This is a genomic window from Paenibacillus sp. BT-177 (assembly GCF_025846815.2).
Lineage (GTDB): Bacteria > Bacillota > Bacilli > Paenibacillales > Paenibacillaceae > Paenibacillus > Paenibacillus polymyxa_C.
The window spans coordinates 57672-115342 of the sequence record NZ_JAOYTP010000004.1; the positions used below are offsets into that span (position 1 = coordinate 57672).

At 45.7% G+C, this 57671-nt stretch carries 51 protein-coding genes and 1 pseudogene (2 of these 52 cut by a window edge); 8 read left to right on the plus strand and 44 right to left on the minus strand.

The window, feature by feature from the left end:
• The 10 genes from OIU26_RS13755 to OIU26_RS13800 form a co-directional block, all read right to left on the minus strand.
• A protein-coding gene (locus OIU26_RS13755) for an amidohydrolase (protein ID WP_165079932.1) crosses the window boundary here: on the minus strand, positions 1-811 show its 5' portion. 347 nt of this gene lie to the left of the window's left edge; only the first 811 of its 1158 coding nucleotides appear in the window; its start codon is at positions 809-811; its stop codon lies beyond the left edge, outside the window.
• A gap of 56 nt (positions 812-867) precedes the next feature.
• Positions 868-1884: an LLM class flavin-dependent oxidoreductase gene (locus OIU26_RS13760; RefSeq protein WP_165079933.1), complete on the minus strand. Its 1017-nt coding sequence runs from the start codon at positions 1882-1884 to the stop codon at positions 868-870.
• 15 nt (positions 1885-1899) lie between these two features.
• A complete protein-coding gene (locus OIU26_RS13765) occupies positions 1900-2652 on the minus strand; it encodes an amino acid ABC transporter ATP-binding protein (protein ID WP_025679088.1) in 753 nt (250 codons plus the stop codon).
• Positions 2649-3359 carry an amino acid ABC transporter permease gene (locus OIU26_RS13770; RefSeq protein WP_013370901.1) on the minus strand — a complete coding sequence of 237 codons (711 nt, stop codon included), beginning with the start codon at positions 3357-3359 and terminating at the stop codon, positions 2649-2651. Before OIU26_RS13770 ends, OIU26_RS13765 begins: the two co-directional genes overlap by 4 nt.
• On the minus strand, positions 3356-4135 hold the full coding sequence (locus OIU26_RS13775; RefSeq protein WP_165079934.1) for an amino acid ABC transporter permease: 780 nt from the start codon (positions 4133-4135) through the stop codon (positions 3356-3358). Before OIU26_RS13775 ends, OIU26_RS13770 begins: the two co-directional genes overlap by 4 nt.
• A 76-nt stretch (positions 4136-4211) precedes the next feature.
• Entirely contained in the window at positions 4212-5063 is an 852-nt protein-coding gene (locus tag OIU26_RS13780) for a transporter substrate-binding domain-containing protein (protein ID WP_264217160.1), read from the minus strand.
• Positions 5064-5223: 160 nt separating this feature from the next.
• Positions 5224-6114, minus strand: a complete 891-nt coding sequence (locus tag OIU26_RS13785; RefSeq protein WP_016821108.1) for a LysR family transcriptional regulator — start codon at positions 6112-6114, stop codon at positions 5224-5226.
• A 107-nt stretch (positions 6115-6221) separates the two neighbouring features.
• Positions 6222-6752, minus strand: coding sequence for an NADPH-dependent FMN reductase (ssuE, locus tag OIU26_RS13790; RefSeq protein WP_264217161.1), 531 nt, complete (start codon positions 6750-6752; stop codon positions 6222-6224).
• Positions 6753-6769: 17 nt separating this feature from the next.
• Entirely contained in the window at positions 6770-8110 is a 1341-nt protein-coding gene (locus OIU26_RS13795) for an LLM class flavin-dependent oxidoreductase (RefSeq protein ID WP_264217162.1), read from the minus strand.
• A 28-nt stretch (positions 8111-8138) separates the two neighbouring features.
• Entirely contained in the window at positions 8139-8408 is a 270-nt protein-coding gene (locus tag OIU26_RS13800; protein WP_025679072.1) for a glutaredoxin family protein, read from the minus strand.
• A 272-nt stretch (positions 8409-8680) separates the two neighbouring features.
• On the opposite strand from OIU26_RS13800, the gene OIU26_RS13805 reads away from it, so the two are divergent.
• Positions 8681-9550, plus strand: coding sequence for a DUF421 domain-containing protein (locus OIU26_RS13805; protein WP_025679071.1), 870 nt, complete (start codon positions 8681-8683; stop codon positions 9548-9550).
• Between the two features lie 278 nt (positions 9551-9828).
• On the opposite strand, the gene OIU26_RS13810 is transcribed toward OIU26_RS13805, so the two are convergent.
• The 6 genes from OIU26_RS13810 to OIU26_RS13835 all read right to left on the minus strand — a co-directional run bounded on the left by OIU26_RS13810 (position 9829) and on the right by OIU26_RS13835 (position 15081).
• Positions 9829-10401 carry a DinB family protein gene (locus OIU26_RS13810; RefSeq protein WP_264217163.1) on the minus strand — a complete coding sequence of 191 codons (573 nt, stop codon included), beginning with the start codon at positions 10399-10401 and terminating at the stop codon, positions 9829-9831.
• A 578-nt stretch (positions 10402-10979) separates the two neighbouring features.
• Positions 10980-12104, minus strand: a complete 1125-nt coding sequence (locus OIU26_RS13815; RefSeq protein WP_058829569.1) for a sensor histidine kinase — start codon at positions 12102-12104, stop codon at positions 10980-10982.
• Positions 12101-12775 carry a response regulator transcription factor gene (locus OIU26_RS13820; RefSeq protein WP_264217164.1) on the minus strand — a complete coding sequence of 225 codons (675 nt, stop codon included), beginning with the start codon at positions 12773-12775 and terminating at the stop codon, positions 12101-12103. Before OIU26_RS13820 ends, OIU26_RS13815 begins: the two co-directional genes overlap by 4 nt.
• 65 nt (positions 12776-12840) lie before the next feature.
• Positions 12841-13656 carry an ABC transporter permease gene (locus tag OIU26_RS13825; protein ID WP_436449148.1) on the minus strand — a complete coding sequence of 272 codons (816 nt, stop codon included), beginning with the start codon at positions 13654-13656 and terminating at the stop codon, positions 12841-12843.
• Complete coding sequence (locus tag OIU26_RS13830; protein ID WP_264217165.1) at positions 13653-14672, minus strand: ATP-binding cassette domain-containing protein; 1020 nt, start codon at positions 14670-14672, stop codon at positions 13653-13655. The genes OIU26_RS13825 and OIU26_RS13830 overlap by 4 nt, the downstream gene beginning before the upstream one ends.
• Positions 14673-14751: 79 nt before the next feature.
• The gene (locus tag OIU26_RS13835; RefSeq protein ID WP_013370888.1) at positions 14752-15081 is read right to left on the minus strand and encodes an antibiotic biosynthesis monooxygenase family protein; all 330 of its coding nucleotides are present in this window, start codon (positions 15079-15081) and stop codon (positions 14752-14754) included.
• Between the two features lie 129 nt (positions 15082-15210).
• On the opposite strand from OIU26_RS13835, the gene OIU26_RS13840 reads away from it, so the two are divergent.
• Positions 15211-16077 carry a LysR family transcriptional regulator gene (locus OIU26_RS13840; RefSeq protein ID WP_264217166.1) on the plus strand — a complete coding sequence of 289 codons (867 nt, stop codon included), beginning with the start codon at positions 15211-15213 and terminating at the stop codon, positions 16075-16077.
• Here the strand turns inward: OIU26_RS13840 and OIU26_RS13845 are convergent.
• Positions 16074-17270, minus strand: coding sequence for a GTP-binding protein (locus OIU26_RS13845; RefSeq protein WP_264217167.1), 1197 nt, complete (start codon positions 17268-17270; stop codon positions 16074-16076). The genes OIU26_RS13840 and OIU26_RS13845 overlap by 4 nt on opposite strands.
• Positions 17271-17457: 187 nt before the next feature.
• Between OIU26_RS13845 and OIU26_RS13850 the strand changes: the two are divergent.
• Positions 17458-18106 (plus strand): annotated as a pseudogene (locus tag OIU26_RS13850) (multidrug resistance efflux transporter family protein); the annotation flags it as partial.
• A 424-nt stretch (positions 18107-18530) separates the two neighbouring features.
• On the opposite strand, the gene mnhG reads toward OIU26_RS13850, so the two are convergent.
• The 8 genes from mnhG to OIU26_RS13890 all read right to left on the minus strand — a co-directional run bounded on the left by mnhG (position 18531) and on the right by OIU26_RS13890 (position 26509).
• On the minus strand, positions 18531-18893 hold the full coding sequence (gene mnhG / locus OIU26_RS13855) for a monovalent cation/H(+) antiporter subunit G (protein ID WP_264217394.1): 363 nt from the start codon (positions 18891-18893) through the stop codon (positions 18531-18533).
• Positions 18877-19170, minus strand: a complete 294-nt coding sequence (locus OIU26_RS13860; RefSeq protein WP_040103739.1) for a Na(+)/H(+) antiporter subunit F1 — start codon at positions 19168-19170, stop codon at positions 18877-18879. The genes mnhG and OIU26_RS13860 overlap by 17 nt, the downstream gene beginning before the upstream one ends.
• Positions 19170-19646, minus strand: a complete 477-nt coding sequence (locus OIU26_RS13865; RefSeq protein ID WP_040101482.1) for a Na+/H+ antiporter subunit E — start codon at positions 19644-19646, stop codon at positions 19170-19172. Before OIU26_RS13865 ends, OIU26_RS13860 begins: the two co-directional genes overlap by 1 nt.
• Before the next feature lie 6 nt (positions 19647-19652).
• Positions 19653-21128, minus strand: a complete 1476-nt coding sequence (locus OIU26_RS13870) for a Na+/H+ antiporter subunit D (protein ID WP_264217168.1) — start codon at positions 21126-21128, stop codon at positions 19653-19655.
• Positions 21125-21460, minus strand: coding sequence for a Na(+)/H(+) antiporter subunit C (locus OIU26_RS13875; RefSeq protein ID WP_040101484.1), 336 nt, complete (start codon positions 21458-21460; stop codon positions 21125-21127). The genes OIU26_RS13870 and OIU26_RS13875 overlap by 4 nt, the downstream gene beginning before the upstream one ends.
• A gap of 1 nt (position 21461) precedes the next feature.
• Positions 21462-24320 (minus strand): Na+/H+ antiporter subunit A, encoded by a 2859-nt coding sequence (locus OIU26_RS13880; protein WP_264217169.1) that lies wholly within the window; start codon positions 24318-24320, stop codon positions 21462-21464.
• A gap of 47 nt (positions 24321-24367) precedes the next feature.
• Positions 24368-25009: a universal stress protein gene (locus OIU26_RS13885; protein ID WP_058829563.1), complete on the minus strand. Its 642-nt coding sequence runs from the start codon at positions 25007-25009 to the stop codon at positions 24368-24370.
• 525 nt (positions 25010-25534) lie between these two features.
• On the minus strand, positions 25535-26509 hold the full coding sequence (locus OIU26_RS13890) for an aldo/keto reductase (RefSeq protein ID WP_264217170.1): 975 nt from the start codon (positions 26507-26509) through the stop codon (positions 25535-25537).
• A 133-nt stretch (positions 26510-26642) separates the two neighbouring features.
• Between OIU26_RS13890 and OIU26_RS13895 the strand changes: the two genes are divergently transcribed.
• Entirely contained in the window at positions 26643-26786 is a 144-nt protein-coding gene (locus OIU26_RS13895) for a hypothetical protein (RefSeq protein ID WP_264217171.1), read from the plus strand.
• A gap of 60 nt (positions 26787-26846) precedes the next feature.
• Here the strand turns inward: OIU26_RS13895 and OIU26_RS13900 are convergent, their stop codons facing one another.
• The 6 genes from OIU26_RS13900 to OIU26_RS13925 all read right to left on the minus strand — a co-directional run bounded on the left by OIU26_RS13900 (position 26847) and on the right by OIU26_RS13925 (position 36363).
• Entirely contained in the window at positions 26847-29522 is a 2676-nt protein-coding gene (locus OIU26_RS13900; RefSeq protein ID WP_264217172.1) for a YhgE/Pip domain-containing protein, read from the minus strand.
• A 158-nt stretch (positions 29523-29680) separates the two neighbouring features.
• Entirely contained in the window at positions 29681-30700 is a 1020-nt protein-coding gene (locus OIU26_RS13905) for a hypothetical protein (protein ID WP_264217173.1), read from the minus strand.
• A 148-nt stretch (positions 30701-30848) separates the two neighbouring features.
• Positions 30849-31457 carry a DUF2062 domain-containing protein gene (locus OIU26_RS13910; RefSeq protein WP_165079943.1) on the minus strand — a complete coding sequence of 203 codons (609 nt, stop codon included), beginning with the start codon at positions 31455-31457 and terminating at the stop codon, positions 30849-30851.
• 133 nt (positions 31458-31590) lie between these two features.
• Positions 31591-34044 (minus strand): glycogen/starch/alpha-glucan phosphorylase, encoded by a 2454-nt coding sequence (locus tag OIU26_RS13915; protein ID WP_264217174.1) that lies wholly within the window; start codon positions 34042-34044, stop codon positions 31591-31593.
• A gap of 46 nt (positions 34045-34090) precedes the next feature.
• A complete protein-coding gene (glgD, locus tag OIU26_RS13920; protein WP_264217175.1) occupies positions 34091-35194 on the minus strand; it encodes a glucose-1-phosphate adenylyltransferase subunit GlgD in 1104 nt (367 codons plus the stop codon).
• Between the two features lie 23 nt (positions 35195-35217).
• A complete protein-coding gene (locus OIU26_RS13925) occupies positions 35218-36363 on the minus strand; it encodes a glucose-1-phosphate adenylyltransferase (protein ID WP_025679046.1) in 1146 nt (381 codons plus the stop codon).
• 255 nt (positions 36364-36618) lie between these two features.
• On the opposite strand from OIU26_RS13925, the gene OIU26_RS13930 reads away from it, so the two are divergent.
• Entirely contained in the window at positions 36619-36756 is a 138-nt protein-coding gene (locus OIU26_RS13930; protein ID WP_264217176.1) for a hypothetical protein, read from the plus strand.
• A 129-nt stretch (positions 36757-36885) separates the two neighbouring features.
• Here OIU26_RS13930 and OIU26_RS13935 read toward each other — a convergent pair whose 3' ends face one another.
• From OIU26_RS13935 to OIU26_RS13960, 6 genes are all read right to left on the minus strand, one after another.
• On the minus strand, positions 36886-37698 hold the full coding sequence (locus OIU26_RS13935; RefSeq protein WP_264217177.1) for a DUF3891 family protein: 813 nt from the start codon (positions 37696-37698) through the stop codon (positions 36886-36888).
• Between the two features lie 130 nt (positions 37699-37828).
• Positions 37829-38623 (minus strand): response regulator, encoded by a 795-nt coding sequence (locus OIU26_RS13940; RefSeq protein ID WP_264217178.1) that lies wholly within the window; start codon positions 38621-38623, stop codon positions 37829-37831.
• A complete protein-coding gene (locus tag OIU26_RS13945) occupies positions 38595-40556 on the minus strand; it encodes a sensor histidine kinase (protein ID WP_264217179.1) in 1962 nt (653 codons plus the stop codon). Before OIU26_RS13945 ends, OIU26_RS13940 begins: the two co-directional genes overlap by 29 nt.
• A 44-nt stretch (positions 40557-40600) precedes the next feature.
• Positions 40601-42247 (minus strand): extracellular solute-binding protein, encoded by a 1647-nt coding sequence (locus OIU26_RS13950; protein WP_264217395.1) that lies wholly within the window; start codon positions 42245-42247, stop codon positions 40601-40603.
• Between the two features lie 26 nt (positions 42248-42273).
• Complete coding sequence (locus OIU26_RS13955) at positions 42274-43161, minus strand: carbohydrate ABC transporter permease (protein ID WP_013370871.1); 888 nt, start codon at positions 43159-43161, stop codon at positions 42274-42276.
• Between the two features lie 14 nt (positions 43162-43175).
• Positions 43176-44144, minus strand: a complete 969-nt coding sequence (locus OIU26_RS13960; RefSeq protein WP_264217180.1) for an ABC transporter permease subunit — start codon at positions 44142-44144, stop codon at positions 43176-43178.
• A gap of 254 nt (positions 44145-44398) precedes the next feature.
• Here OIU26_RS13960 and OIU26_RS13965 point away from each other — a divergent pair, with 254 nt between their 5' ends.
• The gene (locus tag OIU26_RS13965) at positions 44399-45289 is read left to right on the plus strand and encodes a hypothetical protein (protein ID WP_264217181.1); all 891 of its coding nucleotides are present in this window, start codon (positions 44399-44401) and stop codon (positions 45287-45289) included.
• 167 nt (positions 45290-45456) lie between these two features.
• On the opposite strand, the gene OIU26_RS13970 is transcribed toward OIU26_RS13965, so the two are convergent.
• The 4 genes from OIU26_RS13970 to OIU26_RS13985 all read right to left on the minus strand — a co-directional run bounded on the left by OIU26_RS13970 (position 45457) and on the right by OIU26_RS13985 (position 50084).
• Entirely contained in the window at positions 45457-46314 is an 858-nt protein-coding gene (locus OIU26_RS13970; RefSeq protein ID WP_058710475.1) for a hypothetical protein, read from the minus strand.
• A 188-nt stretch (positions 46315-46502) separates the two neighbouring features.
• Entirely contained in the window at positions 46503-46949 is a 447-nt protein-coding gene (locus OIU26_RS13975; protein ID WP_058710476.1) for a GNAT family N-acetyltransferase, read from the minus strand.
• Between the two features lie 124 nt (positions 46950-47073).
• On the minus strand, positions 47074-48573 hold the full coding sequence (locus tag OIU26_RS13980) for a UxaA family hydrolase (RefSeq protein ID WP_013370866.1): 1500 nt from the start codon (positions 48571-48573) through the stop codon (positions 47074-47076).
• 17 nt (positions 48574-48590) lie between these two features.
• On the minus strand, positions 48591-50084 hold the full coding sequence (locus OIU26_RS13985; RefSeq protein WP_264217182.1) for a tagaturonate reductase: 1494 nt from the start codon (positions 50082-50084) through the stop codon (positions 48591-48593).
• 312 nt (positions 50085-50396) lie between these two features.
• Here OIU26_RS13985 and poxB point away from each other — a divergent pair, with 312 nt between their 5' ends.
• Positions 50397-52121: a ubiquinone-dependent pyruvate dehydrogenase gene (gene poxB, locus OIU26_RS13990; RefSeq protein WP_264217184.1), complete on the plus strand. Its 1725-nt coding sequence runs from the start codon at positions 50397-50399 to the stop codon at positions 52119-52121.
• Between the two features lie 86 nt (positions 52122-52207).
• On the opposite strand, the gene OIU26_RS13995 is transcribed toward poxB, so the two are convergent.
• The 3 genes from OIU26_RS13995 to uxaC all read right to left on the minus strand — a co-directional run bounded on the left by OIU26_RS13995 (position 52208) and on the right by uxaC (position 56276).
• Positions 52208-53212: a LacI family DNA-binding transcriptional regulator gene (locus tag OIU26_RS13995; RefSeq protein WP_013370863.1), complete on the minus strand. Its 1005-nt coding sequence runs from the start codon at positions 53210-53212 to the stop codon at positions 52208-52210.
• 87 nt (positions 53213-53299) lie between these two features.
• Positions 53300-54700, minus strand: coding sequence for a glycoside-pentoside-hexuronide (GPH):cation symporter (locus OIU26_RS14000; RefSeq protein WP_013370862.1), 1401 nt, complete (start codon positions 54698-54700; stop codon positions 53300-53302).
• A gap of 151 nt (positions 54701-54851) precedes the next feature.
• A complete protein-coding gene (gene uxaC / locus OIU26_RS14005; RefSeq protein ID WP_264217185.1) occupies positions 54852-56276 on the minus strand; it encodes a glucuronate isomerase in 1425 nt (474 codons plus the stop codon).
• Positions 56277-56795: 519 nt separating this feature from the next.
• Between uxaC and alsS the strand changes: the two genes are divergently transcribed.
• On the plus strand, positions 56796-57671 hold the 5' portion of the coding sequence (alsS, locus tag OIU26_RS14010; protein ID WP_172800005.1) for an acetolactate synthase AlsS. 828 nt of this gene lie beyond the right edge of the window; only the first 876 of its 1704 coding nucleotides appear in the window; its start codon is at positions 56796-56798; the stop codon falls past the right edge of the window.

A 57671-nucleotide genomic window follows, 5' to 3' on the forward strand; every position in this document is an offset into this window, starting at 1 on the left:
CAGCCACCTGAGCTCGAACATTCTCATCAAAGGTGCGGATTGTTCCATCCAAATGAGCGCAGTCTGGAATGATGTTCCAGGCATTGCCGCTGTGCAGCTTCGTGACACTGATGACCGCGCTATCGAGCGGATTAACGCTCCGACTCACAATGGATTGCAGCGCCGTAATGATATGTGACGATACCACGATGGGGTCAATCCCTGCATGCGGCACTGCTGCATGTGTGCTCAGGCCCTCCACCTCGATGTAAAATCCGTCTGCCGCTGCCATTAGCGGACCTTCTTTGATGCCGACCGTGCCTACGGGCAAATCTGGCTTATTATGCAGGCCGAAAATGGCCTGTACCCCTGTCAGCGCACCGCTTTCCAGCACTTGGGCAGCGCCTTTGGCATTCTCTTCGGCTGGCTGAAACACCAGTCGAACCGTCCCCTTCAGCTTCTGCTCCCGATGCTTCAACAATACGGCTGCACCTAACAGGGATGCCGTATGAAAATCATGCCCGCAGGCATGCATCTTGCCAGGATATATCGAAGCATAAGGCAATCCCGTCTCCTCCTGGATGGGCAGTGCATCAATGTCTGCACGAAGCGCGACAGTTGGACCGTCCTGCTGTCCGCCGATTTCCGCTACCAATCCGGTACGCAGCGGCACATCCAGAATAGTTATATTCTGTTCTTCGAGCAGGCGGCGGATAAAGGCGGTAGTTTCAACCTCCTCGTTAGACAGCTCGGGATAACGGTGCAGATGACGGCGAATCTCTACCAACTTCTGCTCCAAAACCTGCTCCTTCGTCCCGGTTGATCCACTCATCCCTACTCCTCCTTCGTGAATCCATATTGGTTACAACTTTCTTATGTCAATAGTATCTAGGACTCCACAGGCAATCCGGCAAAAGCTTCATGCAACAACTCGAATGAACGCACACGCTTGTCGATATCCCGTATGCCTGTCGTTACAATCAGCTCATCTGCTTGATACTTCGCTTGAATTTCCGTCAGCACAGCATAGATTTCATCTTTATTTCCTTTGTTAATTTGTGCTTGTGTAACTTCAATTGTATATTCTTCACCCGATTGCTTACCGAATTCCTCTGCACTTTCCAGCGCACCCACCGTAGCCGTTTTGCCACTGGCCAGGTGAATCTTGTACAGCTTCTGCTCACCTGCCAACTCCGCTGCTTCTTCGGAAGTGTCTGCCACAATAACCGATAGCGCAAAAAGTGCCTTCGGCTCACGTCCATAACTGTAATCGAAAGACTCCTGATACGTACGGAATGAATCCAGTGCAACCTGCTCACTACTATTAATAAATTGCGAAAAAACATAGGGTAACCCCAAACGTGCAGCAATTCCAGCACTGTCTGTACTTGTACCCAAAACATAAATCTCTGCTGGTATTTCCGGAATCGGATTCGCCTGTAATCCGGCCAGCGGTCCTTCTTCAGGCGAGATATTATGAATATAGCGACTTACTTCATCAATTTTCTCTTCGAGAGAAGGTGCATCATGCACGTTGCGTTGTAACGCCTGTGTGGATTTCGGCAACCCGCCTGGCGCACGTCCGATGCCCAAATCTACACGACCCGGTGCAAGAGAGGCTAGCACATTAAAGTTTTCAGCCACTTTATATGGGCTGTAATGCTGAAGCATAACACCACCAGACCCGATTGTAATACGCTCGGTGCGTGCCAACAGATGGGAAATGAGTACCTCTGGCGATGAGCCTGCAACCTGCTCGGAATCATGATGCTCTGATACCCAAAAGCGCGTGAATCCCAATTCTTCTACACGTTGCGCCAGCTTAATCGTGTTACGAAGGGCCTGTGCCGCCGTTTCACCCTCGTGTATAGGGCTTTGATCCAATACTCCGATTTTAATGCTCATGTCTCCCTCTCCCGTCTAAATTGAATAGTTATATTCTGGTGTAATTCGTTTCAGGAATTGTTGGGTACGCTCCTCTTTGGGGTGGTTAAAAATGGCGTCTGGTGTGCCCTCCTCGATAATATGACCGCCATCCATAAATACCACATGGTTTGAAACATCGCGCGCAAAGCCCATTTCATGTGTCACGACAATCATGGTTATGCCTTCCTTCGCAATCTTACGGATTACCGACAGCACCTCACCCACCAGCTCAGGGTCCAGCGCCGAAGTCGGCTCGTCGAATAAAATCACCTCCGGGTTCAGCGCCAAAGCACGCGCTATGCCGACACGCTGCTGCTGCCCACCGGATAGCTGGCTCGGATAATGATTCAGTTTTTCGCCGAGGCCAACCTTTTCCAGCACTTCAATACTGATTTTTTTCGCTTCCTCCTGCTTAACCTTGCGGACAACAACAAGTCCCTCCATGACATTTTCCAGCGCGGTTTTATGCTTGAACAAATTATATTGCTGGAAGACCATAGCTGTCTTTTTACGCAAGGCCACAACATCCTTCTTCGCAGGTCGCTTGCAATTCACGGTAAAATCTCCAATGCTGACTTCTCCGTCATTCGGCTTTTCCAGATAATTAATGCAGCGTAGCAAGGTTGTTTTTCCTGAACCGCTTGGTCCTAAAATAACGACGACCTCGCCTTTGTTCACGGTCAAATCAATGCCTTTGAGCACTTCATGTTTGCCGAACGACTTTGTAATATTTTGCAGACGGATCATGATGCTCGACCTCCATTAAACACATTGATTTTTTTCTCCACCAAGCCGGATATTCGCTCAATCAATACCGTCAATCCCCAAAATAGCAGGGCTGCCGCAATATACACCTCTAAATATTTCCAGTTTGTGGATGCCAGAATTTCAGCCTGAGCCTGTATTTCTGTGACCGAAACGGTGAAGGCCAAGGTAGAACCATGCAGCATCCCAATAACAGAATTCGTCAGGTTCGGCAAACTCACCACGAATGCCTGCGGAAATACAATGCGTCTTAATACTTGCCATGTCGTCATACCAACCGCATAAGCCGCCTCAATCTGCCCCTTGTTGACCGACTGGATTCCAGAACGGACGACCTCAGACATATAGGCGCCACTGGTAATGGAGAACGAAATGAGTGCAAATACCATATAAGGAACGTCTTTGGATTGCAGTGACCATCCGAAATGCTTCGCTCCTGCATCAATCAACAAAGGCAAACTGAAATAAATAAGCAGCAGATGCATCAGCATCGGTGTACCTCGGATAAAAGTAACGTAACCGTGAGAGATCTGGGACAACACAGGAACGTTATAAATTCGTGCCAATGCCGTTATAATCCCGATGACCAACCCTGCCAGCACGGAAACCACTGTAATGATTAAAGTGTTGGGCAACGCGGAGAACAATCCTAAAAAGGCGGTGTATACAAATCCAAAGTCCAGACTCATATGCCTTTACCTCCTTTACTCAGACGAGGACTTCTCAGGTAACGCACCACAAAACCTTTTCGTTTGGCGGGCTCTTTCTGTACTGAATCTCTATGCTCATGCCGGAGAAGTGTATTTTCCAGCACCTTGAATAATTTTTGTACAATTAGACTGATCACTAGATAGATAAGGGACAACGCGATATACGTTTCCACAAAATGCTGGGTAGCCGAACCCAATGTTTGCGATTTTCCTGTCATCTCCATCGCACCGATCGTAAACGCCAGCGAGGTATCCTTCAGATTGCCAATGACCAGATTGGAAAATACCGGAACCACTACAGCCAACGCTTGCGGCAAGATGATACGTGTAAAAGTTTGAGAGCCTGACATGCCGACTGACTGTGCAGCCTCGATTTGTCCCCGATCTACAGCACCTACGCCAGACCTGATAATTTCGGAAATAAAGGCTCCACTATTGAGCGCGTAGGTCGCTACGGCAAACCACAACACATCCCATCTGGAGGAATTGATATCCACCAGCTTTAGTAGCTCTGGCAGGCCGTAATACACCAGAAACAATTGAATTAGAATCGGGGTCCCACGGAAAAAGGAAACATACACCTGGGAAACACGTTTGAGAAATGGAATGTTATACATGCGAGGCAGCGCAACCAACAGACCAATGATCAGTCCCAACACAAGCGAGCTTGCCACAATAAACAAGGTGATGTGCAAATAGGACAGCATTTTCGGGATAAAGCTAAAAACATAATCAATATTGAACTCTCTGCTCATATGCCTGCCTCCTTTCTATACATCAGCGGTCAGAATACATGAAGTACCCTGACCGCTGAAATGTCCAAGTCTATCCTTACTTCTTACTGCTGGAGCCCTCTTTTTTCACATCCTCCAGGGACTTCGTGAAGTCCTCTCCAAGCCATTTGATGCTCAGCTTCGACAACGTGCCGTCGTCCTTCACTTCCTGAATGGCTTTGTCCAGATCATCCGCCAATCCTTGCTCATTTTTGTTCAGTACATACAGTACATCTGATTGAGTCAAAGGATCACCAACGGTTTTCAATGCTACTTCTCCTTTTTCATCAGTGTTAAAACGGTTCGCAAAATCTGTCGTAATGGTCGCATCTATACGACCGCTCGTAATTTGTTGCACTGTATCATTGGCTGCACCAGACGTATACACGATATTCAGAGCATCTCCATGGGTTTTGTTATATTCTTTCAGCACATACGCCGCATTACTGGTTGGACTGGTGAGTACCTTTTTCCCTTTCAAATCATCAATGGAATGAATGCTATTATTATCCTTTGCTACAGCCACTCTGTTCAGAAAAATGCTATACGGATTTTTGTTAAACAGATACTTGGCTTCGCGTTCCGGGTTTTTCTCCATTTGATGCGATACCATATCAATCTTGCCGGCATCGAGACTGAGCAGCAGATTTCCAAAATCCATTGTTTTGAATTCAAACTCGTATTGAGGCAGGCGCTTGTCCAGTTCCTTAATCAGCTCCACATCAAAGCCTGTTAAATTTCCATTTTCGTCAATAAAGCATACATTTTTAAATTGAGTGCCTGTGCCTACGATAATTTTCTTCACGTCTCCGCTTGAACCTGACGCACTAGACGTGTCATCTGAGGAACCGCAGCCTGCCAACACCAGAATGATTGCCATAACAGACAATATTGCAAACCACTTTTTCATATGAATCCCCCTCATCTCTTTGCATATCAGCAGTTTGCGACATACATGATAGCTATAACATTTCATATTTTATAATTCCTATAAACTTAATCGGTTTTAGGATGTGATTAATTTAACACTTGGAAATCAATACGTCAATCCACCAACCTATAGAACTTTTCTATAACAAAACAGCCTCCCGGAAGCCTTCTGTCAGTGCATCTGCAAAATCCGAGGTCACTGCGCAGTCTTCTTTGGTCGCGATTATGCTAATCTGCATAGATACCCCAGCCACCTCTGGAACATGAATGCGGAACAGCTTCTGATCCTTCACTTCACGGTTCACACAGACATCCGGCAAAAAGGCAATGCCCGCCTCTTGCAATACCAGCTTTTTGGCGGTGACCACATTATCTACCTGAAAAGCGATATCCGGTGGCTGCTCCAGTGATTCAAAAGATCGATGAATCCTCATCCAATCTAATGATCCGCATTCGAAAAACACCAGTGTTTCACGTTGGATATCCTGTATGCTAGCCTTACCTGTCTTCGTAAACGGGTGGCCTTCATATACATACAGGGAAATCGGGTCTTCATAAAAGGCAAGCGTACGAATAGCCGGATGCATCACTTTACGGACAAAACTAATGTCTACCTCACGGTTCAACAGCTTATGTACCAGTTGATCCGTCGTAGCCGTCACAATTTTGTAGTTGATTTCCGGATACCGAGCACGAAGCTGCTTTAATATTTCAGGAATAATGTAGTTCGACACCGATATCGTGCAGCCGATTCGAATTTGCTGAGGGGCTTTCTTGCGCTGTTGAAGCTTTTGCTTCCCTTTTTGCAGCACTTGGAGCATCTGCTCTGCATAAGGAAGGAACTTTCGTCCATCCTCCGTTAGAATCGTTTGTTTGCTTTGACGGTCGAATAACTTACACTCAAGCTCGCGTTCCAGCGTCTGAATCCGTGCTGTGACAGAGGGCTGTGACAAGAACAACGCTTCTGCCGCCTTATTAAAACTTCCATAATGATTCACGTATACAAAGGCTTCCATATTCTCGATATTCATACGCAAGTCCCCCAGTAAGTTTTATATACATTTATCCAATGAGTTAACTTGGTTTTTTGTATCATAAAACTCACTGAACGACCTGTCAATGGAAATATTGAAAATATCTATAACTTTAACAGTTCATTTAGTTCTTTAACCGAACGGTCCAATCGTACAACCAACTCTTCGGACAATCCATATGCTCCACCCGGCAGGCGCTCGACCCACTGATCCACCGCATACACCCCACCAAGAATATGTCTTCCCCCCAGCGCGTTGAGCACCGGCTTCAGGGCGTAGTCAATGACCAGCAGATGGGCCAGTGTACCGCCGATAAATAAAGGCAAGACAGGCTTCTCTCTCAGACCTTCCTGCGGAACCAGATCCAGAAATATTTTCAATAGCCCTGAATAGGCGGCTTTATATACTGGCGAAGCCACAATGACGGCATCTGCGTCTGCAAGCAACGCAAGCGATGCTGTGACGTCGGGACTATTAAAGTTAGCTTTGATCAAATCCTCAGCTGGCAAGTCGACCACATTCAGTAATGTAACCTCTGCTCTAGCCTCCCGTAACTGCTCAGTTGCATAGTGAATCAGGCCGTACAAACGGGATTGTGTAGATGGACTGCCTGATAGGATGACAACCTTGGACATCTCATTCCCTCCTTCTGTTATGCGTCAACTTTCACTTTGGATCTGGCTGCTGTATAACGATTCTCAGGAATCGGTACGCCCAGGTTTTCACGCAATGTGCTAAATTCATAATCCTGACGGTAAATACCGCGCTCCTGCAAAATAGGCACAACTAGATTTACGAAATCATGTAGGCCCGTTGGCACATCGGAACCGATAATGAATCCGTCTGCCCCTTTTCTTTCAAACCACTCTTGCACTCGATCTGCCACCTGCTCAGCAGTTCCGATAAAAGAGGTTCTCGGCGTAGCTGCACGTAGCGCAACGTCACGCAGCGTCAAATTCTGTTCCTTGGCTGTTCGTTTGATTTTATCTGTACCGCTGCGGAATGAATTACTGCCAATACCATCAAGCTCAGGGAATGGCTCATCCAGCGGATATTGTGAGAAATCATGATGATCGAAGAAACGCCCCAAATATTTTAACGCAGCCTCAATCGTTACTAAATTGGTAATCTCCTCATACTTACGTTCCGCTTCCTCTGGCGTGCTGCCAATAATCGGCGAAATGCCCGGCAAAATGACAATATCCTCTTCCGCTCTGCCATAGCGTACTGCACGTTCCTTCACATCACGGTAAAACTGCTGTGCTTCCTCCAATGTTTCATGTCCTGTAAATACGGCATCCGCTTCCTTGGCAGCCAGGTTTTTGCCATCTTCTGAGGAACCTGCCTGGAAAATAACCGGCTGTCCCTGCTTGGATCGTCCAATGTTTAGCGGACCCTGCACAGAGAAAAACTCACCTTTGTGGTTCAGTGTGTGCAGCTTGTCGGGATCAAAGAATACGCCGGCTTCCTTATCACGAACGAACGCATCCTCTTCCCACGAGTCCCACAGTCCTTTAGTAACCTGCAAATATTCTTCGGCAATTTTATAGCGCTGTGGATGCGATGGATGCTCACCTTTGTTAAAGTTAAGAGCAGAACCTTCCAGCGGGGAAGTCACCACATTCCAGCCTGCACGACCTCCGCTAATATGATCAATGGAAGAAAACTGGCGTGCTACCGTGAACGGTTCGCTATAGGAAGTCGACAATGTGCCAACTAATCCGATATGCTTCGTCACCCCAGCCAAAGCAGACAAAATCGTAATTGGCTCAAAACGGTTCAGAAAGTGAGGAATGGATTTTTCGTTAATAAACAGACCGTCTGCGATAAATACGAGATCAAACTTCCCTTCCTCTGCCTTTTGTGCCTGCGTTTTATAAAAATCAAAATTAACACTTGCATCCGCAGGTACATCAGGGTGACGCCAAGTCGTCATGCTTCCCCCAACACCGTGAATAATCGCACCCAATTTAATTTGTCTATTCTTAGCCATGCTCTTCCACCTCTCTTGAATATAATTGTTATACCGCTTGATTATAACTTTCCAGCACTTTACCCAGCTCTTCCAGATCCGGGTTAAGAAGTGCTTCATATTTGTTATCTCCACCTATCTCTACGACAGGAACATAACGAATACCATATTTGGTCTCCAACACATCACGCAGTGCATCATTTCCGTCCACCTGGATATTTTCATACGGCTGATTTTGGGATTTCAGGTACGATTTGATCTCTCCACAAAAATGACAGCCGGTTTTGCTCCACACTACAACTTTAGGTTTGGACGACATATACATACCTCCGTGAGTTTAATGTTTATAATCCCGATGAATTAAATAAGAATTATATCTATAATGTATCCTGCTCCCTCTTTTCCGTCAATCGCTTGTGTAATAGACAATGGTAATTGAACGATAGAAAATTTTAATTTTATATTGTATTTAATCGGTTTGGTGACAGCCTGTATATTTAAATTTAGATAAATTGGAGTTTAAATGGGACTTGGCGCGGACATCCTTGGAATAGTAGCGCCCTTGTGGCGAAATGAAATGAGGTTGAACAAATGCAGGAATGGACCATTGTAGCTTTACGTACGTTATTAGCCATCGTTATTCTTTTTGTGATTACCAAGATTCTTGGAAAACGTCAGGTATCACAGCTTTCCTTGTTCGAATATATAACCGGAATCACCATCGGTAACTTGGCTGCTTCTATACCTTTGGAACGCGAATCCTCCTGGTACTTGGGTACCGTATCGTTAGCCGTATGGGTACTGACAACACTTTGCATTGAATTTTTGCAAATTAAAAGCAAGAAAGTCAGGGATTTATCAGATGGAAAGACGACAGTTCTAATCAAAGACGGCAAAATTTTAGAGGATAATCTGAGAAAGGAACGACTTACCCTAGATGAATTGATGGAGCAGCTACGAAGTAAGAATGTGTTCAAAGTAGCTGATGTAGAATTTGCTCTTATGGAAACTAGTGGCGAAGTCAATGTGCTGTTAACCAAAGACAAGCAGCCTGTAACGCTTAAGGATCTGAATATGCTGCAATTACCGGAGAAGGAACCCACAGCTGTCATTATGGACGGACAACTCATGGAACAACAAATGGCATATATGGGGATTACTCAGCAATGGCTGGATGCCAAGCTAAAGGAAAAGAGTTTGACGGTCAAAGATGTGTTTTTTGCCCAGGTGGACACGCAAGGAGAACTATATATTGACCAATATAGTGATAATGTACAACAGTCCAAGGTACAAGACTCTAATCAAGCTGTACTGACTCTTTTGGAACAATGCACTACAGAACTGCAAAAGCTAGCATCTGGTTCCAGTGAGCAGCAAAGAAAACAGCTATACGAGCAATGCTCACAAAGTTTGAAAGAAGCTATTCAAGAGATGAAACCGATAAATACATCTAATTCCTGACACATACGAATGGCCCGTAAGAATAAACTCCAGAAACACCCCTGCTTTCTATCAAATTTGCTGAAACAAACATAGCGACGTAAAGGCTCTGATGTTCGAAGAAAATAAAGTTGTAGACTGGAGTTGCTGATTTTACGCGATTGTCCACTTCAAAGGTCGTCATCTTTTGAGAAATATGTTTTAGACTGACCGACAAATGCAACAGCGGCAGATAAGGACGCGAAAATAAAATCCTAGACTGGCCGCTGTTGTGGTCAACATTCAACTTTCGTGTTCCGTTAGTCTAATAACTCTGCAGTTTGTAAGAAAGCGTCCAGCCGCTCCTTTTGAAGAAGATGATGACGGTAATGCATCTCCACCATCGTGAACCATTCGACCGCGTTTAACGCGCCGAAGGCTACGGCCGGATGAGTCGCCTTTCGCTGCAGCCGCTCTGGGTCTATGTTCTGTAGCGACGCCCCAATCTCATGCATGCGGCGCCTTGCTTCCTCCAGCTTGGCGACAAGCTGCTCCTTGCTCTCTGGCTGAGGAGGCGTATGTTGCAAGTCGGCAGGTACCTGAATGCGAATCGGTGGGAAGCTCCCTTGCTCAAACACGGCATGACAGGCCTCCGTCTTCCCGCCGCCCTCCTCGCTGCCGCCACCGAGCGCCATGCACTGCTCCGCAAGACGGAGCTGCAAGTTCAGCGTGGAATGGGGCAGATGCAGGTACATTTGCCCAAGCGACCATTCGTTCTCGCTTGGCTTGCGACACAGTTCCGCCAGACTATACTTGTCCAGCTCCCGAACATAATGCTTCGAAATCTCGTCGAACCTTACCAAAATATCCTTAATCCCTATGTTCTTGTTCATCAAGATCATCTCCTCAAATACTGAATTACTCTCATCATATGAGAGGGCTCAAGAATAAAGCATATTTGTAGCTTATATCTTTTATACTTTATTTTCCAGTCTAAAACTATATTTTCTAATTGCGCCGATCGCAAAGCTGTAATTCATTCCCGAAGAGCTGGGGAGCGCAACTGCAGCCGCGCATGCGGGCCACTCGTCGCCAGTGCGCCAGTCTATAACTTTATTGATCTCAGTCATTATTATTCGCTAACATCTGACTCTTTCCTAAACGTCATACACTTAGCCAATGGATTTGGAAAATGAAAAATCAAGAAGACGTTTCCAGATGTACCAGAAACGTCTTCTTGATTTTTTTACAGATTAATATGACCCAACAAGGTAAGGAGTCCCATATTTCTTCTTAAATCATTCTCCCAAATGAACTCGTAAGCTGTTGTTTAGTAGTACCAGCCATGCTGTAGGTAATTGTACCGAGCGCTTGTAGTCTAAACCCACCATTGTATAAATCATGATGAACTTCTTTCGCCTGTGTCGAACCTATATCAACGCTTGCATAACCAGTGTCAGCAATAGCCCGGTTAATCACCACTATTTCCGCTCATTTCATGGTTGCTGTTCCCCTTTACTGTTTCCTCTTGCAGAGGCAGCAATACTGTAAACGCCGTTCCTTCCCCCACCTTGCTGGACACAGAAATAGAGCCGCTATGCATCTCCGTTATTTTATGGGCGATGGAAAGTCCCAAGCCGCTACCTCCTGCGGTTCGGGTTCGTGACTTGTCTGCTTTATAAAATCGTTCGAAAATGCGCTGTTGATCCTGTTCATTGATACCCGGTCCTGTATCAGTAATGCAGACAACTGCCTGATTACCATTACTTGAAAGAGAAACAGATATGCTTCCACCCTGTGGGGTGAATTTAATAGCATTGTGAAGGAGATTCACCCACACCTGGCCCATTAGATCCTCGTCCGCGTTGACCTGAACGTTATGGGTGTCCACAATCATGTCAATTTGTTTAGCCTCCCATTGCGGTTCGCAGGCGAGGATAAGCGAGATCAGTTGCTTGTTCAGCCGATAAGAGGACGGATGAAACGGATGCCGCTCCGAATCCAGCACCGCCAGCTTCATCAGATTATCGCTTAGCTTGGATAGACGAATACACTCTGTCTCAATAATCGTCAAATATCGGTCCCGCTGCTCCCGATCCAGATTATCGTCCTTGAGCGCCTTAGCAAAACCAATGATTGAGGTCAGGGGCGAGCCAATTTCATGGGATACGTTTGAAATAAACGCCTCCCGCAGTTCTTCCATGACCTTCAGATTTGCCGCCATATCATTAATGCTGTCCACCAGCTGTACATAAGGATGTGTCCTATCATGGTTTCCGTTTCTCGTGCCAAAGTTCCATCCCAGATTTATGTGAAAATCCCCTTCTGAAATTCGCTTTAAAGCATCGATCATTTCGGTAAAAAAATGCTGTTCTCTAGGCTGGATAAAGCGCCTCACAGTCATACTAATTATACCGAAAAAGAAAAAGCCAAGTGTCGCATTAATAAGATAGACGAACAATTCATGCGGAGTCCATGACAAGCGTGAATAGATCACCGCCGTAATAAAATACGCAGCAGTCCAGCTAAGATACAGCACCAATAACACGAGCATGAATCTTGCAAGGATACGAAGGAACCCCGGTTCCCGCTTCATTGCCTTATCTCCAGCCGATACCCCAATCCCCGGATCGTACGGATCGCAAAGGATTGGGTTGCCTCCGGAAATCGTTCCCGAAGGCGCTTGATATGCACATCAACCGTTCTTTCGTCTCCCTCGTAATCATAACCCCAGATCTGTTCGATCAAATGGTCGCGTGTAAAGGTTTTGCCAGGATAGCTTGCCAGCTTGAAGAGCAGTTCAAATTCCTTGCGTGGCAGGGTAATTCCCTGCTCTCCAGCCTGACATTCAAATGTATCGCTGCGCAGGACAAGATCTCCGACAGTCACCGATTTTGAAGCCATGATCCGATAGCGTTTTAGTAAAGCCTTTACGCGTGCAACAAGCACCATAGGATCGAAGGGCTTAACAAGATAATCGTCCGTTCCAAGCGCGAAGCCTTTTACAATCTGTGACGTCTCGCCTTTGGCAGTAAGCATCAGCAGCGGCAGTTCGGTCTGCTCGCGCAGCTTACGGCACAGCTCCCAGCCATCCATCCCTGGCATCATGATATCGAGGACAAGCAAATCAACCTTAGTTTCATCAAACAAGCGCATCGCGTCCAAACCATCCACCGCCTCGACGACTTCCAGACCTTCCAGTCTCAGAAAGTGTCCGACGAGTTCACGAATATGCGGGTCATCATCAACCACTAATACACGTGTCATTTTAACCCCCTAACTACAGACTAACTCTGCCTTGAATCTCTCATCCTCGTCAAGAGTTCCCCTTCCTATGCTTTACGCATATAAGCACGAACTGTAAGCGGGGCGAAAATCGCCACAATAACTGCCGCCCCAAGCAAAGAAATCGCCAGTTCTCCGCCAATCATCCCCGTATTCGCAAGCTCTCTAACCGCGTTCACAAGATGTGAAATCGGGTTGACGTTCACAAACCACTGTAGCCAGCTAGGCATAGTATCTACAGGCACAAATGCGTTGGAAATAAAGGTAAGTGGAAACAGAACAATCATGGAGATACCCTGTACACTTGAGGCCGTGCGGGCAATCACGCCAAAGAAGGCGAATATCCAGCTGACCGCCCAGGAACACACGATGACCAGAAGTGCAGCGATCGCAACACTCAGCAGTCCTCCCTCTGGTTGATACCCCAAAATATACCCCATGGCAAAGGTAAGTACAGTCGCAATAGTATAACGAAGACTGTCGGCCAGCAGAGCTCCAGCCAAAGGGGCAATACGTGCGATCGGAAGTGACTTGAACCTGTCGAACACTCCCTTGTCCATATCCTCCCGCAGTTGCACACCGGTAACGACGGAGGTCGAGATGACTGTTTGGATGAGGATGCCTGGAATGATGACCGGTAGATAATGCTGCACGTCTCCTGAGATAGCCCCGCCAAAGATATAGGTAAACATAAGAGTAAAAATAATCGGCTGGAGCGTGACATCAAACAACTGCTCAGGAGTATGCCTGATCTTCAGAATGCCCCGGTAGGCCATCGTCATGGAGTTGGCGAACGCCTGTTTGAAACTCACAGACTTTTTCAAGGTGCGATGAGAAGCTGTCATAGCAGTAGTGTTTTTCATGCTCTCACCCCCTCTACGGCAGGTGCTTCATGGGCCGTCTGCTGCTCATTTACTTGTACGCCTTGGCCAGTGATGGACAGAAACACCTGGTCAAGCGTTGGCTTTTGCACACTCATCTCTGCCAGGTGAATTTCTCCGGCACGGAGAGCAATCAGCAGGTCCGTCACCCGATCGGCATTAGCCATCGGAGAAATAATTTTTCCAGCCTCCACCGACACGCTGGACTTGACTGAAAGCACTTGTTCAACGATTCGAGCAGCCCTTCCGATATCCTGTTGATTTTGCACTCTGAGTTGCAGAGTTGACGACCCCACTGCCGCTTTCAGTTCGTCTACCGTCCCCTCGGCGACTACCCGACCATGATCGATCACCGCAATTCGATCAGCAAGCTGATCCGCCTCATCGAGATACTGGGTCGTGAGCAATACGGTGGAACCCGTCTTCACCAGACGCCGGATCGTGTCCCACATCTGAACACGCGTGCGCGGGTCCAGTCCGGTAGTCGGCTCATCCAGAAAGATTAGTGGCGGCTTGGCAATAAGACTTGCGGCCAAATCCAGTCGGCGGCGCATGCCTCCGGAGAAATGCTTTAACGGTCGCTTGGCTGCTTCAGACAATCCAAATTCCTCTAGCAGCTCCGCTGCCTTATGACGTGCCTCAGCACGTTCCAGTCCGAGCAGCCTGGAGAAAATAATCAGATTCTCGGTAGCACTAAGCGACTCATCGACCGATGCGTACTGACCCGTTACGCCAATTAATTGACGAACAATCTGCGGTTCCTTTACTGCATCGTGTCCAAAAATACGCGCCGATCCCCCATCAGGTCGCAATAACGTTGACAGCATTCGGATGGTAGTCGTCTTACCTGCCCCATTGGGACCAAGCACTCCGTAGATCGTGCCGGCACGCACATTTAGATCGACACCATGTACCGCATACTTATCACCAAAAGTTTTAACTAGTCCTCTTGCTTCAATGGCCAGGGTTTCTTTTTTGTCTGTATAATCCACTTTCATTTCCTCCCTACAACGATTTCTATAGAAAGAATAATCCACTTTTATGAACTGAATATGAACAGACCTTTTACTTAATTATTTACACTGTAAAAAAATAATCTCGTTCTACCTTGCTCACTCTTAAACCGAATGCTTTATACCAATCAGATTTCCCTTTCTCCTGTGCTAGCTTGTGTAGCTCGTTATCCTTCCAATGTTTTATAGCGTCCAAGGACTCCCAATAGGACACGGTGATGCCCACTCCGTTTTGGTCACGAACACTTTCCACACCTAGAAATCCAGGCTGCTTGGCAGCCAGTTCCACCATTTTGTCCCCCATCTTTCCGTATCCGCCATCCCCTTCCGTACGTTCAGAAGTAAAAATAGCTGCATAATAAGGGGGCTGTGGTGTTTTTGCAATTGAACTCATAGGTACCTCCCAGAAATTAATAGTTAATCGGTATTTTCTCAAGTTCGATTATAACTACAAAGCTGAGATAAAAAAATGAATATATATGATACTATGTATGAATATATTTCATTCTATGTTGGAGGACACATGAATTTGTTTAAATATAAGGTCTTTCTTAGCGTAATAGAAGCAGGAAGCTTTACCAAAGCAGGAGTACTTCTCAATCTTACACAATCCGCTATTAGCCATGCCGTTTCTGCTTTGGAGCATGAATTGGGCCTAACTCTTTTAATTAGAGGACGTTCAGGCATCCAATTGACTAGCAACGGAGAACGTCTGATGAAGCATTTCAGAGAAATCATCCAAATGAATGAAAAGCTGTATCAAGAGGTCGCCCTCATCAAAGGACTGGAGACCGGAACTGTAAAGATAGGTACATTCTCAAGTGTATCCATCCATTGGTTGCCTGGGATCATCCAAAAGTTTAACGAGCAGTTCCCACTTATTGAACTAAAATTGCTCGACGGGAACTACCATGACATAGAGCATTGGATAGCCAGCGGAGAAGCTGATTTTGGTTTCGTTAATCTGCCTACTCTCGATGGACTGGAAGTATTACCGTTAAAAAAAGAAAGAATGCTGTGCGTACTTCCGTCTAATCATGTGCTTCGGGAGCAGGCAAGCATACGTGTGGATCAGCTTCTCAATGAACCCTTCATTATGCCGGCTTCAGGCTGTGATACAGATGTACAGAGAATTTTTTCCCAGCACAAGCTTGTTCCGAAAATCAAATATGAATTAGAAGATGATCATGCCATTATGGCTATGGTGCAAAATGGCCTGGGCGTAAGTATCCTTCCCGAAATGATTTTAGTCCAAAACCCTTATGACATTTGTATTCGGCCCTTGGATGGACGATATTCCCGTTCCGTTGGTATCGCTACTGTCTCCTTAAAGAACATGGCTCCAGCCGCCAAAAAGTGTATGGACTTTATTACTGAATGGATCAACTAGCTTCTTCCTGTTGGCCAAGGCAACGGATTCTCAAAGCTGGACCAGTCCATATCCATTTCGCTATCGTTCAGCAGACATTCATCTAGCTCTTCTTCCAAGTTCAGCCGATTCAATCCGATACCGATCATAACGATTTCGTTCATGCGGTCGCCCCACTGCTCATCCCAATGGTCCAGAACCTCAGGGTTGGCCGCGATGATTTCCTGCCGTTCTTCTTCTGGCAACGCCGCAAGCCAACTTCCCGCTGGACCAAATTGAATAGATGGCCCTGCCTGGCTGATGCTCGCCGCCCAATCCTGAGGGGCTGCAATCCAGACCAAGCCTTTGGCGCGAACGATTTCCTCCGGCCAGTAGCTCATAAATTCTGCCAATCTTGCAGGATGAAACGGTCTTCTACGCCGATAAACAAAAGAGTTGATTCCATATTCGTCCGTCTCCGGTGTGTGGCTTTCCAGCTCCAGCTCGCGAATCCATCCAGCGGATTGACTAGCTTTGTCAAAGTTGAACAGCCCGGTATTTAAAATGTCCGAAGGCGCGACCTTTCCCTTGGAAGTGCGAATGATTCGGGCTTCAGGTTGCAATCTCCGCAGCACACCCTCCAGCTTGTCCAGCTCTGCGGGCTGAACCAGATCGCACTTATTCAGAATCAATACGTCACAAGTTTCAATCTGGTCAATTAGCAAGTCCGAGATATCACGTGTGTCATCTTCTCCAGTAGCCTGCTTACGATCCAGCAGCGTTTCTCCTGATTCAAAGTCATGCCAGAAACGGTTCGCATCCACTACAGTTACCATACAATCCAGTTTTGCCAGCGAAGCTAAATTAATGCCCGTTCCTTCATCGGCGTAGGTAAAGGTTTGAGCGATGGGGACGGGTTCACTGATGCCCGTAGATTCAATTAATATATAATCAAACTCGCCTTGTTCCGCTAGCTTCTTGACCTCAAGCAATAAATCTTCACGTAATGTACAGCAAATACAACCATTAGACAACTCGACCAGTTTTTCTTCTGTTCTGGACAAGCCGCCCTCTTTTTTAACCAGCTCGGCATCTATATTTACTTCACTCATGTCATTGACAATGACTGCTACTTTCATTCCGTCTCGATTGTTTAAAACATGATTCAAAATCGTCGTTTTTCCTGCACCCAAATACCCGCTCAACACGGTTACCGGGATTGGTTTCTTATTCATTGCTGGTGCACTCCCTTTAATATTGGTTTATCGATATATTTAATCGTAATTATTACTATTAAATCAGCATTCAGAAATATACAGTATTCCTTTTGCTTTGTCAACTGTAAAGAAACTCTTGAAATGAATGATCTAAAGTAATTAATATGAGAAATAACGATAATACTTAAAGAATTAGGAGAATGCTATGCGCTCAATCTGGTTAGATGTGTTAGCGGCTTTCTTTTTTGCTTTTACATTTGTTCTCAACCGGTCTATGGAACTGTTTGTTTTATTTTATGCTTCGTTATGCTTCGCGTCGGCATATTCACCGGTTGGTTTGTCGCGAGGACCTGGCAAATAACCATTATTTCCGGTTCATTGCTTGTCCCTTTATTTGACGAGGTTGTCCAAACGGAAAATGGCCCTGTCAAAGTACGAGGAAAAATCCCCGTCCAAGGACTGTTAATGTCTCTGGTTATTTTAATCGGAATTATTGTGATGCAGGTCGAGCAGTCGCAATCTATTTCTACTCAAGATTTTTTATTCGGTATGTTGCCTGTAATTCTGGCCTCTTTCGCCTATCCATTAGGTAATCGCAAAATGATGGAAGTCTGTACGGGGCGGTTAGATGGCTATCAACGTGTGCTCGGAATGACTTTAGCAGCCTGTCTTTTTGGTTATTGCTTTCGTTATATGAGTTGTTCAGCGCAGGAATGCCAAGAAGAATCAGACCATACAGTCTGCTCTGGTGACCGTATTCTCAGGGGTAATTGCTACTATCTTATTTTTGCAAAGCTACAAATCAGGTACGTGCAAATATGCAAAAGCTGGCCACAGTAGAAGTTACACATGCTAAAAAACTTTAGGTAACTTCAGGCATTAGAAAAAGACCGCAAAAAATAGATACGGTCTTTTTAAATCTTTTGAATTGAACAATCTTACTTTTCTACAATTTTTTCGAATTCTATCATAAAGTCTTTTGGATCTGATTCTACATTATAAGGGAATACACCTTGTTTCGTATGCAAATAAAGAACACCATAACCCTTCCCGATACTTTTAAACGATATATCATATACCTCATTAAGAGCAAACTCCCGGTACGCTGATATAATTTTAGTTGTATACAAGTGTAAAACTCGACGATGGATAACTGTTTCCTGTTTTAACGGAGTTACGATTCTTTCCACCTTGTAATACGGCTGGACGGAAATGATATTGTGCACATGATCCCTCCACATTTAGCATCAATCCAGACAGACATGACGCAATCCTGCACTATGATTTTGAAGATGTATTTTGTTCCAATACCGGCGCCAGATCATCCTGAACACTGTTCTCCCATAAAGGGACTCCTGAACGGTAGGCAGCTCTTCCATTTAGATGCCCGGCTACGGGAGAAGTGATAAAGACAAACACAATGGCAAGCAGTAATTTGATGCTGACCACGTCTACATAAAACAAAAAATAAAGAAAGGCTCCTGTTAATACACAAAGCACGCCAAGCGTTGCACTTTTGGTTGCGGCGTGAGAACGTAAATAAACATCTGGTAGCCGAATCAACCCAAATGCGCTCAATCCACAGAACAGAGCGCCGAACAAAACAAGGATCGCAGTAAACAACTCACCGATCAAGTTCATCACCCCCAGTGTCTATGACGGCATCTCTTTCTATATATCTCGCCAACGCCGTTGTTCCTATAAATGTCAGGATTCCTATAACAAGAACAATTTCAATAAAATCTTGTGTCCTCAGTTGCATACAAATCACAGCAATCATAGCTAGCAGATTTATACCTATCGTGTCCAGCGCGGCTACCCTATCTGGACGGGTTGGTCCTTTAATCAAACGGTATAAGCAACCTAATATGGCTAAGGAGAGAATAGCCAGTGATGCAGTCATAAGTGCCGGAACTATCACTGTGTCACCTCCATGATCGCTTTTTCAAAGGTCCCTCTAATTTGCTCAGAAAGCAGTGTCGCGTCCTGTATGTCCATGGCATGAATATACAGCATTTGACCTTCTCCGGATACTTCCAGAGTGAGCGTTCCTGGTGTCAGACAAATGAGGCACGATAAAATAGTGACCTCCCAATCTGATTTTAAAGCAGTCTCATAGACAAAAATGCCTGGGCGGATCGTCAGCTTCGGGCGGAGAATATGATGGATAACCGCAAAGCTAGAAACGATCAGCTCCCGCATAAACAGAAGTAGCAGCTTCAGGATGGCCCATATGCGCTTCAAGTAGAAAGGTTCTGGACGGAACTTACGCAAAACAAGCAATATGGCTATCCCTAACAGAATGCCCATGGTGAACCGCGACCCTGACCAGTCGTTGTTAAGCAGCATCCACAGCAATGCAATCATCAGATTTAATAATATTTGAAAGACCATCTTCATCTACTCCTTTATTACAGCTTCGATGTATAGCGTGGGATGAGCCAGCACATCACCAGCTTGTGCAACATAGGAATAGACCCAATCCGCCCCGATGCCCATCAATATAACCAGGACGAGCAAACCGGCCGCCACAGTACTCACACTTTTTAGCTTTATCTTCGGCAAGTTGCCTTCGGGTTCATTCCCCCAAAATGCAAGCCTGAATACTTTGATCAGCGAGTACAGCACAAGGAAACTCGATCCTAGCCCTATCAAGGATAATGTCAGCATTCCAGCATCCAATCCGCCCCGAGTGATCAACACTTTACCGGCAAACCCGCTAAGCGGTGGAATACCTACAAGTGCAAGGGCGAGTGTAAAAAACATCCAGCCGATTAAAGGATAGCGTTTGATGAGGCCCCCCATATCTTTTAATTGATCCGTTCCCGCTGCAGTGATAATGATGCCCCCAAGAACAAACATTAATCCTTTTGCCAACATATCGTGTAGCAAATAGAAAACCGCCCCATTCAATGCATCTGGTGTCGCTGCAGCCAGACCGAAGGCCACAAAGCCTACACTGATAATGACGTTGTAATTAAAGATACGAGGAATATCGTTATAAGCCACCGCTCCCAGTCCTCCCAGAATCATCGTAGCCGCTGCCATCCAAGCGACCCACGTATGCGTGAGGCCGGGATTATTCACAAAAATAAGAGTAAAGGTCCGAATGATTGCATACAGTCCCACTTTTGTCAGTAACGCACCGAACAAGGCCCTTATAGCAGACGGTGGCGCACTGTAAGAACCCGGCAGCCAGAAAAAGAGAAATAATCCCGCTTTCAATGAGAACACAATCAGGAACAGAACAGCGATCACATTGAGTACGCCTCCCTGCCCCGCTTCAGCAACCCGCTGAGACAAATGAGCCATATTCAGGGTGCCGACAGCCGCATATAGATAAGCAACTGCTGCCACAAAAAGTGTGGATGACACAATGTTAATAAGCAAATATTTGGAGGTTTCCCGAAGCTGGAGCTTCGTTCCCCCCAGTGAAATCAAGGCATAGGAGGAAATCAGCATAACCTCGAAGAAAACGAACAAATTGAACATATCTCCTGTAAGAAAAGATCCGTAGACACCTACAAGCAAGAAATGAAAAAAGGTGTAGTAATAAAAACGCTCCCGTTCTGCATCAATGCTGCGGAAGGAGTAGATAAGAATACCCAAGCTTACCACCGAAGCGGTTAGCACAAGCAGAGCCGCAAACATGTCCCCCACGAACACAATGCCATACGGCGGCGCCCATCCCCCCATTTGCAAAGTTTGTATACCTCCGCTATGAATGCGGTAAATCAGCACAAGAGCAATCATAATATTCAAAATGGCGCTAACTGTACTAATGAACCTCTGAAGCAGAATCCTCTCCTTCATAAAAATCAATATAACAGCGGTACACAAGGGAATTAAAATCGGTAGTGCCAAGAGATTGCTCATCGTTCTTCCCCCTTAACACTGTCGATTTCATCGGTGCCCAACGTCTGATATGAACGGTAAGCAAGCACGAAGAAAAAGGCAGTAACTCCAAAACTGATGACGATAGAGGTCAGAATTAACGCCTGCGGTAAAGGGTCCACATAAGTCTCCGCTTTACCTCCTAATACTGGAGCAGCTCCCGTCTTTAGTCCGGCCATCGTCAAGAGCAGCAAATGAACGCCATGAGTTAGCAAGGAAGTCCCCAAAACAATGCGCAGAAGGCTCTTAGATAAAATCAGGTACACCCCAATTGTAAATAAAATACCTACAGCTACAGCCATAATCAGTTCCATTTCACTCATCCCCCCCTATGGTAAAAATAATACTCATGGTCACACCTACTACAGCCAGGTATACCCCCAGATCAAAGAGGACTGCTGTAGCCAGCTCGGTATCACCCATAATAGGCAGATCAAAGTGCCCAAAGGCATGGCTGAGAAAAGGGGCCTCGAAAACAAACGAGCCAGCCGCAGTCAGAATTGCAATGAGCAGCCCTACCGCTGTGATCATGCGATAATCCACTGGAAGGACTTTACGAACCGTGTCCATCCCAAAGGAGATCGCCATCAAAATAAGCGCTGCTGAAGTCATCAGGGCCCCGATAAAGCCACCTCCCGGATTATTGTGTCCGGCAAAGAACAAATACATCGAGAAAGTGAGAATCACGATTATGATAACCTTGGACATAGTTCGCAAGATTACATCATTACTCCGGAGCGGAAAAGCCATTCTTCCCCCCTTCTTATTTTTGTTGGCGGGTGTAATGCCAGGCTCCACTTGCAAGTTAATCAAGGCATAAATGCTAAGGGATGCAATAGCGAGAACCATAATTTCAAATAGAGTGTCGAATCCCCGGAAGTCAACGAGAATGACATTGACTACGTTTTTCCCTCCGGCCAAGGAATAGCTTTCTTTAAGGAAAAACTCCGAAATAGGAGCGAATGGACTACTGCCCATTGCTGCCAGCCCAATGAATGTCATCGTAATTCCTACACCTGCAGCGATAATCAAATTCGGCAATCTAAAGCTCAGACGCTCCTTCTCCTTTTTTAACTTCGGAAGATACTTAAAGCACAGAAGGAACAGAATGACAGATACTGTCTCCACAATCATTTGTGTTAATGCAAGATCAGGTGCGCGGAAGATAACAAACAGCAGAGTCACCATGTACCCGACTGCACCAGTAAATAAAATCGCGTTGACCCGCGACTTAGCAAAGGGTACGGCCAACGCTGCTAGAAGCATTACAACAACAATGACAGCCTCATAGAAACCTAACGGAGCATAGTGGCTCATACCCAGCGATATTCCTTGGGTGCCAATCATCGCACTTCCTAAGGCAATGACGAAAAAGCCAAATATATAAAGCAAATAATGTCTGTTTGATCCCGTCATGTAGAGATTTGTGAAGCGGTTTGATCCACGTTCCAGCACTTGAAGAGATCCATCGTACATGAGATTAAGAAAATTGCTACCGTTCCGTTCCCGATCCAGAATCCGCAATCGGCTGTGTCTTCTATAGAGAAGTGTCCCGACAGCGATAACACCCAGTGTCATGAATATCTCAGGTGTCCAACCATGCCAGAAATGAATGGAGACACCGAAGGTTTCCATTGGCGACAATAGCTCGTTATAGATCGAGCCCATAGCCGGCTCAATCAGAGAATAAGACAAGAGATCAGGAAATAAGCCGAATACCACAGCGAGTGAAACCAGCAGGACAGGGGAAATCAACAGACCCAGCGGTGCTTCATGCGGTATTTTATCGAGCTTCTCCGGCTGGAGATTACCAGTAAAAGTTTTAAAGACCAAAATCATACTGTAAACAAAGGTAAATACACTGGCAATCCATGCAATCACCGGAATTAGAATCATCCACGACTGTGTATTCAGAACATCCAACTCCCGAATATTCAACACAGCGGTAAAGAACATTTCTTTACTCAGAAAACCGCTGAATGGTGGTAACCCTGCCATCGAGGAAGCCCCCATCAACGCCACAGAAAAGGTGACTGGCATTAGGGATATTAAACCGCCGAGCTTGCGCAGATCCCGAGTGTTCACCTCGTGGTCGACAATACCAACCACCATAAATAGAGAGCCTTTAAAGACGGCATGGTTGATCAGGTGAAAGATGGCCGCCGCAGTAGCCGTCGTATAGAATAACGACTCCTCTGTATCGGAAAAAAAGGCAGAAGCCGATCCCAGCCCGAGCAAACACATAATCAGACCAAGCTGACTAATAGTGGAATAGGCAAGCAGAGCTTTAAGATCTGTTTGTTTAATCGCTTTAAACGATCCATAAAAAAGCGTGACCAGACCTGAAAGTGAAACCAACCAGAACCATTCGGACTGTCCAGCGAATACGGGGCTAAGACGCGCCACAAGGTATAACCCCGCCTTAACCATTGTAGCTGAATGCAGATAAGCACTGACAGGTGTCGGCGCCTCCATGGCATCGGGCAACCAGATGTGAAAAGGAAATTGTGCAGACTTAGTAAACGCCCCCAGTAGAATCAGCAGCATCGCCGGAATAAACAACGGGGACTCAGTCAATAAGCCGACTTGGGCTATAATCTCTCGAATGCTGTATGTTCCACTCATTACGTAGAGTAGATTGAACCCCGCGAACATCGCCAGCCCGCCAAAGACAGTAATTAGCATCGACTTCAGAGCTCCATAACGTGATCTCTCCCGTCGGTGCCAAAAGGCGATCAGCAGAAATGATGTAATACTGGTTAACTCCCAGAATCCATATAGAACCATCAAATTGTCAGACAAAACGACACCAAGCATTGCTCCCATAAACATGAGCAAATAGATGTAGAAATGGCGAATCGCTTCCGTCCGCTTATTAAGATAATAAATGGAATACAAGATCACCAACGCACCCATTCCCGTAATCAGCAGAGCAAATAGCAGGCTCAGTCCATCCAGATGCAACGTAATATTAATCCCAAGTGAAGGCATCCAAGATATAGTTGATATCGTATCATTTCCAGCCTGAATGTCCGATATCCTTGTCAGGAAGTACAGAAAAAGAGCTATGGGTACGGGCAAGACTATCCAACCTGTATGACAGCGCGAAACGCCCTTGGTCAACGGGATTAGGACAGCCAGCATGAATGGAATCAAAATTGCAGCATGCAACACAATCGAGCACTCCCCCTATATAAGTTTACTTTTTTTGTATATGAACTCTAGGAATGCGGCTTTACCCATTCACTTTGTAGAATTCTCAAATACTGGGCTTCCCCATTTCTAACGATTTTGAATAGACCGCTGTTGAAATCAGTATCCAGCTCACGAAAAAAAATCCCTTTTATCGTATCTTCTCCACCAGGCTCTTCGCTCAGTACATAATTTCCATCCCGCTTTACCAAATAAGCGGAAAATCCCTTCTCATGCGAGTGCTCTAAGAGCTCGGGATAACGCTGCACAGCCACAATATGAAGATCAATGGGACCCAGCTGTTCAATCAAATCGTTGACAAAATTACCACGGGTAATCTCTTGCCATAGCGTCTGACTGGACTGGCCAATGATAATTTGGGTAACCTTTTTTTCCTGAGCTGTCTCCACGATCACCTCAGCTGTCTTTTTCCCATTGCATTTACGAATTAGAAACGATCCTCCAGCATCTTTGGTCTGCTTTTCCCATCCTGAGAGGTATTGTTCCTTGTTTTGGTTGTATTCATGATCTGTTGTTGCATCCACTGTTAACACATATAAAGGAGCCCCGAGTAACCGGGATAATTCGCTGCCTCTTTGAATTAACCGCTGTCCGTGCGGACCATAATGGACACACACCATAATGCTTTCATTGTTCATCTCCGCCATCATTTTCTGTGCCTCCTGTTTCCAATTTAACGAAAAAAACACAAAAAGAGCCCACTGTTGGCAGGCTCCTCCGGGTAAAACAATATACAATTAGTTTTAATTATATAGTTTACCGGGGAGATTGTAAAGGTAATTTTTTTTGCGTATAGCCCCCTGTATAAATGGAGAATATTTTATACAGAGGAGTGGTTCATGTGTTGATGCGCAAAATGATGATCTGCACCAGTCTCTTTATCCTATTGCTTATCGTGGGCTGGAGACTTGAACATAATATTCACACAAAAATAGCTATGAGCCACCAGATGTCACCAGCAAATGAAAGTTACAAATTCCGATCAGCTCATTTCACTGAACCTGTCCTAATAAGCATTCCCTTTCTCCCCAGGGAGTATGTACGGATAGTACGAAAGATTAACGAATAGTTGTTAGTTTTTCCGATTAGTATAAAAACAGCAGCTCAAGGAGACTGCTGTTTTTTGGAAATTATTTTTAAAAAGAATATTGCTTGATCATAAGTACGAGATATGATTACCAGGCGTAGGCTTCTGGTGCAGGTTTTCCCGGACCCGGGAAAATCTCATCCAGCTTGGCAAGCACATCTTCACTTAATTTAACCTCAGGTACCCGCAGAGCATCCTCTAACTGTTCTAATGTCCGTGGTCCGATAATTGGAGCCGTCACGGCCGGATGAGATAGCACCCAAGCCAGGGCAATCACGTCTTCCTTTTCACCCAGCTCGCGAGATAACGCCGCAAATTGCTCCAGCTTCGCACGATTCTGCTCTACCTTTTCCTTGGCACGTGCGCTGCGGGAACCTGTACCTGCTAACGCATTGCGTCCCAGCAGTCCGCCCGCCAACGGGCTCCATGGAATTACACCCAGACCCAACTCTTGAGCTGCCGGTAATACTTCAAGCTCAGCCGAACGTTCGTTCAGGTTGTACAAATGCTGTTCCGATACCAGACCCAGAAAACGACGTGCCTTCGCTTCGGCCTGAGCCACCGCAATATGCCAGCCTGCAAAATTACTGGAACCGATATAACCAACTTGTCCCCGATCCACCACGGACTCAAATACTCCCCACAGCTCATCCCATGACACGTTGCGGTCAATGTGATGCATTTGATATAGCTCTACATGGTCTGTTTGCAGACGTTTCAGCGATGCATCCAAATGACGGCGAATTTTGTAGGCAGACAAGCCTGATCCTGCATTAGGCCCATCATTTTCATTTTTCATGTCCCCGTATACCTTGGTTGCCAATACGACCTTCTCGCGTCTTCCGCCGCCCTGCTGGAACCACCGTCCAATAATTTCTTCTGTCCAGCCTTTACGGTCATGGCCATATACATTAGCCGTATCAAAGAAATTAATGCCCGCATCCAGCGCGGCATCCATAATTTTGAAAGCATCCTTTTCTTCTGTTTCCGGTCCGAAATTCATTGTGCCCAAACATAACTGACTAACCTTCAAGCCCGACTTTCCTAAGTATGAATACTCCATACTGTTTCCCGCCTTTGCTTAAGGATTTTTAATACCGTAAAAATTGCATAAAAAAAAGACCATACCCACTTCATTCACCAGAATACCCCCCCTTTGAAACACCCCAAAATGCATTTTAAAAGGTGGATAGCGCATGCAAAAAAGCCTCCGCACCATGCCGAAGCATTACATGCAGAGGCCCTCCTCATACTACCCACCGAATGTTAAAAGAAGTGACTTTACGGTGGTTACCAGCGGAGAGAAAGATTTGAATCTGGAGAAGCGTCAGCGATCGTAAGATCAAATCCTTCGCGGAGCCGCTCACCTCAACCACCGTAACTCACTCTTTTTTCAACAATCAAGGAATCAATTTCGTTTCTTTCGCTCGCTCGGCCATTTTCTTCGTATGTTTGCTGAGCGGCTTCTTAAGCACCAATCCAAACAAGAAGCAAATTCCGATAAACACAAACAGCATCACTACATCTCGTGTTACCGTTGAAGGCAACATCCCTCCTACCGTTTCCCGCAACAGACTAACCGCATAGGTGAACGGTACGAACGGATTCAGGGTCTGAAAGAAAGCTGTACTCGTCGCAATGGGAAATGTCCCCCCTGAACTGGAGAATTGGAGCACCAGCAGGATGACTGCGAGACCCTTGCCGATATTGCCGAACACTGAAACCAAGGTATAGGTCATGGCCGTAAACACCAGACTGATCAGCATAGAGGACAGTACAAATGCTACTTTGGCATCCACGTATGTTCCCAGCAGGAACAAATCACCAAGAGATACGCTCAGCGCCTGAAAAATACCAATTGTGGAAAACGTCATGAGCCGTCCGAAATATACTTGGTAGCTTTTATATTGACCTTCCGGGTCATCCACATCTACCCTGAACATGGAGACTAGCAGCATCGCACCTACCCAAATCGATAATGTAGTATAAAAAGGTGACATCGCAGAGCCGTAGTTAGGAATCGGGTATATCCGCTCCTGCTTCAGCGATACCGGGCTACCGAGGAAATCACTTTCCTTTTTCACATCTCCCTTAAGCAACGCAATCGCTCTTCCGAGTGCATTTTCACCCTTAAGCCTGCGGATCGTGTCTGCTGCCTGACGTATGGAATCCTCGGCAGCAGGAAGATCGGTTCTGACAAAATTGGCTACCTGATGTACCGCTTTTTCAGCCTCAGGAAATTTATTTTCAATCAAGTCCGCCATCTTAATAAACTGTTGTTCCGCCTTCGGCAAATCATTACGTACAAAATTTGCCGCCTGATGAATTTTACTTTTAACCGTTGGCAAATCGTACTTCACGAAGTCTGCCGCTTTGTTCACAGCATTCGTAAACTCGCCCATGCGTCCCTGAATCGTCGTAGCGGCTTCATGCAGTTTTTGACGATATTGTGGCAAGTCCTGCTGGAGACGTGTTAGCTCTTGCTGCCCGAATTCGGCAGCGGCCTGTGCGTCATTCAGTAGCTTTTCAATATTCGGGAGCTGCTCTTGAGCAGTGGTCAACACATTGGCAGAATTGCGGGCAACGGATTTGATTTGATCCAGCGCCTTTTGAATGGCAGGTGCATATTCCGTATCATAATTGTCCAAAATGCTGTCAATTCCGCTACTGATTTCTCCTGCAAGACGGTCAGCATCATCCAGCAGATTTTGGGCTGGTTTCTCACCGCGCTGAATAGCATCCCCGATGCTAGTAACCGTGCTATTCAATCGGCGAAAGCGATCCTCTACCCCGCTTACCCGGGAAATAAGTGAATCCAGTGGCTGGCTAGGCAAATACCCATTCACACGGTTCAGCAATTGAGAAATATGATCCAATACACCTACAGCAGTCGTGAGCCTGCCGCTAATCCGATTCGCTGCAGCTTGTGCTGCTTTGGGATCAAAATCCACACCACGAATGATGCCTGTAATCTGTGAAACTTCATTCGCAATTTGTTGCACCAGCTGTAAATCTTCTTTTACTACGGTTCCGATCGAATCAAGCGCACCCTCGTTTTTATCCAGAAAGTCAAGTATACCAGTTGTAAAATCCTTGCCTGTATCGGCTATTTTTTGTACTTCCGGCAGTGCTGTCCGGGCAGCATTAATGACCTTAAGGGCCGTTTGCGTGTCCTCCAAGGCGGTAGCCAGTGCACTTTCTACCTTACTGAAGTTCTGATCCAGTTCAACAATTCGATCACCAGCTTTTTGAATATCGGGCAGTCTTTTTTGGATATCCAAAATGACTGCACCCACCTTGTCCAGCTCAGGTAGGTTTTTGTCAATTTTGAGCACCAGATCTCCAGCGCGGTTGATTTCAGGAATTTTTTCCTTCAATGCAATGATCTTTTGGCCCTGAGCCTTAATTTTCGGTAAATTCTGCTCCAGCTCTAATGCCTGCTTACCCAACCGATCGATATCAGGCAATCGATTATTCAGCTCCAACACCCGATTCTCAATGTTGCGAATCGTCGGGAGCTCCTCTTCCAGCTTTACTCCGGCTTCCTTCAATTTCGTCAAAACCGCTTGGCTAGCCGTTTCAATAAAGTTTTGACTAATTTGGTTAGTCAGAGAGGTTGCACCTGAAGATGTAATTTTCGGAGCGACCGCGTTGATTTTTTCATTCACAGCATAATCAATCTCCGGCTTTTGCGGATTTTCTGTAAGCACACTCGTAATTTTCTCTGAAAAATCTTTCGGAATCAGCAGGCTGGCATAATAATCACCGTTCAGTACACCTTTTCGTGCTTCCGCTTCATTGACAAAAGTCCAACCCAGCTTCTTGTTATTATGAAGGTTATGTATAACCTCGTCGCCGATATTAATCTTTTTACCATTCACCTCAGCACCCTGATCTTGACTCGTTACTGCAATTTTAATTCCAGATGTATTCGAATATGGGTCCCACATTGCTTTCAAATTCACCCATGCGTAGACGGAAGGCAAAAGAATGATGCCAATGACTAATAAAGTCCCGGTCGATACTTTGAATACATTTCTCCAGTCTGTTAAGTAGATTTGCCATATCTTCCGCAACTTCACCACTCCTCATATGTACATTAACCTTTCGTCCAGTGTTGTATGCACACGTATTGTATACGATTTGAGCAGATGAAGCGAATGTTATAAAAATGATTGCTAAAAAGCGTACGGCTCTTTTACAGATCATACGCTTTTTATGAAATCCTGTTCACTTAATTTCGAATTCTATTTGCAGGTGTAGCTTCCAGTGAGTAGAATACGCCCTTTTTATTGATTTTTCCTACAACGGTTGCTGCACCTTTTTTCAAGAATGTATATTCGTTTTTCTTTATTTGCACGGTATATCCCTTCAGATTAATTCCAAAAAGAGATTGTACTTTCGACTTGGCAGCTGAAAGCGCCTGATTTTTACTGAGCTTGGGCTTAGCAAATGCTCTGGCAAAATCCTTATCTCCGTCCCAGTCCATACCATGCTCATTTTTTACAGCCCATACTTTACCGGTTTTGATGCCAATCTGTACACTGTTTGTGTCGTTCTCATCCCTGAAGTGCCAGACGGTATCGTTGTTCTCCTGCTGACGAAGCGTATATTCAAACGGTTTGGTTGTAATGCCCAGTGTTTTTAGCGAACGGTTCGCTTTGTTGATCAGGGCAGCTCTAACGTCTTTGAGTGAATACAAAAAACTGGCCGTTATTTTATTTCCTTGATCAAGGTGAATATACAGGCTTTGGTTTTGCCCCCATAGCACCCAGTAATTTTTGAATCCTCCTTCGTCAATCGGGGAATATACACGCCAGAGGGCCTCCGTTTTGAAAACTTTATCGGTATCGAATGTTTTCAGAAATGATGCAACTTTGCTGCGCAAATTAGGGGCCATCACCTTATCCATATCAGCGGCATTATAAATGATGCTGGTGGACTGCACGATTCCTTTCTTGGAATCATAATCTTGGCTAAAATCTGCATTTGCTGTCCCTTTCAAGGTACCGTAAACCGTCCAGGCGTCAGAAGCATTGTCCGCACTTGTAAACTCTATCGTTTGTTTCCCTGCCAATGTGTTCAGGACATCCGTTAGACGCTTAGTGACGGTTGGGTCCAGGTTAACAGAAGTTTGTGCATTTGGAGCTGTGGTTGTGGCAGTAGCGGGTTGCTGTGCCATTGCAACTGGAGCCGTTCCCAACAGGATTGAGAGTGCTGCGACTGTAGCTGTGATAGAATTCCATTTTTTCATTTCGTCGATTCCTCCTGTGTCTATAAATACTCATAGGATACAAGTACACATAATCCTTAGACGTGACACAAAAGTAAAAAGTTGCTTAATCCAAAAAGAAGCTCCTCAAGCCTAAAAGATAGGCTCAAAGAGCTTCTTATGCACTACATCATCCATTTTTCAGCAATCTGGCAGGCGAAAATCCTGCGCCATGGCGCAACTTCCGCTTTTCCAACCGTTTGTGCAGCGAACGGTTATACAGAACCTGAATGACAAAATACGAAATTATGCCCAGCACGATACCGAAAATGGACATGCCGATCAGGATGTGGAGTCCTCCGTGCAGTAAGTCTCTGAATACAGACCAGTTGCCGTGAAAAAGCTCCATAAAAGAATGCTCGTGAAGTCGACCGCCCCTGACATGTACCGGATAATGTGACGGATAGATCCAAGCTCCCAGTTGCTTGGCGAAGGGCATCAGTACAATCGGCAAAAAGGTCAGCTTGCCTACAACGTTACCCACGATGGCCGCAGGCAGTGAACCACCAGACAGCCGAACAATTGGATAAAACACGAGGTATACCAGAGAGGCCGTGGAAATTACGATCATCTCCAGCCCAAAGCCAATGGCGAAGCCCAAAGAGATCTTTTTAACTCCACCAGGGGCGCGCAACAGCTTGATAAAATTCAGACGAATCGCCCGCCATATATTTTGAAACACATTGTATTTCTTCTTTGATTTATGAGGTTTGAGCCTTTTCGGATTGAACTTTATCAATAGGAGGACTCCTTCAACAGTACGTATTCAAGTTCAGGAATGAGGTCAAATAACTCCCATCCTTACTTAGTCTATACTGTCATTATAACCCTCAGCGTTCGAAAAGCAATGCTATTCCGCCTGTTTCGCTATTTTAGTACACAATTCGCTTATTGACATCGCTCGATAAAGGTACAAAGTCCCAAATCTCAGTCGCGTATTGCTGGATTGTACAATCACTGGAGAATTTTCCGGAATGAGCGATATTTACAATAGCACGTCGTGTCCACTCCGAGGGATTGCGGTACACCTGCTCAATATGAACCTGTGCATCCACATAAGCTGCGAAATCCTTAAGCACAAAATACTCATCATTATGATCAATCAAGGATTGGTAAACGGCCTCAAATTCCCGTTCATGTCGTGTAAAAGGAACATCGTTTACCAGTTGATCCAGCACTTCACGCAGCCTTTCATCACTGTTGGCTGTTTTACGTGCCGAATACTGGCCGTTCCGGTAATATTCCTCAATCTGATCGACCTTCAATCCAAAAATGAACATGTTGGCATCGCCTACCATTTCATGCATTTCAACATTAGCTCCGTCCAATGTACCCAGTGTGAGCGCGCCGTTCATCATAAATTTCATGTTTCCTGTGCCTGAAGCTTCCTTGCCGGCCGTAGAAATCTGTTCACTGACATCCGCTGCAGGAATAATCAGCTCTGCCAGCGAGACCGAATAATTTTCAAGGAAAACGACTTTCAGCTTGTCCTTGACATCTATATCCCGATTGATGGTGTCTGCCACATTGTTAATGAGCTTAATCGTCTGTTTGGCGAGAAAATAGCCGGGGGCTGCTTTCGCACCAAAAATGAATGTGCGTGGCGTCGCATCCAGTGCAGGATTAGTTTTGAGCTGGTTGTATAGATGCATCACATGCAAAATATTGAGCAGTTGTCGCTTATATCCGTGCAACCGTTTGACCTGCACATCAAAAATGGAGGATGTATCCAGTCGTACACCCTGTTTTGCAAACACATGCTCAGCAAGCCTGATCTTATTATTTTGCTTAATCGCCTGAATTCGTTTTTGGAACGCCTCATCCTCACTGTAACGAAGCAGGTCAATGAGCTCACGTGGATGGGTTCTCCAGCGTACACCGAGCGTCTCATCATACAAGCTTGCCAGCTCCGGGTTGGCGTGCATCAGCCAACGGCGATGGGCAATCCCATTTGTTTTATTATTAAACCGGTCAGGATACAGTTCATGAAATGATTTCATCTCTCGTTCCTTCAAAATTTTCGTATGCAATGCAGCCACTCCGTTAACGCTATAACTGCCGACGATAGCCAAATGAGCCATGCGAATTTGTTCATTATGAATAATCGCCATTTCACCAATTTTGATATCCTGACCCGGATAACGCTCTAATAGCATAGCGCAATAACGTTTGTTCATTTCTTCAATGATCAAGTAAATTCGAGGCAGCAGTTCCCGCACCATGTTGACAGGCCATTGTTCCAGCGCCTCACTTAATATCGTATGATTCGTATATGAAACGGTCCGTGTCGTAATATCCCACGCTTCATCCCAGCCCAAGCCTTTTACGTCTATCAAAATACGCATCAGTTCCGGTATAACCAGCGTCGGATGGGTATCGTTAATGTGCAGTGCTATTTTATCGGGCAACTGGCTGTAGGGTAAACGAAGCTTCTCAAACGTACGCAAAATACTCTGTAATCCAGCCGAGCAGAGGAAATACTGTTGCTTCAAGCGAAGCAGCTTGCCCTCATAATTGGAATCATCCGGATAGAGAAAGGCCGAGATGGATTCTACTGATCGATTGTAGTCGAGAAAGCGGTAATAACCGCCCTCTCCTCGAATCGGTCCCCGCACGGGATCAAGTGCCGATTCAGCACTCCAAATCCGCAGCGTGTTTACCTGCGCATGACCATAGCCGACCAGCGGAATATCGTAAGGGACAGCCCAGACTGTTTCGGCATCCCGTGTCTCGAACACAAGACGTTCATCTTGTTCACGGGTTTCCACGTGTCCCCAAAAATGAACCTCGACCTTTTTGTCAGGACGGCGTTCCTCCCATACATTCCCTTTCTGTAGCCAGTAATCCGGTAGTTCGACCTGATTTCCGTCCACAATACGCTGCTCAAACAGACCATATTTATATCGAATTCCGCAGCCATGTCCTGCATAGCCAAGGGATGCTAATGAGTCCATGAAACAAGCCGCCAGACGGCCAAGACCACCATTGCCTAGCCCAGCATCCGCTTCCTGTGCTTCAATTTCCTCCAGATCCCAGCCCAATTCCCCTAATGCCTGTCGAACCATATCCAATACGCCCAAATTCAGCAGATTATTGCCCAATAGACGACCTATTAAAAATTCCAGTGAAAAATAATAAACCTGCTTCTCTTGTCCTTCTTTGTAGGCTTGGTTTGTTTCGGCCCAATTCTTGCCGACTTGTTCACGAATCATGCCACCCAAAACCTTATATACGTCTTCCGACTGAGCCTCCTGCATCGGTTTACCCAGCCTTCCGACCAGTTGCTCTCGAAAAGCCTGCTTAAATGCTTCTTTATTGCTGAACAAAGTTGTACCTCCTGTTAATTCCGTTTTTATGGCTAAGTATGATCTATTAAATCACGCTATTCTTGGCAATCACATAGGGAACTCTAATGTCGCCAATCAGAGTTCGATCCGGTGAAAGCTGCACGTCCTTATCCAAAACCACATTCTGCACAACTGCCCCTTTACGGATGACGCATTTTTGCATAATAATCGAGTTGCTTACCCGCGCGCCCTCCTCTACCCGCACGCCACGAAAAAGAATGCTGTTCTCGACCTTTCCCCCAATGGTGCAGCCATTGGCAACAAGGGAATGATCCACCTCGGCGCTGTACGTATAACGAGTCGGGGCTTCATACTTGATTTTGGTATGCACCGGCTGATTCCGGAAAAGAGCTTGATATTGCTCCTGATCCAGCAGTTTCATGCTATTTTTATAGTAGCTTTCAATGGAATTAATAACTGCATGATAACCATCATAGCGATACGCGTAGATGCGCAGGCCACTTGGATTTTTCTGAATCGCATCGCGAAAGAAATGACTATCCTGATGAGCAATGCAATGCTTTACCTGATCCAGATACAAGCTTTTGTCCATCACAAACATTTCTAGATAAATATTATGATGATCCTGCTCCTGATGAATACCGGTCACTCGTCCGCTCTCATCAATCTCCAGCCGTACACACGGTGCATGTTCCGTTTCGAGCTGGTGTATGGGTTTGTATACGAGGGTGACATCCGCGTTCTTCTCCACATGATATCGGTATACATCCTCTATATCAACCTTGTTGATATGCTGAGTTCCTGCATGAACAATGGTTTGCCCTGATGAGCGATGGAAAAAGTCCAGATTGTTGTGCACATGCTGCAAATCCCCACGTGATGTGTCCGTCGGATCGTTCCAGTCCGGTGGCAAAATAAACAACCCGCCTCTTCTGCGGTCTAAATCCCATGGCCGACCTTCACCCAAATGATCCAGCAGCGAACGGTATTTGCGGCGGATAAACAGTGCAATATCATGCACCCCTGCATGCATCATATTGGATAAGGTGAAATCAATGAGCCGATATCGACTAGCAAAGGGTACGGCGGCCCCGCACCGAAAATAAGTCAACTCCTTCAATTGATCCAATTCGTGATCCAGGTTGATCACTCCAATGAGTCGGCTCATAGCGGACACCGTCCTTATCCGAGTTATATTCGTGCATGAAGCTGGCTTTCCTGATCGAACAAAATAATCTCATCCAGACTATCTTCAGGTCCAATGACTGCGTTGTCTTCAATAACCATGTTCTCATTTACGATAGCCCGATGAATACGTACATTGCGTCCGATTTTTACATTCGGCATGATGACAGAATCGGTAATAACGCTCCCTTCACCGACTTCAACCCCATAAAACAGTACGGAGTGCCTTACTTCTCCATCCACCATGCAGCCTTCATTTACGATGCTGTTTTTCAGGATCGCCCGTTGGGTTATATACTGGGCAGGCTGATTGGGGCTGCGGGTATAGATGCGCCAGAACGGGTCATTCAGATCTAGCGGCGGGTCCTGAACCAGAAGATCCATATTAGATTCCCACAAGCTCTGAATTGTGCCTACATCCTTCCAATACCCAGCAAACGGGTACGCATACAGCGACCGGCCATGCTGAAGCAATAGCGGAATGATGTCTTTACCAAAATCGTGTGAAGATTCAGAATCACTTGCGCTTTCCAGTAAGTAATGACGCAATACATCCCATTTGAATAAATAAATACCCATAGAGGCCAATGTGCTTTTCGGCTGTTCAGGCTTTTCCTCAAAGTCGTATATTCTCAGGTCCTCATCGGCGTTCAGTATCCCAAACCGTTGGGCCTCTTGAATGGGGACATTGATGACCGAAATGGTGCAATCAGCTCCCTTTTCCTTGTGGTAGTCGAGCATTCGACTATAGTCCATTTTATAAATGTGATCCCCTGACAAAATGAGCACATGCTCCGGGTCATACTGGTCCAAGAAATGCAGGTTCCGATAAATCGCATCCGCTGTGCCACGATACCAGTTGTTTCCATTCTCTTTCTCGTGCGGTGGTAAAACGAAAACTCCTCCATCCAGGCGATCCAAATCCCAGTCGCTGCCTACGCCGATATAGGAATGAAGCACCAACGGCTCATATTGGGTTAATACGCCCACGGTGTCTATTCCCGAATGAGAGCAATTGCTGAGAGGGAAATCAATAATACGATAAGTTCCTCCAAAAAATACTGCCGGTTTGGCCAGTGTGCGGGTCAGTCCTTTGAGTCTTTTGCCTTGTCCGCCGGCGAGCAGCATGGCAACCACTTCCTTCTTTCTCATAACAAAGACCTCCCTGTCATGTGCGTCTGAAGCAATTGTGGCAGGATATTTGATAATATCCATTAAACGTGAAAAGACAGTCGTAATCGTTTCATTACCAAGGGAACGGGTAAGATGTGATGGAAAGGGTAAATGATAGTTATGCGGAACGAGTGCAAGGAATCACTAAATCGTAAAATCCTGTTCATCATTTCACATTTTGGATACTTTTTAGGCATTAGTGTATGACAGCATGATCATAAGGAGGCGTTATTGATGAAGAATAAAAAATGGGTAGTAGCAGCATTGGGAATGGGTGTAACGTATCTGATGAAAAATAAAGGAGCACGCGATAAGGTATTGAATAAGGTACAGACGATGGTCAACCGTACAAAAAAATCTACAAAATCGTAATCGTAAAATTCTAAAGCAAGAAACACGCGAGCCTCTCTGAATAATTGTTCAGGGAGGCTCTGCTCTGACGCTACTCTGCAACCACGAACAACGCACAACACATCGATTCGAGGCTGAATCATTAGAAGGTCAAGCATTCTCCTTCTGTTCTTCTACTTCCATGATATGTTCAATGGTAAAGGTTCGATGCGTGCATTCGGAGGAACGGTACGCTTCTAGAAGACCCGAGGTACGAATGTTCTCTTTACTCACCTTCTTGAAGGTATGAGTAATCTCTACATTGCCCTTGAAAGGAAAAAAGGACAAACCTACCGTCTGATCCGATAACCACTCAGCCCGAACCCGTTCGCTTTCATGACGAACAGCCGGGAAGCTCAACCCTTCAGCAAACCATTCATAATCTGCTGTAGGGGTACCCGGCTCTCGGCTGCATAAAAACAGACTTAATTCGTCGCAAAACAACATTCTCCGTACATCCGTCCGCACTTGATGTTCGAAGGTTACGCCGCATGTCAGCTCCTGTCTGAGCCTCTGGCGACGCTGTTCCTCTGCCTCTTGATAAGCATGCGTAATCTGCTTGTCCTGAGCTTTTTCATGCTCGGTCCGTCCGACGAGCTCCTTGTACATCAAGCTACACAGCAACGCCGCATACGCATTCTCTTGCTCGACTTCATCAATCCCAAGACGATAAAAAACAAAACGCGGACTAAGCGGAAAATCGATAAACGTATAAGGTGCTGACATATAATCATTCCAGAAAGGAGCAGCGTCCAGCCTAATCCATCCCCGGTCATGCTCCCTCGCTGCATATATAAAATCCTGTTTATGGCGTCTATTCTTAAAGGCACTGTCTTCCCACTGTGAAGCCAACTCACCTGAAATATGGGCATGGTCATGCTGCGTCGTCATGATATAAGCTTGATCCGTTTCATAAATAACCATATGCTATCCCCTTCCGTTAGGCGTCTATCTGATATGTGTACAAACTATCGAAGGCCATGGTTATGTTTACCTTCATTCATTATATCAGGATAAGGGTAAAAAGGCAGTGAAGTTTTCTCCATCCTCACTTTCAATTACCCACTAGATTCTTCAATCGAAACTGCTGCGGAGACATCCCTTCCAGTTCACGGAATACCTTGTTAAAATGCTTGGCATTGTCAAAGCCCACAGTAGCCGCAATTTCATAAATCTTGCCCTCCTGACGCCCCAGCAGCTTTTTGGCTTCTGCAATGCGCAGCCTTTTTAAATATTGAACAAAGCTAAGACCTGTATAGGCTTTGAACGCCTGACTAAAATACGTATAATTCAAGGATACTGAATTGGATACTACCGCCATGTTCAAATCCTCGCTGAAATGAGCATGGATGTACTGGATTGCTCGCGTCATGCTGCCGCTTCTATCGGCAATAGCAACGTCCGTTCTGCCAGGCTGTCTATCTATCTCCCCGCTATCATCACGATCATTTAATAGAGAGTTCCGTTGCTGCAATTCTTCGTTCAAAACTGCTAGCGCACCGAACAGCTCCTCCCTCACGATCGGCTTCAGCAAATACTCCCGTGCTCCGCAGCGAATCGCTTCGCGCGCATATTGGAACTCGTCATATCCACTGAGAATGATCACCAAAGGTCTGTCTCTTGGCTCCAGCTTGCGAATATGCTGCATCAGCATAATTCCATCCATAACCGGCATACGGATATCCGTTATCACCAACTCGGGTGAAAACTCCATTACATGCTGCCAGGCTTCCTTTCCGTCCTTAACCAGCACGCATTCATAGAGACCGGAATATTCCCGTTCGATCATGGCTTGAAGCCCCATTCGAATGTTCTTTTCGTCATCCGCAATCAACAGCTTGGTCGTCATGGTCCTCCCCCCTCGTGATATGACGTCTAGGCAAAATCAGGGTTACTGTCGTCGATTGGCCGGGAATGCTGTCCAGTTTAATGCCATAACCTACGCCATACTGCATACTCAAACGGCGATGCACATTGTACAAGCCGATCCCTCCATGCATTCCGGGCTCGTAGGAATCCATATCCGAATGCATCAGACCAGCCATAATGGCATTCTTTCTTTCTTCAGATATCCCCACTCCGTTATCCTGTATACGCAATTCAACAATATCCTGCTTGGAGTAGGCTTCAATGGTGATGAGGAATGGTCTTCGCAATGTACTCCAACCGTGCTTTATTGCATTTTCGACTATAGGCTGCAGCGACATTTTCAGCATTTCCAGTTCCATAAACATCGACGACAGGCGAATGTCCAGCCCAATTTGGTTGTCATGGCGAATGTTCATAATGGCCACATAATGCTGAATATGACGAATTTCATCGCGCAACGCAACACACGGCCGGGACCATTGAAGATTATAGCGCATCATCGAACCCAGGGAAGTGAGAGCATCTGACAGCGGATATTGTCGTTCCATCTCCGCCATCATTTTTAAATTTTCCAATGTATTATATAGAAAATGGGAATCAATCTGATGCTTGAGTCCTTGCAATTCTGCCTCCTGAGCAGCGGCCTGCTTCTGTACAGCCTCAGCAATGAGCACGTTAATCCGACTTAGCAAACTGCGAAAATATAGAGCCAGCTCCGCGACTTCTCCCCGCCCATATACCGGGATTGTAAGCTGAAAGTCGCCCTCCTGCTGTACTCTTTTCATAGATTCACGCAGTGTATGCAGCTGCTTGAGAATAAGAGCGTGCAAGGTATAAGAAATGACGGACATTAACAATATCAATATACAAATAATGAGTAGCATGGCATTGCGTTTGTGACGGAGGTCACTCAGCGGACCGTCCAGCGCCACTATATTTAGCAGATAGGCATCCAGTCCTTCTATATAACGGTACAAACCAAGATAAGGCTTATTCCCATAGGTAAAGTCAAAAGCACCACCCTGTCCCTGAACGCGGGACTGTAACAGATGGTGCACATGGGACAGAGGGATCGGAATGGGATCAGGTTGAATGGAAGCTGTAGCTATATCGGTAGAAGACACTAATTCTCCACCGTTTGGAATGGAATCCTCGGCGTTTAGAATGAACATTTGCCATGCATAATCACGTGGTGGGGTACCAAATACTCTAGGCGAAAAGAGCTCTAGCCTCATATTGGTTTCCACCAAACCTGCGTGTCTTCCTCCGCTTGCCTGAATTTCACGCAGCAATGCCATATACTGTACCGCTTCATTTTCCTGCCCTGCTTGCCCCTGCAATAAGCTCTTAGGTCCCTTGTATATATCCCACCATATTCTTCCTTGCTGATGTTGAGCTGTTGTCAGCCAGGAAGTTTTAGGCAGGCGTGACTCATTGAAAATCATGGGCCATATTTCATGGGCCTGGGGATTATTTGTATACAGCCGGATATTCTCAATGTTGGGATTGCTGTAGAGCAAGTGCTGTAAATTAGGAAACACATTTAAGTTAAATTGAACCAGCTCATCGCTGCTTATTTCACGTTCCTCGGTTAGATAATGAAGTACGTTACGATCTGAAATCGCAAGCTGTGCGGTCCGCTCCATAATTTCCATATTACTGTGAATCTGGGCCAGTTCTGTATCGAGTACATACTGATTTTGTACGGTAATGTCGTGCATGGTGTTCTCGTACAATTGATGAAAGGTATAAAGCGAGAACACTACAACCGGGATTAAAATGACTCCGATATAAGCGACAATGAGCTTGACTTGAAGAGAGCAACCGCCTAGCTGATCGGCCGTATCCGTCAGCCACTGCCATATGTGACGGCGCAGCAGGCTCTTCATCTGTGAACGTACACGGCCTGACATGAAATCACATCCTTAGCGCTCAATAAATAAAGTATTGAACGAGATCATTTCGTGAACTGTTCCATTTTTTTGATGTTTTCCTCATAGGCTTTTTGCTGATAAGCCAATACCTTGTCATAGCCTGCTTTTTTGCGGTCTTCCAAAAAGCGGGCAAACAGCTGATCGAACTCCTCATCCGAGGAAGCCAGCAACAGCTTCGGTAATGCCTTGCCCCAAATTTTGTCTATCTGGCCTGACGCAATGCCTTCTGCCGAGGTACCGGTTGGTTTGATATTTTCATATTGGGAGAAGCTGTGGGTCTTGCCTTTCGTCCAATCTTCCGGCTGCTTATACGGCTCGACGCTGGGCGGCGCCCACTGCAAACTCATATTTGTATCCATCAGCATCCAGAAGGTGGAGGAGGCGCCATACTTTTTGTCAAAACCAGAGCGATCCTTGTTCAGCAGCTCCAGTACCTCTGGCTTGAAGGCTGGCTTACCGTTAACTGTGTCCCACAACTTTCCCTGCTCCCCCAGATACAGATCACGGTTCCCTTCCTCACTAATCAGATAAGTCAGAAATTCAATAGCCCGCTCCTTGTCTTTCACATCCTTCGAAATAAGTGTCACTGTCCATCCGGAAATGCCTGGCCCAGCCAGCGTTGGCGGCTCTAGCTTACTGTTGGAAGGTCCATCCACTGCAATGTAGACGGAGTTGGGATCTTTCGCATGCAATGCCACCTGTTGTGTAGCAAAATCAGACCGCTGATATAGCATGGCAAAATACCGTCCCTGTGCCACCTTTTCTTCCATTTGCGGACGTTTGTCGATAAATACGTCCTTGGCGATCAGGCCCTGCTCATTGGCTTGGCGGAATGTTTTGAGCCAGCGAATGTACTCTTCGTCCGAACGACGGTCATACAGTTTTCCGCCCTTCTCGTGAGGAATGGCTAGAAAATTAAGTAAATAGTCTTCAAAAGAATAATTTCCGTTATCCGTAAATTCGTGGAACCCTATCGGGATCAGCGGCTGACCGTTTACCTCCGGGAATTTTCCCTTTGCTTTTTGAAGCGCTTTCAAAAATCCTTCCGGTGTTCTCATATCCGGCTTGCCAATCGCCTCGTACATATCCTTACGAACCATAAACGTTTGATTGGAGACAAAATTTTGGCCGTATTTTTGGTAATCCTGCGGTGAAGAGGACGCGTTAGGATACCCATATACATTTCCGTCTGTTTGACGATACCATGACATTTTAGCTGGGTCTGCCACTTTAATCAGATATGGATCATATTTCTCGGCCAACTTGTTAAGTGGGAGCACCATCTTGCCCTCGATCATTTTTTTGATTGCATCTTCTCCCCAACTGAGCGTGACAAAATCAGGCAGTTTGCCCGAGGCGAGCATGGTATTCAGTTTTTCATTTTCATTTCCTGCGGGTACGATAAAATTAACACTGACTCCAGTCTTTTGCGTCACATACTTCGAAGTCATATCCGTCCCCCACTTGTTCGGGAACCAGGAAAAATTCAAATACCAGTCAAACGTTATCGGCTCTGTATCCGCCTTCCAGCCCGGCGCATCTGCCGTAGCCTTTGTCTTCTCATCTTTCAATTCCGTGGCAGCGCCATTTCCACCCGACGTACATCCCACGAGCGGTCCTACCAGCAGAACAACAGCCAACAGCCCCTTTTGCCATTTACGAATGTTCATCATAAATCTCCCCCTTAGATGATGTGCTAGCCCTTAACCGAGCCGATCATTAGCCCTTTGACAAAATATTTTTGCAGGAATGGGTATACCAGCACAATCGGCAAAGTCGTTATGACCATCGTCGCCAGCTTGATCGATTGTGAAGTAACGGACTGGGCGACAATCCCGGGTGCGGCAGACATCATTTGATTTGAGCTGGATTGGGCAACAACCCGGTACAAATACGTCTGAATCGGCTGAAGATCCGTATTATTGATATAGATCATTCCTGTAAAATAATCGTTCCACTGGTACACCCCATGAAACAAGGCAATTGTCGCTACTACTGGCATGGATACAGGAAGCACAATCCGGCAAAAGATGCCGAAATCGTTGGCTCCGTCTATTTTCGCAGCTTCCTCCAGTGCATCCGGCAGTTCCCGAAAAAAAGCCATAAAAATAATAAGGTCGAAAAAGCTGAACATCGCAGGAATAATGTACACCCAAAAGCTGTCCAGTAGCCCGAGATCACGAATCAGCAAATACGTTGGAATCAAACCTCCACCAAAAAACAGGGTAATGGTGCCGATCAGCATATACAGCTTGCGCCCGATCAGCTCTCTACGAGAATATGCATATGCAATCATGGCGGTAAAAAACACATGCACAATCGTGCCGATTAGCGTCTTGGCGACCGTTACTCCCATCGCAGTCATAATGCCGCTGTTGGCAAACACAGCCTGATAGCTGCTGAGACTAAAGAGTCTCGGCCACCAGTAAATGCCGCCTCGCATTGCGTCTGCCCCTTCGTTAAAGGAGTTCACCAGCACATACCACACGGGATATAACGTTACAAAACAAATGACCAGCATAAAAACGTTGTTAAATAAATCGAATATCGCTTCGCCTGCTGTTCTGCGTCGCAATAGCTGCATACATCCGTCCTCCTTCAAAATAGAGAGGTATTATTCATCCGTTTGGTTACAGAATTGGCTATCAGCAGCAAAATGAGAGCAAGAACCGATTTCAGCAATCCTACCGCAGTAGAATACGAAAAACGTCCCTGCTGAATGCCCACTTGATATACATAAATATCAACTACATTACTTGCACTTTCATTCAGCGAGTTACGCAGGACAAGAATTTGATCAAAGTTAGAGTTCAATATGCCGCTGACCGCTAAAATAAACAAAATGGATATTGTGCCCTTGATCGCAGGAAGTGTGACATACCACATTTTCTGAAACCGTCCTGCTCCATCAATGGTGGCCGCTTCGTACATGTCCGTAGATACGCCCGCCATTGCTGCCAAATAGATAATGGCTGACCATCCAAGCTCCTTCCAAATATCCGAACTGACGACAATAGTCCAAAAATAGCCCGGCTCGGCTAAATAACTAATCGGCTGGTCGATCCAGCCCCAAGCCAGCAACAATTGATTGATCAATCCGGTATCTGCCAGCCACGTGGTTAAAATCCCGCCAAGAATGACCCATGATAGAAAGTGAGGAAGATACGAAATGGTCTGAATGGATTTTTTGAACCGCGTAGACCGGATTTCATTCAGAAACAGAGCAAATACAATAGGTAACGGGAACCCGATCGCCAGCTTAAGCAGGCTAATACCCAGTGTATTTTTGACAATGTACCAGAAGTTATCATCCTCCAAGAAGGCGCGAAAATGCTCTAACCCCGCCCATGGTGCGCTTGATATAGTACCAATAATGTCAAAATGTTTGAAAGCAATCAAAATGCCGTACATCGGAATGTAATGGAAAATAATCATCCATACCACTCCAAGTAGTGCCATGGTCTGCAAATGTTTTTGCCCCCCCCATCTGCGGGCTAGTGACGTCCATCTCCCCGATCGAACCGATGGCTGTGGTTGTGGTTGTGGATTTTTCCATCCTGTACTCATACAGAAGACCTCCCCTCTCTATAATGTAAGCACTTACATTTATTATTTTAGGGGCTTTTGCTTCTAATGAGTAGTACTTGATTTTTTGATTTTGGTGTCTAAAGTTCAGGTGGAGATAGGACAATACGTAAAAAGTTTCTTCCAGCCTTTGGATTTTCTATATCTATTAATTCACAAAAAAGACTATCAGATGGTACGATAAGACTATATGGAATTCCAATCATTACCTATGACCTAGATCAGGAGGATTAAGAATGGAAGAATTGGTTCGTTCAATTCAGAAACAGGTTCGGATAAAAAGGTTTGCCTGCTGGGCAGGGCTCATCATGTTTGGCCTGTGTACTTTAGTTGGCATTGCAGCTGAGGAATGGTTTATGGCGCTTCTGGGACTCGCAATGACAGTCTTATCAATCTATGGATTAACCATGATGCGTGGTATGACGAAGTTTAATAAAGAGTATCAACCGGGAAAAGGATACGGTTATTATCGCCGTACGGCACAGCAAAAGCTGCGTTATTTGACTTGGGGACAATGGATACTCGGCGGCTTTATCGTCCTAATGTTCTTTATATATCACGTCCGTCTTAGTGCTTTTCTTATAGCTATCTTGGGGATCTTGACCATTCAGTTCAGTATCAAAAAACGAATTAAAAATCATCAGGAGCCTGACGTCACAGAGTTGGATGAGTTTGTACGAATGGGGATTGTTTCTCCGCATGAGCAGACTATTGGAGTGTATAAAGATTTCCTGCACCTTAGCCATACGTTTCAGGGCAACCAAATTGTTATCGTTACAGACAAACGGCTGATATCTGTGTTTGTAGAGGAACAAGGACGTGCGCTAAAAACGGAAATGCTGCTATCGAGTATAAACAAAATACGTGCAATCGGTACGGGTTTTCAGGGTCAAGGTTTATTGCTGTCTGTAAGCAACCGTGACCATAACGAGCTTCACATTCATATGGTCGGGAAAAGTATTTACTTTTCGCCAGAGCAATTCGTGGGCTCCTTGCTACGGGCACTGGACGCAGCGTTAAAGATTGGATCATACAGTACGAAAGAAACATTCCCCGTTTACCAACAGACAAGGATTTCATTGCATCCATTAGAACAAAGTTTGTTGCACAAGCCTACCACTGCCTAAATATTCCTCGCAAAAAAAACCAATAGCAAGCAAGCCCTGATCTTAATGAGCTTACTTGCTATTGGGTTAATTAAAACAACTAATTTTCTACCATTTTCCCTTATTAATGATTGGCTCCATGATAAAACACAGTGATGAGATCATGACTAGTAACAAACACCAGCAAACTAAACAGACTGAGCGATAGCGGCCGTGAAATCAATTTTTTCATCCTTTAACACTCCTTTTAGAATCGTTATATATTGGTCTTGCTGTGTTGCTGTAGCTTGGGATCTGAAAATCTCAAATATAGCAGTACATTTTCTAAACTCATGCTCATGTTCCATACCCAGGGTATCGGACAGCTTGAGAGATTGCAGAATATAGCCCAACGCAACCGTAAACTGTCGCAGCTTTATATAATAAAGAGCCAGCTGATAGCAGAAGCGAAAATAATAGGATACATTCACAGGCTCTTCAAAATATTTGAAATCTTCAATTTGTTCGGCAAATGATTCAAGCACACGCTCTAAAGGATAGTCGTGTCTGGCCGCCCCCTCAACAATGGAAAGAAGCCCCGGTAACAGTTCTTCTGGATTGTCACGAAGAAATTGAACGTATTCCTGCAATACCTCGGAACGCCCCGATAAAATATCAAGAGCATATAAATTGGCTCTTGCAGCATGGCGATAATATTCCACTTCTGCTTCTCCATACGGATCGAGGCCATTAAACCAACCCAACTCTGCATATTTTTCAATGCAATCTCGAGCGGCCTCATACTTGCCTTGTTTTTGGAAGGCCATGCCTTTCATAAGATGACTGTAGCCGTAGTAGTAGACTAACGGCCGTTTGGTATGTATGGGTTGTATAGGTTTCTTGCACGCTTTGTAGAGCTGCAACTCCTGATACTTCTGGTTGACATGGGAATACAGCTGGTCGCATAAAGCGATCATATTGGTACCATCCATAAATGAAAAGGACAGCTTAATCATGTTAACAAGTGTGTCTAGATCTGTGATGTCGGAGTGAACAAGATCATCCACCCTCCCCACCTCCTTGTCCGACTTTTGTACTCATCAAACAAAACATGATCTATATCCCAACTAAAAATAACTTAATTACGTATTTATTACGTATTTATTACGTAATTAAGTTATATCATAAAATCAGACATGTGGCAAGGAAATTATAATATATTCCAATTTTCAAAATGTGGATGCCTATAGAGCATTCATTTGTTCAGTTCCATATGAAGCAAAGGGAATGCCCGGCCTGATCCATCCAGCGCAGATCGTCCTGTTGGTACAAAGCCGTAATGTCTGTAGAAAGCATGCGCCTTCTCGTTTTGCTCATTCACATCCACTTTGAGGTGCGTCCCTTTTATTTTTTCAGCATGCTGGATGAGTCGGCTGCCTGTGCCCTGTCCGTGCCATTCAGGATCGACAAACAGCATTTCTATTTTCTGCCCGTCCAGCCCGATAAACCCTATCGGCTCCTGAAGTACCGTACACTCCATCCAAACTTCAAGTTCTCTTAAAGCGCCGTTACTTATGATGTGATGGTAAAATTGAATGTCTTCTTCAGACAAAAATGTGTGCGTTTGGCGTACTGCCCGATGCCAAATATCTACGAGTTGATCATGATTTTCTTCCCGATAAGCAATAATTTTATGTTGCACTGTATTTCCCCCTTATGCGAATATCCATATAGCATATTTTGCAGTAAGTTTAACAGCGTATTTAGAAGTATTCAAACACAAAAAAGGAAGCGGATCCATCCGCCTCCTTTAGGTTACAACCCTTTTACAACGTAACACCATTTTTGAAAATAGCAAGCTCCCTGAAATTGTTTTTCTCATTATTCACCCAGGTTCCGCTGGCTACATCGATAATATAATCGACAAAGTTGCGTAGCGCCTCTTCCATACTGACATCCTCAACCAGTGAACCAGCGTTATAGTCAATCCAGTGAGGTTTAGCCTTATATAACGGCGAGTTGGTCGACACCTTCATCGTCGGAACGAAGGAGCCAAAAGGCGTGCCACGCCCGGTTGTGAATATGACGAGCTGACAGCCCGCTGCAGCAAGAGCTGAAGAAGCAACCAGATCATTCCCCGGCGCGCTGAGCAGATTAAGTCCCTTGGTCTTGAGACGCTCCCCGTACTGAATGACATCGGTGACCGTGGAAGACCCGGATTTTTGCGTACAGCCCAGTGATTTATCCTCCAGTGTCGTGATGCCCCCTGCTTTATTGCCTGGTGACGGATTTTCGTATACTGGCTGCTTATAATCCAGAAAATATTGTTTGAAATCGTTAATCAAATGTACGATCTTATCAAATACTTGCTCATCGGCAGCGCGTTCCATTAAAATCGTCTCCGCGCCGAACATTTCGGGCACCTCCGTCAGTACGGTCGTTCCACCCTGTGCTGCCATATAATCCGACAGACGCCCAAGCAGTGGATTGGCAGTAATACCCGACAGGCCGTCAGATCCACCGCATTTTAAGCCGATGTTCAGCTCAGACAAAGGTACAGGCTCCCGTCGATCTTCTTGTACGGCTGCAAATATTTCATGGAGCAGCTTTACCCCTTCCTCCACTTCATCCGACACCTCCTGGGAAAGCAAAAACTTCACCCGCTCCGAGTCGTATTCACCGATGGCTTCTTTGAATTCTTTCATTTCATTGTTCTCACAGCCCAAACCAAGTACCAGTACGCCACCCGCGTTTGCGTGTTTCACGGCATCAATCAAAATCGTGCGCGTATGTGCATGGTCGTCGCCCAATTGAGAGCATCCATAGTTATGCTTGAGCACAAGTGCATTTTCAAAAGGTGAGATATCTCCCACTTCCTGCTTAAAACGATTTAAAATGAGTTCGGCAATTCCGTTCACACAGCCGACCGTCGGCACAATCCACAACTCATTGCGAATCCCTACACGACCGTCCTTTCGCCGAAATCCTTGGAACGTCCGACTCTCCTGTTCATATATATGAGGAGCTGGCTTAGGCTTGTAAGTATATTCCTCCACACCTGTCAGATTCGTTTTCGTATTATGCGTATGCACATGCTGACCTGCCTGAATGGGCTGAATGGCATGACCGATGGGATATCCGTATTTCAGGACATGCCCACCTTCAGGTATGTCCTGTAGCGCAATTTTGTGCCCACGCGCTACATCCTCGGCCAGCTCCACGCATTGTTCTTTTTGTGCTCCCCATGCCAGCGTTTCTCCCTGCTTGTAATCACGCAAAGCGACAGCCACGTTATCTTGATCATGAATTTGAATGAATTCCAGCATTCCAGTCTCCTCCTTGCTTATGCTCCGGGTACGCTGTTCCCGGTTAGAGAATCGAGCGTCTCCTTCATTCCTCTGCTTGTAATTTCATACACATGCTGCGCTGTTTGTTCAGCCAGCCCTTCGACCTGATTCAGATCTTGCCCCCACCATGTCTGTTTGCTGAGTACCTGCTCAGTCAATTGCTTCGCTCCGGCGAGAGTTCCGTCATAGGTACTCCACAGTTCGCCAAATGTGCTCAATACTTCCGCTTCGTCTGCCAATGCAATCGACTCGCTATTTCTGTCTCCCCGGTAGAATACGAGTAAGGACGCCAGCGAAAATACGATTTTGGCAGGCAACGCTTTGTGCTGTGCCACATACTGGAGCAAGGATGGCAAGTTCCGTGTCTTGAACTTGGACACCGAATTCAATGCGATGCTCATAAGATAATGACTTACATAGGGATTACGGAACCGTTCAATCACATCGTCGGCATATACATTCAATTCCGCTGCTGGCGAGTCCAGTGTCGGAATAATTTCCTCTCGAATCAACGACTGGATATATTCGCCCATGACATCATGCTCGACCGCTTGCCCTACCGTATCCAGGCCATATAAATAGGCTACAGGTGTAAGCGCCGTATGTGCCCCATTCAAAATGCGCACCTTTCGTGTACGATATGGTGCCATATCATCGACAATCAGTACATTCAATCCGGCCAAATGAGCAGGTAATTCTTCTTTAAGCCACTGTGGCCCTTCAATAACCCATAAATGATACTGTTCGCCCACAACAACCAAATCGTCCTTGTAACCCAATTCCGCTTGGATTTCATGAATCCGGTCTTTGGGATAACCAGGTACAATCCGATCCACCAAACTGTTGCAGAACGTATTTGCTTCCTCTATCCATGCAATAAACTCAGCCCCAAGCTCCCATTGGTTCGCATATTTCAGCACGATTTCCTTGAGAGCGTCTCCATTACGGTCGATGAGTTCGCACGGAATAATGACCAGTCCCTTGCTTTGATCGCCCTCAAAAAATTGAAAGCGCTTGTACAGAAAGGCGGTCAGCTTGCCTGGAAAGCTTTTTTGCGGGCGATCTTCCAATTGATCCTCAGGTGCATAAGCGATTCCTGCTTCCGTCGTGTTCGAAACAATAAAGCGCAGTTCTGGCTTTTGAGATAACGCTTCATACTCCAAAAATTCCGGACCGTAAGGATTAATTCCACGGGTGACACACTCCACAACGGTATGCTCCTTCATGGCCTGCCCATCCTTAATTCCTTCAAGAATAACCGTATAAAGACCATCCTGCACGTTAAGTTTCTCCACAAGACCTCCTGGCTGCGGTTGTACAATCACAACCCCTGTATTCCATTCTGCCAGCTTATTCATTTTGTCAAATTGCCAGTCTACAAAAGCACGCAGGAAGTTCCCTTCCCCGAATTGTAGTACCCTCTCGGGATGCGGTTCTGTAATGATAAAGCTTTTTCTGTTTAATTGGTCTAATTCATCTACTTGTTTCATCCGGAGTAGCCTCCCACTAGTACCATAATGATTTCACCGTTATTTTATCATAATGCACACGTTAACAAAATAGTTTTATCAATATTTTTAGTTTTAAAAAATAATAATGACAATAATATGAACACGTTAACATATACGTTTATATAAAAATCTGCAAGTATATTGTCCTTCATGTGTTGTTTCGCACCTGTTCCAAGGCGGTTAAGGCTAACTATTACCCTCTCCCGAGACCTTGTTCATATATATTTCAGCAGAATAGACGCAAGAAAGCACGGGCAGGATAACACTACTTACTAGGCAGGAGGAGCATCTATGAAGACAATCGCGGATACTATTGTACAAGTTTTGGTCAATGCAGGGGTCAAGCGGATCTATGGCATCGTTGGAGATTCATTAAATAATATGGTTGATTCCATTCGCAGCAATGGTCAAATTGAATGGATTCATGTAAGGCACGAAGAAGTGGCTGCCTTTGCAGCCGGAGCAGATGCTGATCTTAGTGGCAGTATTGCCGTATGTGCCGGTAGTAGCGGCCCCGGAAATCTGCATCTGATTAACGGTTTATATGATTGCCACCGCAATCGGGTGCCTGTACTCGCTATTGCAGCTCATATTCCAAGTGATGAAATCGGAAGTGAATATTTTCAGGCTACGCACCCCGAGCATCTTTTTGGAGAATGCAGTCACTTTTGTGAGGTAATTACGACACCGCGTCAAATTCCAAGAACAGTAACCATGGCTATTCAGGAAGCAGTTTCACGTTCAGGTGTTTCCGTCATTGTTCTTCCCGGTGACGTAGCAGCTTTGGAAGCGGAAAAAGTGCCCACTCCTGAACATGTCTATCACCCCACAGCACCTGTCGTCCATCCGTCCGCTTCTGAAATTTCCCGGCTGGCCGAATATTTGAATAACGGTAAACGAATTACGTTGCTATGCGGCGCTGGCTGTGCTCAATCTCACGACTTGCTTATGCAGCTGTGCAACAAGCTTAAGTCTCCCATGGTATCCGCTCTGCGAGGCAAGGAATATCTGGAATATAACAACCCTTATTATGCTGGATTGACGGGACTGATCGGGTATTCTTCCGGGTACCATGCCTTGATGGATTGTGACGTCCTGCTCATGCTTGGAACAGACTTTCCTTATAGACAATTTTATCCTGAAGATGCGATTGTCCTACAGGTAGATATAGAGCCGTCCCATCTCGGCAGACGCACTCCGTTGACATATGGTTTATGCGGAGATGTAAAAGCAACGTTGGAAATGCTGCTTCCTCATTTAACGTCAGAGCATGATTCCAGGCATTTGGAAAAAAACGTCTCTCATTATGCCAAGGTACGCCAGGAGCTGGACGATCTGGCAGTTGGTAAGCCAGGTCATATGCCGATCCATCCGCAATATCTCGCCAAAGTTATCAGTGATACCGCCGAGGAAAATGCTATTTTCACTTGTGATGTCGGTACTCCCACAGTATGGGCAGCGCGTTATTTACAAATGAACGGTCAGCGCCGACTTCTCGGTTCCTTCAATCATGGTACGATGGCAAATGCACTGCCGCAGGCAATCGGTGCGCAGGCCACTGAGCCTGACCGACAGGTGATTGCCCTCTCAGGCGATGGCGGACTTACGATGCTGATGGGCGACCTGCTCACCCTAAAACAGCATCAACTGCCTGTAAAAGTTATTGTTTTCAACAATGGCGCTCTTGGCTTTGTCGAGTTGGAAATGAAAGCAGCCGGATTTCTGGAAAACGGGACTGAACTGGTTAACCCTGATTTTGGTGCTGTAGCGCAAGCCATGGGACTCAAGGGCATTCGGGTTGAAGACCCTACGATGTTGGAGGATGCCATTCAGCAAGCATTGGCTCATGACGGCCCTGTTGTGGTAGATGTGGTGGTGAACCGTCAGGAGCTGTCCATGCCACCTAAAATTAATCTTAAGCAAGCAGAAGGCTTTACACTGTGGATGATGAAAGCCGTGCTGAACGGACGCGGAGACGAGATTGTTGAACTGGCTAAAACCAATCTCTTTCGTTAAATACATGACGAAGCAGTGCTCATTTTACAAAAAAGAGGCAGGAACAGTGCTTGAGCATTGTTCCTGCCTCTTTTACATAACAAAACTCAGCGTGGTCTGTCTGCCGTCGATTTCCGCTTCATGAGCCTGGTTTCCATAAATATAAGCTCGCCCTCATTGGACGGTGACTGAATTCGTTCCAGAATGCAAGCGGCTCCGCGCTCGCTAATCTGCTCAATCGGTCTTTTGACCGTCGTTAATGGTGGAGTCGTATACATCGAGAAACCAATATCGTCAAAACCAATGACAGAGATATCCTCTGGTACTTTCAAGCCGTTTTCAAATACCGCATTCATCGCACCAATAGCCATATCATCGTTAGAGCAAAACACCGCTGTCGGTGGTTCTTTCAAGGCAAGCAGCTGCTTCATTGCCAGACTTCCGCTTTCAGTATCATAGTGACCCTGCACGATATATTCGTGTCGGATTGGCTTACCACGATCAATTAATGCATTCATGAAACCCTCGCGGCGTTGCTGGGTCGATTTGAAGCCTTCTACCCCCTCGATGATCGCAATGCGTTCATGCCCGCTTTCAATGAGAAAGGAAACAGCTTCATAGGAGCCTTCCTTATCATTAGAAATCACATTTACAATCCCGGCTCCGGACACCTGCCGGTTCAGTACAACTAGCGGGATGCCTTGACCTAGTACATGATAAATAAAAGGGTTGTCCGCTTCGCTTTGGCTCATCAGAATGATGCCATCAAAACGCTTGCGATGAATAGCAGAAAAATCAGCGTAATCGTCAATTCCTCGCACAAACAGATTGTAATCCACCCCGATGACGTTATTAACCCCACGGATGGTATCCGCAAAAAAGCTGGAGCTGGTGCCTTCAGAAATACTGGTGAAAAACAGGCCGATCGTATGCGAGCGCTGGAGAACCAGGCTTTTAGCATTGTAATTTGGAATGTAATTGAGTTGCTCTGCCAACTCCATAATTTTGCGTTTCGTATCTTCTTTAATCAGCGGGCTGTTATTGAGCGCCCGGGAGACGGTTGTATGGGAAACATTAGCCAGTTTGGCAATGTCTTTAATAGTAGCTGCCATATACGTATCCTTTCCTTAGTGAGGCTCTAAAAAAATTATATACCCACCATACCACAGGAGCCGCCCGGAAAAGAAGACTTTCACAGATTATACGCGGTTGTCCGCATGTCGACGCTGTAATTCTTGAACCATTTCTGCATGTCTGCTGTCCGTCAGCTTGTACATTTTACCGATTACCAGCATGGCCAAAGCCAAGGCAACAGCCGGATAAAGACAAAGCAAGGCTTTGATTCCAAGCAACGTTCCAGAGGATTGAACCACATTCGGTACATACCCGACAAGCGCCAGTCCAATACCCGATAGAAAGCCAGACAAGGATTGAGCCAATTTACGTGAAAAGTTAAATAAGGAGTAGGTAATCCCTTCCTTGCGCTCCCCGGATGACCATTCGCCGTAATCAATAATATCGGACACAAATGCCCAGGTAACCCCGTTGGGAATACTAATACCAATGAACGAAATACTCGCCAGAATTGTGAAAATATATACGTTGGAAGGCATCAAAAAATTAATGGAATCGGCTATGACGCTAACCAGCATTCCCAAGATGGCTGTTTTTCGTTTACCAAAGCGCCGCACCAGTTTGGGCAGGAACAATACACCCAGCAGTGACGAACCGATAATAATAAAATTCATATACGCCATTAATTCTACATGCCCCAAATTATATTCGGCAAAATAGATCAACAGTGCGGACTTGATATTGTAAGCGGAAATGGTGAAAATCGTCATTAAAACGAGTACCAGCAAGGGTTTATTATTCGTAAAGGTATGCACAATCACGCCTAAAGATAGCTTCTCTTTTGGCCCGGACTGGCTAATGATACGTTCTTTCGTTCCTCGGTAACATATGATGAAAGCGATCACACCAATGAATGACATAATCCCCATGACCACCGGATAGCCGACATGATGGTTAGGAAACAATAAAATTAGCGGCATGACCACGACACTGGTTACGAATAATGCGCCTAGTGATCCTGCCTGACGGAAAGATGACAACGAAGCACGTTGCTGAGTATCCTGCGTAATGGCAGCACCCAGCGAGCCGTATGGAATATTAACAATAGAGTAGCCGATCCCCCAGATCATATAGGACGCGTAGGCGTAAATGAGTTTGCCTGTGGGTGAAATATTCGGCGAAATAAAGGTAAGAATCGTAAGAATTGCAAGGATAACGCTTCCAACGATAAGAAAAGGTCTAAATTTTCCACGTGTACCGATATGTTTGCGATAATCAACAAAGGACCCGACAATAGGATCACAGACGGCGGCAAACAGCTTGCTGACCAAGAAAATGCCTGCGGCGGCTCCAGCAGAGACCCCTGCTACATCCGTAAAAAATTTCAGCAAATACAGCTGCCCCAAATCAAACATGAATCCGTTTCCAAAGTCACCCATACCATACGAAATCTTTTCTTTCAGGCTAATATGCTCACCTGTCTTGTTGTCAGTTTGGACGCTCTCCTGCACGATAGGCACTCCCATACCTACACACTCCTCTATACTTGTAATTATTTTCACATATTCATTGATATCTACTTTGTTTTTCAATGGCTCTTGCCGGGAGTTTGGTACAAGCTCCTAGCAAGAGCTCCTTTTCTCTGAAGTTAGTGAGTTCTCACTTTAGAGAGTAGCATCACTTACTATGAACAACCGTTGGGAAGTTAAAATATTGCTCGGCGTTATTGTAGCAAATATTTTGTACCATGGCTCCGAGCAGTTCCAGATCCTCAGGGGCCTTGCCTTCCTGAACCCACGTTCCGATTAAATCGCAAAGGATACGGCGGAAATATTCATGACGTGTGTAGGATAGAAAGCTGCGGGAATCCGTCAGCATGCCAATAAAGCGGGACAGCACTCCGTAATTAGCCAGCAGCTTCATCTGCTCCTGCATGCCTTCGATATGGTCGTTAAACCACCATGCGGTACCAAACTGGATTTTCCCTACTGTACCGCCGGATTGGAAACTGCCTGCGAGACTTGCCAATACTGGATAGTCAACCGAATTAAGCGAATACAAAATGGTTCTCGGCAATCCTCCTGCCAGTTCCTGTGCGTCCAGCAATGCTGCCAGTGGACGAGCGAGGGAGCCATCATTTACAGCATCATAGCCTGTATCCGGTCCCAATCGACGGAACATCGCAGTGTTGTTGTTACGCAGCGCATGAATATGGTACTGCATCGCCCAGCCGTGTTCTGCATACTGTTTGCCAAGGAAGACCAGAACGTACGACTTATATTTCGCCTCTTCCAAAGGAGTCACATGGCCTTCCTCCAGCGCCTTGCTAAATATGGCTGCTGCTTCCTCCGGTGTTGTTTCTTCAAAAACTACAGTATCCAGCGCATGATCAGATACCCGGCCTCCGGCAGCATGAAAATGGCGCACCCGGCTTGCCAGCGCATTCAAAAATCCTTCAAACCCGGAAACATCCAATCCGCTGACTTCACCCAATCGAGCCACCCATGGCTGGAAGGTTTCACGATTAATTTCTAAAGCTTTGTCGGGGCGGAAACTTGGCAACACAGCTACTGGGAAATCGGTCAGCTTGCTAATTTGTTTGTGGTATTCGAGATGGTCGGTCGGATCATCCGTGGTGCACACCACAGTTACCTTTGAGTTCACAATCAAATCACGTGCCCCATAGCCCGGTCCTTGCAGCTTTTGGTTTACCTTTTCCCAGATCACAGGTGCGTTCTGTTCATTCAGCAACTCATAGACACCAAAAAAGCGTTGAAGCTCCAAATGCGTCCAATGGTACAGCGGGTTACCGATCAATGTAGGAACAGTTTTGGCCCAAGCCAGAAACTTGTCATAATCTTCTCCATCACCCGTGATCAATCGCTCCTCGATTCCATTGGCCCGCATAAGTCTCCACTTGTAATGGTCACCATACAACCAAGCTTCCGTAATATTCTTGAATTTTTTATTTTCATAAATTTCTTGTGGACTTAAATGACAATGATAGTCAATAATCGGCATATCCTTGGTATACTGATGATACAAGGTTTCAGCCGTTGGATTGCTCAACAAAAAGTTTTCGTCTAAAAACGTTTTGGTCATTACTTTCTCATCCCTTCTATAATCATGTTTCTTAGCTATTTGTTAACGTTAACAAAAATGCCCGAGACACTACTTTCCTTTTAACAATTACATTGTCCATAGCAGCAAGAAATCCATATGATTTGTACAGGGCAATACAGCTATAATATGATACCTGTACATCATGTCATACTGGTTTACTTCACCTTAAATTTAATGTTTACGTTAACAACAATTACATTGTAACCGCTATCCTTTGTAGAGGAAAGTGATTTTTATCATGTGAGCGGATAAAAATGATCTCCCCCCCTTTGGGGAGATCTGTTCTTAACCTTCTCGATAACCGAAACCACAAGAAAATTCCACAAATTTTAATTTCCCCGATAAATCAAACTTTGAAAACGTTTTATATGATTTTCTTCTTTTTTCTGAAAATTTCTTTCTTGAAAATACCAGTTATTGTATTATAATTGCAATATACATCCATTGATTTACATTGAAAGTATTTCATTAATTTATTTCACAGACGAAGAAGAAGAGGTGGTAGCATTGAGTACAAAAGTGCAAGCTGTTGAAACTAAAACTATATCCGATACAAAAGGAGCCGACCTTGTTGTCGATTGCTTGATCAAGCAAGGGGTTACCCATATTTTTGGCATTCCAGGTGCCAAGATCGATTCTGTTTTTGATGTTCTTCAAGATCGGGGGCCCGAATTGATCGTATGTCGTCATGAACAAAATGCCGCCTTTATGGCAGCGGCGGTCGGTCGATTAACCGGTAAACCAGGCGTATGCATTGTTACCTCAGGTCCAGGCGCGTCTAACTTGGCGACAGGACTTGTCACCGCGAATGCAGAAAGTGATCCTGTCGTCGCCATTGCGGGTGCAGTCCCAAGATCCGAACGCTTGAAACGCACACATCAATCTATGGATAATGCCGGACTATTCGAACCCATCACCAAATACAGTGTTGAAGTAGAACACCCCGATAATGTACCCGAAGCAATTGCTAATGCATTTCGGATTGCGACCTCAGCCCAGCCTGGAGCCACATTTGTCAGCCTGCCGCAGGACGTGTTGACTTCGTCATCCGAAGTAACAGCCATTGAGAAGGTTTCCCTTCCCCAACTTGGAACCGCCCCTGCCGCGCTCATCAAACAAGTCGCAGACCAAATCAGAAAAGCTAAGCTGCCCGTACTTCTTCTCGGTATGAAAGCCAGCACGCCTGAAGCCACCGCAGCTATCCGTGCTCTTATTCGAGATACAGATCTGCCTGTTGTCGAAACCTTCCAGGCCGCTGGAGCCATCTCCCGTGAACTGGAAGACCACTATTTTGGAAGAGTGGGGCTGTTCCAAAATCAACCGGGTGATATGCTTCTTGGAGCCGCAGATTTGGTACTGACAATTGGCTATGAT

Excerpts from the sequence above, each read along its gene's own strand:
- OIU26_RS13950 (WP_264217395.1), bottom strand. The coding sequence starts at position 42,247 with ATGAACATTCGTAAATGGCAAAAGGGGCTGTTGGCTGTTGTTCTGCTG.
- OIU26_RS13865 (WP_040101482.1), bottom strand. The coding sequence starts at position 19,646 with ATGGTCTTTCAAATATTATTAAATCTGATGATTGCATTGCTGTGGATG.
- OIU26_RS13925 (WP_025679046.1), bottom strand. The coding sequence starts at position 36,363 with ATGAGAAAGAAGGAAGTGGTTGCCATGCTGCTCGCCGGCGGACAAGGC.
- OIU26_RS13875 (WP_040101484.1), bottom strand. The coding sequence starts at position 21,460 with ATGGAACTGATTATGGCTGTAGCTGTAGGTATTTTATTTACAATTGGG.
- OIU26_RS13785 (WP_016821108.1), bottom strand. The coding sequence starts at position 6,114 with ATGAATATCGAGAATATGGAAGCCTTTGTATACGTGAATCATTATGGA.
- OIU26_RS13775 (WP_165079934.1), bottom strand. The coding sequence starts at position 4,135 with ATGAGCAGAGAGTTCAATATTGATTATGTTTTTAGCTTTATCCCGAAA.
- OIU26_RS13945 (WP_264217179.1), bottom strand. The coding sequence starts at position 40,556 with ATGTCAGGCCGTGTACGTTCACAGATGAAGAGCCTGCTGCGCCGTCAC.
- ssuE (WP_264217161.1), bottom strand. The coding sequence starts at position 6,752 with ATGTCCAAGGTTGTCATCCTATCAGGCAGTCCATCTACACAATCCCGT.
- OIU26_RS13760 (WP_165079933.1), bottom strand. The coding sequence starts at position 1,884 with ATGAGCATTAAAATCGGAGTATTGGATCAAAGCCCTATACACGAGGGT.
- OIU26_RS13810 (WP_264217163.1), bottom strand. The coding sequence starts at position 10,401 with ATGAACAAGAACATAGGGATTAAGGATATTTTGGTAAGGTTCGACGAG.
- OIU26_RS13805 (WP_025679071.1), top strand. The coding sequence starts at position 8,681 with ATGCAGGAATGGACCATTGTAGCTTTACGTACGTTATTAGCCATCGTT.
- OIU26_RS13965 (WP_264217181.1), top strand. The coding sequence starts at position 44,399 with ATGGAAGAATTGGTTCGTTCAATTCAGAAACAGGTTCGGATAAAAAGG.
- OIU26_RS13985 (WP_264217182.1), bottom strand. The coding sequence starts at position 50,084 with ATGAAACAAGTAGATGAATTAGACCAATTAAACAGAAAAAGCTTTATC.
- OIU26_RS13885 (WP_058829563.1), bottom strand. The coding sequence starts at position 25,009 with ATGATGGCGGAGATGAACAATGAAAGCATTATGGTGTGTGTCCATTAT.
- OIU26_RS13980 (WP_013370866.1), bottom strand. The coding sequence starts at position 48,573 with ATGCTGGAATTCATTCAAATTCATGATCAAGATAACGTGGCTGTCGCT.
- OIU26_RS13780 (WP_264217160.1), bottom strand. The coding sequence starts at position 5,063 with ATGAAAAAGTGGTTTGCAATATTGTCTGTTATGGCAATCATTCTGGTG.
- OIU26_RS13940 (WP_264217178.1), bottom strand. The coding sequence starts at position 38,623 with ATGACGACCAAGCTGTTGATTGCGGATGACGAAAAGAACATTCGAATG.
- OIU26_RS13935 (WP_264217177.1), bottom strand. The coding sequence starts at position 37,698 with ATGGTTATTTATGAAACGGATCAAGCTTATATCATGACGACGCAGCAT.
- OIU26_RS13820 (WP_264217164.1), bottom strand. The coding sequence starts at position 12,775 with ATGACACGTGTATTAGTGGTTGATGATGACCCGCATATTCGTGAACTC.
- OIU26_RS13815 (WP_058829569.1), bottom strand. The coding sequence starts at position 12,104 with ATGAAGCGGGAACCGGGGTTCCTTCGTATCCTTGCAAGATTCATGCTC.
- glgD (WP_264217175.1), bottom strand. The coding sequence starts at position 35,194 with ATGAGCCGACTCATTGGAGTGATCAACCTGGATCACGAATTGGATCAA.
- OIU26_RS13890 (WP_264217170.1), bottom strand. The coding sequence starts at position 26,509 with ATGGAGTATTCATACTTAGGAAAGTCGGGCTTGAAGGTTAGTCAGTTA.
- OIU26_RS13870 (WP_264217168.1), bottom strand. The coding sequence starts at position 21,128 with ATGAGCAATCTCTTGGCACTACCGATTTTAATTCCCTTGTGTACCGCT.
- OIU26_RS13835 (WP_013370888.1), bottom strand. The coding sequence starts at position 15,081 with ATGAGTTCAATTGCAAAAACACCACAGCCCCCTTATTATGCAGCTATT.
- OIU26_RS14000 (WP_013370862.1), bottom strand. The coding sequence starts at position 54,700 with ATGGGAGTGCCTATCGTGCAGGAGAGCGTCCAAACTGACAACAAGACA.
- OIU26_RS13930 (WP_264217176.1), top strand. The coding sequence starts at position 36,619 with ATGAAGAATAAAAAATGGGTAGTAGCAGCATTGGGAATGGGTGTAACG.
- OIU26_RS13770 (WP_013370901.1), bottom strand. The coding sequence starts at position 3,359 with ATGAGTCTGGACTTTGGATTTGTATACACCGCCTTTTTAGGATTGTTC.
- OIU26_RS13995 (WP_013370863.1), bottom strand. The coding sequence starts at position 53,212 with ATGGCAGCTACTATTAAAGACATTGCCAAACTGGCTAATGTTTCCCAT.
- OIU26_RS13955 (WP_013370871.1), bottom strand. The coding sequence starts at position 43,161 with ATGCAGCTATTGCGACGCAGAACAGCAGGCGAAGCGATATTCGATTTA.
- OIU26_RS13960 (WP_264217180.1), bottom strand. The coding sequence starts at position 44,144 with ATGAGTACAGGATGGAAAAATCCACAACCACAACCACAGCCATCGGTT.
- OIU26_RS13905 (WP_264217173.1), bottom strand. The coding sequence starts at position 30,700 with ATGAAAAAATGGAATTCTATCACAGCTACAGTCGCAGCACTCTCAATC.
- OIU26_RS13845 (WP_264217167.1), bottom strand. The coding sequence starts at position 17,270 with ATGAATAAGAAACCAATCCCGGTAACCGTGTTGAGCGGGTATTTGGGT.
- OIU26_RS13840 (WP_264217166.1), top strand. The coding sequence starts at position 15,211 with ATGAATTTGTTTAAATATAAGGTCTTTCTTAGCGTAATAGAAGCAGGA.
- OIU26_RS13765 (WP_025679088.1), bottom strand. The coding sequence starts at position 2,652 with ATGATCCGTCTGCAAAATATTACAAAGTCGTTCGGCAAACATGAAGTG.
- OIU26_RS13825 (WP_436449148.1), bottom strand. The coding sequence starts at position 13,656 with ATGAAAAACACTACTGCTATGACAGCTTCTCATCGCACCTTGAAAAAG.
- mnhG (WP_264217394.1), bottom strand. The coding sequence starts at position 18,893 with ATGAACTTGATCGGTGAGTTGTTTACTGCGATCCTTGTTTTGTTCGGC.
- OIU26_RS13830 (WP_264217165.1), bottom strand. The coding sequence starts at position 14,672 with ATGAAAGTGGATTATACAGACAAAAAAGAAACCCTGGCCATTGAAGCA.
- poxB (WP_264217184.1), top strand. The coding sequence starts at position 50,397 with ATGAAGACAATCGCGGATACTATTGTACAAGTTTTGGTCAATGCAGGG.
- OIU26_RS13895 (WP_264217171.1), top strand. The coding sequence starts at position 26,643 with ATGCAAAAAAGCCTCCGCACCATGCCGAAGCATTACATGCAGAGGCCC.
- OIU26_RS13800 (WP_025679072.1), bottom strand. The coding sequence starts at position 8,408 with ATGTCGTCCAAACCTAAAGTTGTAGTGTGGAGCAAAACCGGCTGTCAT.
- OIU26_RS13795 (WP_264217162.1), bottom strand. The coding sequence starts at position 8,110 with ATGGCTAAGAATAGACAAATTAAATTGGGTGCGATTATTCACGGTGTT.
- uxaC (WP_264217185.1), bottom strand. The coding sequence starts at position 56,276 with ATGACCAAAACGTTTTTAGACGAAAACTTTTTGTTGAGCAATCCAACG.